At 70.2% G+C, this 51678-nt stretch carries 42 protein-coding genes and 1 riboswitch; of the genes, 14 read left to right on the top strand and 28 right to left on the bottom strand.

The window, feature by feature from the left end; translation table 11 throughout:
- Positions 1–697: 697 nt before the first annotated feature.
- Positions 698–907: a hypothetical protein gene (locus BIV24_RS10675; protein ID WP_071365991.1), complete on the bottom strand. Its 210-nt coding sequence runs from the start codon at positions 905–907 to the stop codon at positions 698–700.
- Between the two features lie 217 nt (positions 908–1124).
- Entirely contained in the window at positions 1125–1763 is a 639-nt protein-coding gene (locus BIV24_RS10680) for a LysE family translocator (protein WP_071366035.1), read from the bottom strand.
- Positions 1764–2060: 297 nt separating this feature from the next.
- Between BIV24_RS10680 and BIV24_RS10685 the strand changes: the two genes are divergently transcribed.
- Both BIV24_RS10685 and BIV24_RS10690 read left to right on the top strand, forming a co-directional pair.
- Positions 2061–2525 (top strand): hypothetical protein, encoded by a 465-nt coding sequence (locus BIV24_RS10685; RefSeq protein ID WP_071365992.1) that lies wholly within the window; start codon positions 2061–2063, stop codon positions 2523–2525.
- Positions 2526–2805: 280 nt separating this feature from the next.
- The gene (locus BIV24_RS10690; RefSeq protein ID WP_071365993.1) at positions 2806–3261 is read left to right on the top strand and encodes an SPW repeat protein; all 456 of its coding nucleotides are present in this window, start codon (positions 2806–2808) and stop codon (positions 3259–3261) included.
- Positions 3262–3388: 127 nt separating this feature from the next.
- Here the strand turns inward: BIV24_RS10690 and BIV24_RS10695 are convergent, their stop codons facing one another.
- Complete coding sequence (locus BIV24_RS10695) at positions 3389–4525, bottom strand: MGDG synthase family glycosyltransferase (protein ID WP_071365994.1); 1137 nt, start codon at positions 4523–4525, stop codon at positions 3389–3391.
- 308 nt (positions 4526–4833) lie between these two features.
- On the opposite strand from BIV24_RS10695, the gene BIV24_RS10700 reads away from it, so the two are divergent.
- The 3 genes from BIV24_RS10700 to BIV24_RS10710 are packed head-to-tail and all read left to right on the top strand — an operon-like array spanning position 4834 to position 7485.
- Positions 4834–5685 (top strand): SDR family NAD(P)-dependent oxidoreductase, encoded by an 852-nt coding sequence (locus tag BIV24_RS10700; RefSeq protein WP_071365995.1) that lies wholly within the window; start codon positions 4834–4836, stop codon positions 5683–5685.
- 7 nt (positions 5686–5692) lie between these two features.
- The gene (locus BIV24_RS10705; protein ID WP_071365996.1) at positions 5693–6616 is read left to right on the top strand and encodes a DMT family transporter; all 924 of its coding nucleotides are present in this window, start codon (positions 5693–5695) and stop codon (positions 6614–6616) included.
- Positions 6617–6654: 38 nt separating this feature from the next.
- Complete coding sequence (locus BIV24_RS10710; protein WP_079168148.1) at positions 6655–7485, top strand: polysaccharide deacetylase family protein; 831 nt, start codon at positions 6655–6657, stop codon at positions 7483–7485.
- Positions 7486–7509: 24 nt separating this feature from the next.
- On the opposite strand, the gene BIV24_RS10715 is transcribed toward BIV24_RS10710, so the two are convergent.
- The 7 genes from BIV24_RS10715 to BIV24_RS10745 form a co-directional block, all read right to left on the bottom strand.
- Complete coding sequence (locus tag BIV24_RS10715) at positions 7510–8274, bottom strand: ABC transporter ATP-binding protein (RefSeq protein ID WP_071365997.1); 765 nt, start codon at positions 8272–8274, stop codon at positions 7510–7512.
- Positions 8271–9071 (bottom strand): ATP-binding cassette domain-containing protein, encoded by an 801-nt coding sequence (locus BIV24_RS10720; protein WP_071365998.1) that lies wholly within the window; start codon positions 9069–9071, stop codon positions 8271–8273. Before BIV24_RS10720 ends, BIV24_RS10715 begins: the two co-directional genes overlap by 4 nt.
- A complete protein-coding gene (locus BIV24_RS10725) occupies positions 9068–9946 on the bottom strand; it encodes an ABC transporter permease (RefSeq protein ID WP_071365999.1) in 879 nt (292 codons plus the stop codon). Before BIV24_RS10725 ends, BIV24_RS10720 begins: the two co-directional genes overlap by 4 nt.
- Entirely contained in the window at positions 9943–10908 is a 966-nt protein-coding gene (locus tag BIV24_RS10730) for an ABC transporter permease (RefSeq protein WP_071366000.1), read from the bottom strand. The genes BIV24_RS10725 and BIV24_RS10730 overlap by 4 nt, the downstream gene beginning before the upstream one ends.
- Positions 10908–12428, bottom strand: a complete 1521-nt coding sequence (locus tag BIV24_RS10735) for an ABC transporter substrate-binding protein (RefSeq protein ID WP_071366001.1) — start codon at positions 12426–12428, stop codon at positions 10908–10910. The genes BIV24_RS10730 and BIV24_RS10735 overlap by 1 nt, the downstream gene beginning before the upstream one ends.
- A gap of 45 nt (positions 12429–12473) precedes the next feature.
- Complete coding sequence (locus tag BIV24_RS10740; RefSeq protein WP_071366002.1) at positions 12474–13214, bottom strand: DUF1684 domain-containing protein; 741 nt, start codon at positions 13212–13214, stop codon at positions 12474–12476.
- Between the two features lie 320 nt (positions 13215–13534).
- On the bottom strand, positions 13535–14350 hold the full coding sequence (locus tag BIV24_RS10745) for an SAM-dependent methyltransferase (protein WP_071366003.1): 816 nt from the start codon (positions 14348–14350) through the stop codon (positions 13535–13537).
- Between the two features lie 287 nt (positions 14351–14637).
- On the opposite strand from BIV24_RS10745, the gene BIV24_RS10750 reads away from it, so the two are divergent.
- Positions 14638–16983, top strand: coding sequence for an ATP-binding cassette domain-containing protein (locus tag BIV24_RS10750; protein ID WP_071366004.1), 2346 nt, complete (start codon positions 14638–14640; stop codon positions 16981–16983).
- 70 nt (positions 16984–17053) lie between these two features.
- On the opposite strand, the gene BIV24_RS10755 is transcribed toward BIV24_RS10750, so the two are convergent.
- From BIV24_RS10755 to BIV24_RS10765, 3 genes are all read right to left on the bottom strand, one after another.
- Positions 17054–18712 carry an NRAMP family divalent metal transporter gene (locus BIV24_RS10755; RefSeq protein ID WP_071366005.1) on the bottom strand — a complete coding sequence of 553 codons (1659 nt, stop codon included), beginning with the start codon at positions 18710–18712 and terminating at the stop codon, positions 17054–17056.
- Between the two features lie 347 nt (positions 18713–19059).
- Positions 19060–19237, bottom strand: a riboswitch (M-box (ykoK) riboswitch).
- 278 nt (positions 19238–19515) lie between these two features.
- The gene (locus tag BIV24_RS10760; protein ID WP_071366006.1) at positions 19516–20292 is read right to left on the bottom strand and encodes an HAD family hydrolase; all 777 of its coding nucleotides are present in this window, start codon (positions 20290–20292) and stop codon (positions 19516–19518) included.
- Positions 20293–20556: 264 nt separating this feature from the next.
- Positions 20557–21423: a ScbA/BarX family gamma-butyrolactone biosynthesis protein gene (locus BIV24_RS10765; RefSeq protein ID WP_071366036.1), complete on the bottom strand. Its 867-nt coding sequence runs from the start codon at positions 21421–21423 to the stop codon at positions 20557–20559.
- A 191-nt stretch (positions 21424–21614) separates the two neighbouring features.
- Between BIV24_RS10765 and BIV24_RS10770 the strand changes: the two genes are divergently transcribed.
- Together BIV24_RS10770 and ftsW are read left to right on the top strand one after the other, a co-directional pair.
- Entirely contained in the window at positions 21615–22280 is a 666-nt protein-coding gene (locus BIV24_RS10770; protein ID WP_071366007.1) for a ScbR family autoregulator-binding transcription factor, read from the top strand.
- 176 nt (positions 22281–22456) lie between these two features.
- On the top strand, positions 22457–23755 hold the full coding sequence (gene ftsW / locus BIV24_RS10775; protein WP_177198678.1) for a putative lipid II flippase FtsW: 1299 nt from the start codon (positions 22457–22459) through the stop codon (positions 23753–23755).
- A gap of 55 nt (positions 23756–23810) precedes the next feature.
- Here ftsW and rodA read toward each other — a convergent pair whose 3' ends face one another.
- The 5 genes from rodA to BIV24_RS10800 all read right to left on the bottom strand — a co-directional run bounded on the left by rodA (position 23811) and on the right by BIV24_RS10800 (position 33388).
- The gene (gene rodA / locus BIV24_RS10780; protein ID WP_107459342.1) at positions 23811–24914 is read right to left on the bottom strand and encodes a rod shape-determining protein RodA; all 1104 of its coding nucleotides are present in this window, start codon (positions 24912–24914) and stop codon (positions 23811–23813) included.
- 288 nt (positions 24915–25202) lie between these two features.
- Positions 25203–27893 carry a SpoIIE family protein phosphatase gene (locus tag BIV24_RS10785; RefSeq protein ID WP_079168152.1) on the bottom strand — a complete coding sequence of 897 codons (2691 nt, stop codon included), beginning with the start codon at positions 27891–27893 and terminating at the stop codon, positions 25203–25205.
- Between the two features lie 381 nt (positions 27894–28274).
- Positions 28275–29279, bottom strand: coding sequence for a hypothetical protein (locus BIV24_RS10790; protein ID WP_245766746.1), 1005 nt, complete (start codon positions 29277–29279; stop codon positions 28275–28277).
- A 195-nt stretch (positions 29280–29474) separates the two neighbouring features.
- Positions 29475–30626, bottom strand: coding sequence for a glutathione-independent formaldehyde dehydrogenase (locus BIV24_RS10795; protein WP_071366040.1), 1152 nt, complete (start codon positions 30624–30626; stop codon positions 29475–29477).
- A 332-nt stretch (positions 30627–30958) separates the two neighbouring features.
- The gene (locus BIV24_RS10800) at positions 30959–33388 is read right to left on the bottom strand and encodes a lamin tail domain-containing protein (protein WP_107459344.1); all 2430 of its coding nucleotides are present in this window, start codon (positions 33386–33388) and stop codon (positions 30959–30961) included.
- A gap of 575 nt (positions 33389–33963) precedes the next feature.
- Between BIV24_RS10800 and BIV24_RS10805 the strand changes: the two genes are divergently transcribed.
- Entirely contained in the window at positions 33964–34908 is a 945-nt protein-coding gene (locus BIV24_RS10805) for an ATP-binding cassette domain-containing protein (protein ID WP_071366008.1), read from the top strand.
- Positions 34905–35720, top strand: coding sequence for an ABC transporter permease (locus BIV24_RS10810; protein ID WP_071366009.1), 816 nt, complete (start codon positions 34905–34907; stop codon positions 35718–35720). Before BIV24_RS10805 ends, BIV24_RS10810 begins: the two co-directional genes overlap by 4 nt.
- Positions 35721–35860: 140 nt before the next feature.
- Here BIV24_RS10810 and efeB read toward each other — a convergent pair whose 3' ends face one another.
- Both efeB and efeU read right to left on the bottom strand, forming a co-directional pair.
- Entirely contained in the window at positions 35861–37141 is a 1281-nt protein-coding gene (efeB, locus tag BIV24_RS10815) for an iron uptake transporter deferrochelatase/peroxidase subunit (RefSeq protein WP_071366042.1), read from the bottom strand.
- 47 nt (positions 37142–37188) lie between these two features.
- Positions 37189–39237 (bottom strand): iron uptake transporter permease EfeU, encoded by a 2049-nt coding sequence (gene efeU, locus BIV24_RS10820; RefSeq protein ID WP_071366010.1) that lies wholly within the window; start codon positions 39235–39237, stop codon positions 37189–37191.
- 360 nt (positions 39238–39597) lie between these two features.
- Between efeU and BIV24_RS10830 the strand changes: the two genes are divergently transcribed.
- Entirely contained in the window at positions 39598–40371 is a 774-nt protein-coding gene (locus tag BIV24_RS10830) for a dienelactone hydrolase family protein (RefSeq protein WP_071366012.1), read from the top strand.
- Positions 40372–40478: 107 nt separating this feature from the next.
- Here the strand turns inward: BIV24_RS10830 and BIV24_RS10835 are convergent, their stop codons facing one another.
- A complete protein-coding gene (locus BIV24_RS10835; protein WP_071366013.1) occupies positions 40479–41348 on the bottom strand; it encodes a universal stress protein in 870 nt (289 codons plus the stop codon).
- A 132-nt stretch (positions 41349–41480) separates the two neighbouring features.
- Here BIV24_RS10835 and BIV24_RS10840 point away from each other — a divergent pair, with 132 nt between their 5' ends.
- The 3 genes from BIV24_RS10840 to BIV24_RS10850 are packed head-to-tail and all read left to right on the top strand — an operon-like array spanning position 41481 to position 45035.
- Positions 41481–43166 (top strand): NAD(P)/FAD-dependent oxidoreductase, encoded by a 1686-nt coding sequence (locus BIV24_RS10840; protein ID WP_071366014.1) that lies wholly within the window; start codon positions 41481–41483, stop codon positions 43164–43166.
- Positions 43167–43188: 22 nt separating this feature from the next.
- A complete protein-coding gene (locus tag BIV24_RS10845) occupies positions 43189–44688 on the top strand; it encodes an ATP-binding protein (RefSeq protein WP_071366015.1) in 1500 nt (499 codons plus the stop codon).
- On the top strand, positions 44685–45035 hold the full coding sequence (locus tag BIV24_RS10850; protein WP_071366016.1) for a UBP-type zinc finger domain-containing protein: 351 nt from the start codon (positions 44685–44687) through the stop codon (positions 45033–45035). The genes BIV24_RS10845 and BIV24_RS10850 overlap by 4 nt, the downstream gene beginning before the upstream one ends.
- A gap of 123 nt (positions 45036–45158) precedes the next feature.
- On the opposite strand, the gene BIV24_RS10855 is transcribed toward BIV24_RS10850, so the two are convergent.
- The 7 genes from BIV24_RS10855 to BIV24_RS10885 all read right to left on the bottom strand — a co-directional run.
- Complete coding sequence (locus BIV24_RS10855; RefSeq protein ID WP_071366017.1) at positions 45159–47264, bottom strand: MMPL family transporter; 2106 nt, start codon at positions 47262–47264, stop codon at positions 45159–45161.
- A 124-nt stretch (positions 47265–47388) separates the two neighbouring features.
- Complete coding sequence (locus BIV24_RS10860) at positions 47389–48237, bottom strand: ABC transporter permease (protein ID WP_071366018.1); 849 nt, start codon at positions 48235–48237, stop codon at positions 47389–47391.
- On the bottom strand, positions 48234–48422 hold the full coding sequence (locus tag BIV24_RS33840) for a hypothetical protein (RefSeq protein ID WP_143064589.1): 189 nt from the start codon (positions 48420–48422) through the stop codon (positions 48234–48236). The genes BIV24_RS10860 and BIV24_RS33840 overlap by 4 nt, the downstream gene beginning before the upstream one ends.
- Before the next feature lie 45 nt (positions 48423–48467).
- Positions 48468–49187 carry an SGNH/GDSL hydrolase family protein gene (locus BIV24_RS10865; protein WP_071366019.1) on the bottom strand — a complete coding sequence of 240 codons (720 nt, stop codon included), beginning with the start codon at positions 49185–49187 and terminating at the stop codon, positions 48468–48470.
- Positions 49184–49654 (bottom strand): cupin domain-containing protein, encoded by a 471-nt coding sequence (locus tag BIV24_RS10870; RefSeq protein ID WP_071366020.1) that lies wholly within the window; start codon positions 49652–49654, stop codon positions 49184–49186. The genes BIV24_RS10865 and BIV24_RS10870 overlap by 4 nt, the downstream gene beginning before the upstream one ends.
- Positions 49655–49736: 82 nt before the next feature.
- A complete protein-coding gene (locus tag BIV24_RS10875; RefSeq protein ID WP_071366043.1) occupies positions 49737–50573 on the bottom strand; it encodes a helix-turn-helix domain-containing protein in 837 nt (278 codons plus the stop codon).
- 487 nt (positions 50574–51060) lie between these two features.
- The coding region (locus tag BIV24_RS10885) for a Tn3 family transposase (RefSeq protein WP_143064590.1) at positions 51061–51678 on the bottom strand (618 nt) is incomplete at its 5' end.

The following is a 51678-nucleotide window of genomic DNA, read 5'->3' on the forward strand; positions in this document are numbered from 1 at the left end:
GGGAGCCGGCGTGAGATCGGTGGCGCTCCGCCTACGCGTGTGCGTGGAACCACCGATCTGCGACCTGCTTCCCGGCATCAGGGACCGTCAGCGCCCGGCGTGCAAAAGCGCCGAACGGCCTGCGAAATCACCGCAGTTGCGAACCGGGGGGAAGTGCGGAGCGCTGTTGCGCTCTCGCGTTGCCAGCGTACGGGCCGGGCTGGAAACCACTGGGAGGCTGCTCCAATCTGATCACCCCCTGAAGTTGGCGTCGTATCATCTCCGCCGCATCCCGTACCTGTGCGGGTACGTCACCGCGCTCTGCGATGAGCTGGTGATAGATGGGGGCGTCTTGGAACATGTGACAACGAGACCTTCCTGTCGGCGGATTCACTCCGCAGCGCGGCGGCTGCCGACTGCTGGGGCGGGCACGGACATCACCGTCACGGGGACTACGGCGCGCAGGCACCCGTTTCTGTGCTGTGCTTCGATGACGTGCTGCCAGTTCACCCCAGGATGAGCAGATGGTTGATATGAGCCCCTGATCTTATCTCTGGTCGGCCTTGTCATTGTGGGCGAGGCTCCCGAAAAACCAGGCCCGCGGCGACGGAGCACCGGGCCCCGCCCGCAAGGTGGTCGGGCACCGGGTGAACGGCGCGGTCCGGCGACCCCGTTCACATGCCGTGCGCACAACCACCGTTGAACGGTCTGGATGTGTCTACAGGTCCTGGGAGATCAGGAGCTCATGAGCGAGTCGCGCACCCCGGGCCGTCTCCTCGGGCGGGGTGTCCTGCGACGGGACGTTCTCCAGGCCATGGGCGAGTGCCCGGATGGCGTCGGCCAGAGTCGCCACCTGCGCCTCCAGCCGGCTCAGTCGGGCTTCCAGCCCGGGCGAGGCGCCGGGTTCTGGGGAGGGTTGCCGAGTCATACGCGTCTCCTTGGCGGGTGGTAAGGGGTCGGGGTGCTACTCGCGACTGGGCGGCGTCATGGCAGCCTCCTTGCACTCATATATGCCAGTTTCCACACTTACCGCCCGCACGTCGCATGCGCATGCGCATGGTCAGTGCGCCACACCCGTCCTGGCGCATGCACCGCTGCACGCACACGCACCGGAGGCTTGCGCCACCGACTCCTTCACCCCGGAGTCAGTCCCTGCGGCCCGTCGCGGCGACCGTGACACCGAGACCGATCATCGCGAGCCCGCCGATGCCACCGACCATGGAAAGCCGCCGCGGAGAGCGGGCGAACCAGTCCCGCGCGGTGGCCGCGGCCAGTCCCCACACGCTGTCGGAAGTCACGGCGATGACGTTGAAGACAAGCCCGAGCACCAGCATCTGCACCGTGGTGTCTCCCTGGCTGCGGTCCACGAACTGCGGCAGGACAGCGGCGAAGAACACAATGGTCTTGGGGTTGGCCACACCGACCGCGAACCCCTCCCACAGCGTGCGCAGGCTGCCCCGCACCGCCTTGTCAGCGGTGAACACGGCCTGCACCGAGCCCCGTTTCCGCCACGCCTTGACACCGAGGTACACAAGGTACGCAGCCCCGGCCAGCTTCAGCACGTTGAAGACGACGACGGAGCGCTCCACGATGGACCCGACTCCCAGAGCCACGGCCACGATGAGCACGTAGGCGCCCAGCGTGTTCCCCACGACGGTGGTCAGCGCGGCGCGACGCCCTTGCGCCAGCGCCCGCCCGATCACGAACAGCACGCTGGGACCAGGGATCACGATCAGCACACAGGACATCGCCGTGAAGGCGAGCAGACGGTCGGCAGGCACCATGGCGCCCATGTAAGCACCGGCAGGGGTCGGCGCTCAGCTCCTTTTCTCCGCCGCATGACACGCGTGCGCACCGAGGGAGCGCACCCCGCCCCGGGTGGGTGTCGGCGGGCATACGTGACCCGATTGGCCGACTGGTGCATCGCCTGGCACGGCCCTAGCGTCAGTACAGACACAACGGCGGGCGAACGGACGGCGGGGCAGTCCCGCGCCCGCCCCCACAGGTGGACGTCATCTGGCGGGCAGACCAGACACAGGCATGGGGCCACGGGTCCCAGGACACGCGGCCGGGGAGCGGACATGCGCAGTCACACGATGAATACGGCGGTCACGCTCTGTGCCGCTGCATTGCTCGCAGCAGGTATGGCAACGGCTTCCGCCGCCCCGGCGCCCCCGCCGGCCGCGGACGCCGGGCAACAGCAGGCCGGGCACCCCGTCCTCGTCGACTGCCTCTGGCACCCCCAAGAACACCCGGCCGACTTCATGATTGCCTGCGGCGACGGCAACAGCCGCCTCTCCTCGCTCCACTGGTCGCACTGGGACTCGAATTCGGCGGTGGGCAAGGGTTTCAACGTGGTGAACGACTGCAACCCCTACTGCGCTGTGGGCAAGTTCCACTCGTACCCCGTCGTCGTTCGGCTCGACCACCCGCAGCCCTGGAAGAAGCACCCGCAGCTGCAGCACTACACCCGGATGAGCCTGGTCTACACGAACGGGAAGCCGGACGGTTTCGCACGTGTGGTGACCTATCCGCTGTGGAACTAGCGGGCACCCCGGCACCTGCTGATCAGGCGTGGGCTCCATATCGGTGAGGCGCCGCCCGGCGACGCCTCCACAGGCGGGTCGCCACGGGATCCGGGCGGGCCAACCCCCAAGCAAAGGCGGACAGAAGGGTGCATAAACCCACCGAACGAGGGAAACTTGGATATAAAGAACATCTAAGCCCTCACGGAGGGGAGCGACAGCGATGGCGCATCCGCAGCAACCCAGTGGCATGCATCCGCAACAGCAGCCCACGGGAATGGGCACGCATCACCCCGGTGAAATGGGCACGCAGCACCACGGCGCAATGGGCCTGCATCCCGAACTGGCAGAGATGCGGGACTGGCTCGAACGCACAGGCTCCAGCAGCAACTCGGCGATCGCCGTCGAGGGCCTGATCCTCCTTGCCGGCATCTACGCCGCGATATCACCCTGGGTCATACACTTCGCGGCAGCCGAGCCCAACCTCACCGCCAGCAACCTGATCGTCGGCATCACCGTCGCCCTGATCGGATTCGCTCTGACGCTCGCCCCGGACCGCATGGGGCGCGTGGCGTGGATGATCGCGCCGCTCGGCCTGTGGCTCATCATCTCCCCCTGGGTGGTCACCGCCGCCCACGGCGCACGGGCCGGCATCATCTGGAGCAACTGCTTCGTGGGCGCGGTGACGTTCCTCCTGGGTCTCGCCGCCATGGGCCTGACCGTCGGCCTCGCCCGACGCCGCAACGCTCACCACTGACGCCCTGAGGGCAACCGCAGCACCGTACACACCGGGCCCCGACCGGACGCACGCTTCCGGGCGGGGCCCTTCACCGTGAGTGGCCGCCCTGTCGTCCAGGTCGCGCATACCCGCGACACTTCGCGGCTCACATGACGGCGGTGTCGAGAAGCTCCACCACCCGCGCCAGGGCGTCGCGCCGGAACAGTGCGCGACCATGGGCGATCCGGCGCTCGCGGTCGGGACCCGCCGCCGTGAGCCGGCCCAGCGAGATCACCAGGTCGGCCTCGTCGGCGGCGATATCCGAGAGGCCGAGCGCCGCCATCCGGCGCACCCCGTCCGCGCCATGGCCCGGAAGAGGGCGATAGCCCACCACGGGCAGCCCCGCGGCCAGCGCCTGTACGGCGGTCTGCCCGGCGGCGTTGTCGACCAGAGCCCGGGCCGCGTGCATCAGACCTGGCATGTCGGTGACCCAGCCCAGCGCGCGGACACCCGGCACCCCGGACAGGCTGCTGCGGAGCCGCTCATCGCGGCCGCACAGCACGACCGGAAGGAAACCGCGCGCGGCCAGCAGTCCCGCGGTGACCGGAAGACGGGAACCGGCCCCCCAGGCGCCTGCGGAAAGGACGACGAGCGGACGTCCGGAAGCGTGCCGGGTCAGGCACCGGGACCACAGTGCCGCCGCGGGCGTCGCGGTGAAGAACTCGGGCGCCACGACTGGTCCCGTCGCCTCGGCGGGTAGGGCGATGTCCTGACGCACCTGGTACGCGGCTTCGTCCGTGAGGCAGAGGTACCTGTCGTTACCCGGATGGAGCCACTGCCGGTGAACAGCGAAGTCGATCACGAAAACGGCGCTCGGCACCCGTAGCTGCCCTCGCGACCTGAGGTGGCCCGTCAGCTGCGCGGCAAGATGGAAGACAGCGACGACCACGTCCGCCCCCGTCCGGTCCGCCAGTTCGGTCAGACGGTCGCCGGCCAGGCGGGCAAGCGGGACACCGCTGGGGCGGCGACCTGTTCCACGGCGCAGAAACGTGTCGTACAGGATGCCGTACGCCCAGGGGACGTGCCGTACGGCCAACCGGTAGGAACGGCGCAGACCTGCGCCCATACCGTGGGGCAGCAGGCCGAGAACGTCCACGATGTGCGCTTCATGACCGCGTTCCCGTGCGCGGCGCGCGAGTTCGGTTGCCACTGTGTCATGTCCGGCCCCCATGCTCGCGCTGACGATCAGTATCCGCCGGGACTCCTGCGCGGACCGCAGGGCACGGGCGCCGGCCGCAACCATCACCCGCAGGGGCGGGCGCGGGAGAAACACGCGATCCCGGCCCGGCGGACGGAGCCACGGCGGTCATCGGCCGTCCGAGAAGAGGGGTCCGGGCCGCTCGCGTCGCCTGTCACCGAGGACCAGGAGAAAATACGCATATCGCTACAGATTTCCTTCTGCTGTGCCCTCCAAACACGTCCTCGTATATCCCCGTTTCGGAGTGTGGCGAGCGAGATACTCTCCGTCCGCTTCTTCCGTCCGACCCGCAAGAGAAGTCTCAATCCCGCCCGCGAGTCCGGTGTTCGCCGTCGCAGCCGAGGTCAGCCGCCATGTCACATCCTCCCTCCCCCTTTCGATCCGCCCCCGCCCTACCCGTGGACACGCCGGGCCCGGCCGTCGGCCCCACGCGTCCACGCGTCGGCGACCAGACGGTTCTCCAGGGGACGGCGCTCGTCACCGGTGCCTCCTCCGGCATCGGTGCCGCCGTTGCCCGTCGGCTGGCCGCCGCGGGAAGCTGGCACCTGGTGCTGAACGGGCGTGACACCACACGCCTCGCGCATGTCGCCGCCCAGACGTCGGCCACCGTCTTCCCCATGAGCCTCACCCTTCCGGGTGCCGAACGGCAGCTGGCCGAGTTCGCGCTCGGCCACGTCGGCCGGGTGGACCTTCTGGTGGCCTGCGCCGGAATCGGCTGGGCCGGCGACTTCAGGAACATGCCCCTGGCCGCCATCGACGAAGTGATCGATGTCGATCTGGTCGCCACGATGCGCCTGGTACGGCATCTGCTTCCCCCCATGGTCGAGGCCGGCTCGGGGCATGTAGTGATCATCGGTTCCCTTGCGGGCACCGTCGGCGTGCGCGGCGAGGCCGTCTATTCCGGGGCCAAGGCGGCGCTGGCCACGTTCGCCGACGCCCTGCGCTACGAACTGCGGGGCACCGGCGTGGGCATCAGCCATGTGGTCCCCGGTGTGGTGGACACTCCGTTCTTCGACCGTCGGGGCGTGCCGTACCGGCGGTCGAGACCGAAGCCGGTGCCGCCCGAGCGCGTGGCGGACGCCGTCTGGTGTGCCATCTCCCGTGGGCGGGACGAGGTCTACGTCCCCGGATGGCTGCGTCTGCCCGCCCGGGTTCGCGGCGCGGCGCCGGCGCTGTACCGACGGCTCGCCGCACGGTTCGGATGAGTGGCGGGTGAACGCCCCCACCATCGTGCTCGCCCTGCTCGCGGCGCTCTCCAACGCCTCGGCCTCCGTCCTGCAGCGGCGGGCGGCGCGGGACGAACCCGACGTCCGCCACGGGCCGTGGCAGGCGGTGCGGTGGCTCGTCCGTGTGCTGCGGCGGCCCCACTGGCTGGCGGGTGCTGGTCTGCTCGCGCTGTCGACCGTCTTCCAGGCCGCCGCGTTGGCCGTGGGCAGCCTGTCCGTCGTGCAACCCCTGCTGGCCAGTGAACTGCTGTTCACCCTGGCCGTCGGCAGCGTGGTCTTCCACAGCCTCCCGGACCGTCGTACCTGGCTGGCGTTCGCCGCCCTGGCGGTCGGCCTGGCGCTGTTCCTGGGCATGGCCGCGCCCTCCCCGGGCCGGGCCACCGCCCTGCCGGGGCGCTGGCCCGTGGCGGGAACCACGCTGGCGTGCGTCGTGGCCGTGCTCATCGTGGCGGCCCGCCCGGTGAGAGGCGCGCCGCGCGCGGCGCTGTTCGCCATGGCGTCCGCGGTGTCGTTCGCCGCCACGGCCGCACTGCTCAAGGAGGTCATGGGACGACTTTGGCAGGGTCCGGCCGCCGTGCTCGCGCAATGGCCGCCGTACGTCACCTTCGCCGCTGGACTGGTCGCCTTCCTGCTGTTGCAGAGTGCGTTTCGTGCTGGGACCCTGACGGCGTCCCAGCCTGTTCTCACCCTTGGCGACGCCCTGGTCAGCGTGGCGCTGGGGTGGGCGCTGTTCGACGAGCGGATCGCGCTCGGGGCGTGGGTGGTGCCCGAGGTGGCCGGCGTGGCGCTCATCGGGGCGGGCAGCATCGGGCTGACGCGAGCCCTGTCGGTCGGCGGTACCTGGGATGCGGCACCCGGAGGGAACGGATCGGGCCCCGGCTCACAGGGGCCGGAATCGCGGGGGTCCTGACCGATTCCGGGACCATGACGACAAGGAGCGGAGGAGTGATGTCCCTTCCCGCCGCCGGTTCCCCCGCCCGGCACGCGGCGACCGTGCTGGCGCCGCTCGCCGTGGTCGCGGCCGCGCACATCGGCCCGGCCGCCACCTGGCTGCCCGGCCTGCGCCGCCGATTCTTCCCCGGGCTCGCGGGTACGGGCTGCCCCGACCATGTTGCTCTCACGTTCGACGACGGCCCCGATCCGTTGTCCACTCCGCGCTTCCTCGACGTGCTGGACGTCCTGGGTGTACGGGCGACGTTCTTCGTGCTCGGGGAGAGCGTTGTCCGGTACCCGGCGCTGGCCCGCGAGACCGCCGATCGGGGGCATGAACTCGCCGTGCACGGCTGGGCCCACGACCGGCCCTGGCTGCCCACTCCCGTACGCGACACGGCGGACCTCGCGCGTGCGGTCCACACGGTGTGGCAGGTCGCGGGGCGTCGGCCGCGGTGGTACCGCCCGCCGTACGGGATCCTGACGTCCGGACGCTGGGCGGCCGCTCGCAGGGTCGGACTGCGGCCGGTGCTGTGGAGTACCTGGGGCAGGGACTGGACGGCCGACGCCACACCCGCCTCCGTACGGACGACGGTCGAAGCCGGCCTGCGCGGCGGAGACACCCTCCTCCTGCACGACTCCGACCGGCTCTCGGCCACCGGTTGCTGGCGCTCCGCTCTCGGAGCGCTGCCCGGCCTCGTCGACGGCTGCCACGCGGCGGGCATGACCGTGGGTCCGCTCGCCGAGCACGGCACAGGGCGCCCGGCCGAGAAGTCCGGGTGCCGAGCACCGGCAGAACCCCCGCCGGCCGCGCAACAAGGCGCATCCGGTCGGCGTCCTTCATGGTGAGGCGCGGACGAGGACGGCAGCGGCTCAGGCGGGCAGCCGCGGCACGCTCTCGATCAGGCGGCGGGTGTACGGGTGCGCGGGGCGGCCCAGCACCTGGCCGGTGTCGCCCTGTTCGACCACACGGCCGCGTTCCAGGACGGCGGTTCGCTCGCACAGGGAGGCGACGACCGACAGGTCGTGGGAGACCATCACGAGCGTCAGCCCCTGCTCCTGCTTGAGTTCGGCCAGCAGGTCGACGACCTTCACACGGGTGGTGACATCGAGCGCGCTCACTGGTTCGTCCGCCAGCAGGACCCGCGGGGTGCAGACCGTGGCGCGGGCGATGGCGATCCGCTGGCGCTGCCCGCCGGAGAACTCGTGCGGATAGCGGTCCGCGGCATCGGCCGGCATGCCGACCCGCTCCAGGGCCGCGGCCACCTTCGGCCCGGCCGTGGCACGGGTGTCGATACCGAGGGAGCGCAGCGGCTCCGCCACGGTGGCACCCACCCGGCGACGCGGGTCGAGCGAGGAGTAGGGGTCCTGGAAGACGCACTGCACGCTGCGGCGGAAGCGGCGCATCTGCTCCCGGTCCCGCAGGGACAGGTCGGAGCCGTCGAAACGGACTCGGCCGGAGGTGGGGCGGGCGAGCCCCAGCAGCAGGCGCAGCAGCGTCGTCTTGCCGGCACCGGACTCGCCGACGAGCGCGAGGCTGTGTCCGGCCTCGACCGCGAGGGAGACGTCCTCGACGACGTTGCCCGCGCTGCCCCGGTAGCGCAGCGCGACGTCGGCCAGTTCGAGTACGGGGGTCATCGCGCGCTCCTCAGGTCCAGTGCGGACTCCAGTCGGCGGGCGCTGGCCACCAGGGTCCTGGTGTACTCCTCGCGGGGCGCGCCGACGATGGTGTGGACGGCACCCTCCTCGACGGCCCGTCCGTCCTTCATGACCAGGGCACGGTCGGTCACCTTGGCCACGACGGCGAGGTCGTGGCTGACGAACAGCACGGCCATCTCCCGTTCCCGGACCAGGGTGTCGATGAGTTCCAGCATCTCGGCCTGCACGGACACGTCCAGGGCGGTGGTCGGCTCGTCCGCGATGAGCAGTTTCGGGTCGCAGGCCAGGGCCATGGCGAGGGCCACGCGCTGGCGCTGCCCACCGGAGATCTCGTGCGGGAAGGCGCGGGCGATGCGCTCGGGCTCGGGCAGCCGTACCTGTTCGAGCGCGTGGGCCACGGCTCGCTCGAGGTCATCGCCCTTCAGGCCGGTGCGCACGCGGAGCGGTTCGGCGATCTGGCGGCCCACGCGCATCAGCGGGTCGAGTGCGGTGAGCGGCTCCTGGAAGACGACGGCGGCGTCCCGGCCGCGGACGGCGGTGAGCCGCTTCTCGGGGGCGCCGACGATCTGGGTACCGGCGAGTTCGATGCTGCCGGTCGCGCTCATGCCGTCGGGCAGCAGGCCGAGCACGGCGAGCGTGGTCAGGGACTTGCCGGAGCCGGACTCGCCGATGAGGCCGAGCCGTTCGCCGCTCGCCACGCTGAAGGACAGGTCGTCCACCAGGGTGCGGCCGTCGGTAGTGCGGACGGTCAGCCCGCGTACGTCGAGGAGGGTCATGCGCGCCTCCGGCGGGTGGCCGGGTCGAGGGTGTCGCGCAGGCCGTCGGCGATGAGGTTGACGCCGATGACGAGCAGGACGAGCAGGATGCCGGGGGCGAGTGCGCCCACCGGGGCTGTGGTGAAGGTGGCCTGGGCCTCCTGGAGCATGCGGCCCCATGAGGCGTTCGGCGGGGGTGCGCCGAGCCCCAGGTAGGACAGTCCGGCCTCGGCCAGCACCGCGAGCCCGAACTGCAGGGCGAGGTTGACCACGAGGGTGGGCCAGATGTTGGGCAGGACGTGGCCCGCCACGGTCCGGGACCAGGAGGTGCCGGAGGTGCGGGCGGCGGTGATGTAGTCGTGTGCCAGGACCCGCTTGGCCAGGATGCGCACCAGCCGGGCGACGACGGCGCTCTGTGCCAGGCCGATCGCGAGGACGGCCGAGCCGAGGGTCGCCGAGCGGGCGGCGACGATGAGCATCGCGAGCAGCAGGGTCGGGAAGGCGATGAGGATGTCGAGGAACGCGGAGACCGTGTCGTCGAGCCAGCCCTGCGCGAACGCGGCGAGCACACCCAGCGTCACTCCGATGGTGGCGGCGATGAGTACCGAGCCCAGGCCCGCCTCGACGGCGATCCGCGAGCCGGTCATCACCTGGGTGAACAGGTCGCGCCCGAGCTTGTCGGTGCCCAGCAGATGTCCGCCCCCGGGTCCGGCCAGCCGTCCGCCGGAGGTGTCGTCGGTGGGGTAGGGCAGCCAGAACAGGGAGACCAGGGCGAGCAGCGCGACCAGGCCGGCCAGAACGCAGCCGACGACGAGCGTGGCTGAGCGCCGATTGCGTCGTGTGCCCGGCGATGTCTTCTTCGGTCGCACGGGGCTGAGCACGTCTGCCTGGGTCATCGGGCACCTCCGGAAAGCCGGCCGCGCAGCCGCGGGTCGATGATCCGCTGGACCAGGTCGGCGGCGAAGCCGATGAGGAGCACGGCGAGGGTGGAGACGAACAGCACGCCCTGGACTACGGGGTAGTCGTGCTGGGCGATGCCGGTGGCGAGCATCGAGCCGAGGCCCGGCAGCGCGTACACCGACTCCACGACGACCGCGCCGAGCAGGGTCGAGGCGAGTTCGATACCGAGGACGGAGATCACCGGTACGGAGGCGTTGCGCAGTCCGTGCCGCCACATCGCCCGCCCGAAGGACGACCCCAGGGCGCGGGCGGTGCGCAGGTAGTCGCTGCCGAGGACGTCGAGGGTGGCGGAGCGGACGTAGCGGATCAGGGACGCGCTCATCACCAGGGCGATGGTGACGACCGGCAGGACGAGTGAGCGGATCGCCTCGGCGGGCTGGGACCAGCCGTCCTGCGGGAAGCCACCTGCCGGGAGCCAGCCCGCGTTCAGCGCGAACACCGCGATGAGGATCATACCGAGCCAGAACACCGGGACGGCGATGCCCAGTTGGGACACCCCGCTGAGCAGTGCCCCGTACCAGGTGTGCCGCTTGTACGCGGCGACGAACCCGGCGGGCACGGCGATGAGGACGGCAAGGGCGAACGCGGTGAGCGTCAGCGGCACCGTGACGTTCAGCCGGGAGGCGACCTCGGGTCCTACAGGCAGCGAGCTGACGAACGAGGTACCCAGGTCGCCGCTCGCCAACTGCCCGAGCCAGTGGGTGAACTGCTCGGGCAGCGGCTTGTCGGATCCGATGGCGTGCCGTGCCGCGGCGATCTGCTCGGGACTTGCGCCCACCGAGGTGAGCGCGTTGGCCGGGTCGCCGGGCAGCATGCGCAGCAGGACGAACAGCACCACGCTCGCCAGGGCCAGCGACACCAGGAGAAAGGCGAGGCGGCGCAGCAGATAGCGGGCCATCAGCCCTTCTTCTTGATGTCGTAGGCGAAGAACTGGGAGTTGAGGCCGTTGACCGGGTAGCCGGACAGCTTGCTGTCGGCGACGACGATCTGCGGGTAGAGGTAGAGCCAGTCGCTGGCCGCGTCCTCGGCGGTCTTTCGGCTGACCTTCTTCAGCAACTGGGTCTGCTCGGCGGTGGTGGAGGCCTCCTCCGCCTGCTGGACCCACTGGGTGACCTGCTTGTTGTCGTAACCCCAGTAGAAGTCGGGGTTGCCGTACCAGACGAGGTCGCGGTCGTTGACGTGCTCCTGGAGCGTGGCCGTGAAGTCGTGGTTCTTGTAGACCTTCGTGTACCACTCGTCCGGCGTGATCGTGTTGATCTTGACGGTGATGCCGACCTTGGCGAGCTGGGACTTGATGAAGGTCGCCGCGGTGGGGTGCGGGTCGTAGTTCGGGGTGTCGAGGGTGAAGGCGAAGCCCTTGGCGTACCCCGCCTCGGCGAGGAGCTTCTTGGCGCGGGCGGGATCGTAGGCGTTGACCTTGGTCAGGTCCTCGTACCAGGGGTCGGTGGGCGGCACCATCGAGCCGATGAGCTTGCCGTAGCCACCCCAGACGGACTCCAGCAGCTTCTTGTCGTCGATGGCGGCGGAGACGGCCTGGCGCACCTTGACGTCCGTGAACGGCTTGGCCTTGTCGTTGAAGGCGAGCAGCAGCTTGGTGGTGGAGTCGCCGTCGTTGACCTTGTAGTTCTGGTTGTTCTTGAACTGGTCGAGGGCGTCGGGTGACTGCTCGCTGGTGACCACGTCGACGGCGTTCGTCACCAGCGCGTTGTTGAGCGCGGTGGCGTCCTTGTAGTAATGGAAGACAGCCTTCTGATTGCTGGCGGCCTTACCCCAGTACCCGGCGAACCGAGTAAGGCTCAGGGCCGAGCCGCGGGTCCACTTGTCCAGCTTGTAGGGGCCGGTGCCGTCCTCGGTCGTCTTCAGGTTCTTCGCCTGGGAGTTGATGATCCAGACGTAGGAGAGGTTGTAGACGAAGGAGATCGACTTCTGCGACAGCGTGACCTTGACGGTGCGCGCGTCGGGGGTGGCGATGTCCTTGATGACCTCGAGGTTGCTCTTGCGGGCGGACTGGGAGTCGTCCGCGATGACCTTCTGCAGGCTGTACTTGACGTCCTGGCTGGTGAGCGTCTTGCCGCTGTGGAACTTCACGCCGTCGCGCAGGGTGAAGGTGTAAGTGAGGCCGTCGCCGCTGACCTTGTAGTCCTGGGCGAGCAGCTTCTCCACCTTGCCGTCGTCGGTGAGCTTGAACAGCCCTTCGTAGACGTTGCCGTTGAGGGCCTCGGTCACGCCCTGGCCGCCGCCCGCGGTGTTGTCGAGGTTCTGCGGCTCGTAGAGCGAGCCGATGTTGACGGTGGCGTCCTTGTTCCAGGTGCCGCCCGAGGCGCCGGCGCCCGAGCCGGAGCCGCCGCAGGCGGTCAGGGTCAGGGCGAGCGTGGCCGCGGTGGCGGTGCCGTACAGGAAGGTCTTCTTGATGCTCATGGCAAAGGGCGCTTTCGTGCTGCGGTGCGGGGAGCTGCGGGGTGCTCAGTGCTGGGCGGGGAAGCCGTCGCGGAAGACGGGGCGCTTCTCGCCGGCCTCGACGGGCAGGTGGAAGCGGTTCTGCCGCGGCGGCATCGGACAGTTGTACTGATCGGAGAACCCGCAGGGCGGCACGAAGGCGCGGTTGAAGTCGAGCAGAACGCGGTGGTCGTCCTCGGTGCGCTGGACGAAGAGGAAGCGGCCGGCTCCGTAGGTGGTGTCACCGTTGGTGGGGTCGCCGAAGACGAGCAGCAGGGTGCCGTCGTCGTCGAAGGCGCTGAGGGTGTAGTCGCGGCCGTCGACGGTGAGCGCGATGTCGCCGGGGACGACGAGGTCGCGGGTGCCGCCGTTGTCCCGGATGTGCTCGAAGGGCACCCGCCGGGCGCCGGGCACGGACGTGTAGGTCGCTTCGAGCACCCAGGCCGGGTCGTAGGGGAAGACGTCGACCCGGTCGAAGTAGCGGATGGCGGGCGCGTCGGCGTCCCAGAAGCGCATCCCGTGCTCGGGCTCGCCGGTGACGAGGTCGGTGCGCTGGAGCGCGGTGACCGTCACGCTGTCCGGCCGGCCGGTACGCGCCGCCTCCGCGTCCGGGCGCTCACCGGCCGGGAGCCAGCGGGTCTCGATGAGCGCGAGATTGCCGGTCGGCGAGGTGAGGGCCCGGCGGCGCTCGGCGCGCCATGCGTCCCACTCCCTCACGGAATCGGCGGTGGACTGGTCGGTGCTGGAGTGGGACACGGTAGGACTCATTCGCGCAGACGGTACGTCGACATCACGCCGCAAACTGTCACGCCGCGTGAAGAGATGGCCAAAGCATCACCTTTATCTTCCATAAGGCGCCCTAATGTCAAATGACAGCGACGACCGCACCGGGCACCGAGCCATCCGGCGCCCTGCGTCGACTGGCCCCTTCGGAGTCGTGGCCGCTCGATGAGCGGGCCGGCGCGAGGTGCCGCGACGTAGCGGAACGAGCCGGCGGACGTTCCCGGTCACGCGCGCCGACCACGCCGACCTGCTTGCGTGCGGCATCGCCGACCCGGTCGAGGTCACCCGCGGCGCCGCCTCGCGGATCAGTGCTTGCGGCCGACTCCGCACCACATCGGCAGCGGACCGGACGTCGTGGCGTCCTCGGTCTCCGGGTGCCACTCGGGCAGCTGGACGACGCCCGGATCCAGGAGATCGGTGCCGTCGAAGAAGCGAGTGACCCCGGCGTGCGTTCGGGGCGTGGCGCCCGCATGTGCGGCGGCCCGCTCGTTGTACACACGCATCGACGCGGCGACCTCTTCGGCACTGATGTCGGCCGCCGGGTGGGAGAGGACGAGGTGACTGCCGGGTGCGAGCGCATCGAGGAGACGCCGGGTGAGGCCGTACGGGTCGTCGGCGTCCGGGATGTACTGCAGGACCGCCACGAGCATGAGGCCCACAGGCTGTGACAGGTCCAGTGTCTCCCGGGCGGCGGCCAGGATGCGGTCCACGTCCCGCAGATCCGCCTGCAGGTAGTCCGTCCCCCCTTCCGGGGCGCTGACCAGCAGGGCCCGGGCGTGGGCCAGGACGATCGGATCGTTGTCGACGTACACCACCCGGGCGCCGGGATCGACGCGTTGTGCCACCTCGTGGGTGTTGTCCGCCGCCGGAATCCCGGTCCCGATGTCAAGGAACTGCCGGACGCCGACCTTCCCGACCAGCTCCCGAACCGCTCGCCCCAGGAAGGCCCGGTTGGCCCGGACCGCGGGGACGATCTCCGGGTTGGCCACGGCGGCCAGCTCGGCCGCCTCTCGGTCGGCGGAACAGTTGTCCTTACCGCCCAGCCAGGCGTTGTAGACCCGCGCGGGATGCGCGACCGAGCTGTTGATCGGCGCCATTTCGCCCGTCGGACGCTCGTACATCCCGGCCTGCCCCCATCACCGCAATCGACCTGACGCCACACACGGTAGCCCACGTCACTCAACTCATCGACATTCAGGTCGAGTTGCCGACCGCCCTGGCGGCGCTCCGGCCGTAGCCGCCTGCCGCAGAGGCCCTTCCCGGCAACGGGGGGCGTCGCCCCGCCGGCGTATCGCGCCTACCCTGCTCCAGGCCACCGGCAAGGGCACCAGGCAGCCCGCGCGCCCGATCCCGTAGAATTGCGGGGTTTGTCCCGCCCCGGTCGAAGACCCGCACGGAGTTCCCCGTCATGCACAGCCCACACGATCCGTACGTCCGCGTCCGCGGCGCCCGGGAGCACAACCTCAAGGCCGTCGACGTCGACATCCCACGTGACGTCGTGGCCGTGTTCACCGGGGTGTCCGGCTCCGGGAAGTCGTCACTGGCGTTCGGCACCCTCTACGCCGAGGCCCAGCGCCGCTACTTCGAGTCGGTCGCACCGTACGCGCGTCGTCTGATCCACCAGGTGGGCGCGCCGAAGGTCGGCGAGATCACCGGGCTGCCGCCCGCCGTCTCGCTCCAGCAGCGCCGCTCCTCCCCGACGTCCCGCTCCTCGGTCGGCACGGTCACGAACCTGTCGAACTCCCTGCGGATGCTCTTCTCCCGCGCCGGCGACTACCCGCCGGGCGCCGCGCGCCTCGACTCGGATGCCTTCTCCCCGAACACGGCGGCCGGCGCGTGCCCGAAGTGCCACGGGCTGGGCCGGGTGCACCGCACGACGGAGGAGTTGCTGGTGCCCGACCCGTCGCTGTCGATCCGGGAGGGCGCAATCGCCGCGTGGCCGGGTGCCTGGCAGGGCAAGAACCTGCGGGACATCCTTGGTGCGCTCGGGTACGACGTGGACCGCCCGTGGCGCGAACTGCCCGCCGGACAACGGGAGTGGATCCTTTTCACGGACGAGCAGCCCGTGGTGACCGTGCATCCGGTGCGGGACGCCGAGCGTATCCAACGGCCGTACCAGGGTACGTACATGAGCGCCCGCCGGTACGTGATGAAGACGTTCTCGGACTCCAAGAGCCCGACCCTGCGCGCGAAGGCAGAACGCTTTCTGGCCGGCGCACCGTGCCCGGCGTGCGGCGGCAGCCGGTTGCGGCCGGAGGCGCTGGCGGTGACGTTCCGCGGCCGGACCGTCGCCGAGTTGGCCGCGCTGCCGCTGGCGGAGCTGGCCGAGCTGCTCGACGGCACGACGGAGACCGCCCGCGTCCTCACCGGGGACCTCAAGTCCCGTATCGCACCCGTTGTCGAACTGGGCCTCGGCTATCTGAGCCTGGACCGCGCCACCCCGACCCTGTCGGCGGGCGAACTGCAACGGCTGCGCCTCGCCACCCAGTTGGTCTCCGGGCTGTTCGGTGTGGTGTACGTCCTCGACGAGCCGTCCGCGGGACTGCATCCCGCGGACACGGAGGCCCTGCTCACGGTGCTTCGCCGGCTGAAGGCGGCCGGGAACTCGGTGTTCGTGGTGGAACACCATCTGGACGTGATGCGCGCCGCCGACTGGTTGGTGGACGTCGGGCCGCGCGCGGGCGAGCACGGCGGGCGGGTGCTGCACAGCGGGCCGGTGGCGGAGCTGGCGGCCGTCGAGGAGTCGGCGACGGCCCGCTTCCTCTTCGACCGCTCCCCCACCGCTGCAGGCGAAGTCCGCTACCCCAGCGGCCAGTTGAGGGTCGGTCCAGTCACGCGGCACAACCTGCGCGGGGTGACGGTGGAGTTCCCGCTGGGGGTGTTCACGGCGGTCACCGGTGTCTCGGGCTCCGGGAAGTCCACGCTCATCGGCGAGATCACCGAGGAACTGCCGGGAGTGGAACGGCTGGTCGCGGTCGACCAGAAGCCGATCGGCCGCACCCCGCGCTCGAACCTCGCCACCTACACGGGCCTCTTCGATGTCGTACGCAAGGTGTTCGCGGCCACCGACGAGGCGCGCGAGCGGGGGTACGGCGTCGGCCGGTTCTCCTTCAACGTGGCCGGCGGGCGCTGTGAGACCTGCCAGGGCGAGGGGTTCGTCAGCGTGGAGCTGCTCTTCCTGCCCAGCACCTACACGCCGTGCCCGGACTGCGGCGGCGCGCGCTACAACGGCGACACACTCGAGGTGACGTACCGGGGACGGAACATCGCGCAGGTGCTCGACCTCACGGTCGAGGCGGCGGCGGAGTTCTTCGCGGACACCCCGGCGATCGCCCGCAGCCTCGGCACGCTGCTCGACGTCGGCCTCGGGTATCTGCGTCTGGGCCAGCCGGCCACGGAGCTGTCCGGCGGTGAGGCGCAGCGCATCAAGCTCGCCAGCGAGCTGCAGCGCGGGCGCCGCGGGAGCACCCTCTATCTCCTCGACGAGCCGACGACCGGGCTGCATCCGGCCGACGTCGAGGTACTGATGCGTCAGCTGCACGGGCTGGTCGACGCCGGGCACACGGTGATCGTCGTCGAGCACGACATGTCCGTGGTGGCGAGTGCGGACTGGGTGATCGACCTGGGGCCGGGCGGCGGGGACGCGGGCGGGCGGATCGTCGCGGCGGGACCGCCGGCGGAGGTGGCGCGGGCGGGCGGGAGCGCGACGGCGCCGTACCTCGCGCGCGAACTCCCTGACGTCCAGGGCCTATGAGCGCGCGAGGGCAACGACTCGGTTTCGGGCACCGGATGCCCGACGCCGCCCCGTCGGCAGGCGCGGCCGGTCAGTGGCCGAGCGCCGCCTGCATGATCTTCACGATGACCAGGACCATGGCGACCAGCAGGTAGGCGCGCAGGGCGCCCATACCGATCTTGCGGCTGGTGGACATCACCGGCTTGGAGAGCGCGTGCAGCGGCGGCATCCGCCACGACGCGCGGCCGGTCCGGTCGACCGGTTCCGGGCCCGCCCCGGTGTGGCGCTTGATCATGGAGTAGGCGACGGCCAGCGCCCCGAAGAGCGCACAGACGGCCAGGATCTCCAGGATCTCTGCGGCGGAGATGCCGGGGAAGAGCACTGCGGCGGTCAGGACCAGCGACATGGTCACCAGTACACCGACCACGGCGGCGGTGAAGGCGTTGGTCTTCGGCCCGTTCACCCACGGGCCGAGCACCTGCCGGTCGTTGCACAGCAGGAGGAGGAACACGCTGGCGGAGGGCAGCAGGACCCCGGCGAGCGTCTGTACGCCCTCGGTCACCAGTCCGAGCGGGGAGCCGGGGATGAGCACGATCGTGGCCGCGCCGGTCACCAGCCCGGCGTAGACGGCGTAGAAGCCCTTCGCGCTCCCGACCCCGCGATGCAGGGAGTGCTCGAGACCGAGCACGTCGCCGATCGCGTACGCGGTGGACAGGGAGACGGCGAACGCGCCGAGGATCGAGGCGTCCAGCAAGGCGATCGCAAAGAGCACCCCCGCCACCCGGCCGGCCTCGTGCCCCAACCCGGTCGCGATCCCGGCCGCGTCGGTGAACCGGCCGAAGCCGTGGGTGCCGGCGAACGCGGCGGCGGTGAAGCCCATCATCGCAGCGGCTCCGATGACCACGATCACGATGCCGATCCACAGGTCGGCCTTCTCGTACCGCAGATAGCGGGGCGTGATCCGCTTGTCGATCACGTAGGACTGCTGGAAGAACAGCTGCCAGGGGGCGACGGTGGTGCCGACGAGGGCGATGACGAGCAGCATCACGGTGGCCAACTGCCCTTTCTCGACAGGCAGGTTCGGCACCGCAATGTCCCGGGCCAGCTGCGATGTGGCGGGGTGGAGCATGAAGTAGACGGGCACCAGCAGCAGCGACGCCCCGCACAGGGTCATCGCGATCCGCTCGAACCGGCGGAAGGACCCGGTGAACGCCGAGGCGATGACGACCACGGCGGCGAGGACCACGGCGCCTGGCTTCGGCAGCCCCAGATAGCCGGCCGCGAGGGTGATACCGATGAACTCGGTCACCAGGGTGAGCGCGTTCAGCAGCAACAGGTCGATCACCGAGAAGGCGCCCCAGAACCTCCCGAACCGCTCCAGGATCAGCCGCGCGTGCCCCACACCGGTGACGGCGCCGAGCCGCAGCGCCATCTCCTGGTTCACATACAGCACCGGGACCAGCAGGAGGATGGTCCACAGCAGGTGCGTGCCGTAGTTCTGGCCGGCCTGGCCGTAGGTGGCGAACGCGCCGGCGTCGTTGTCGCCCGCCATCACGATCAGCCCCGGGCCGACGATGGCCAGCAGGGTCTTCAGCTTGGCCGACAGCCTCCGGCGCTCTGTGCGGTCGTCGAGCCGGATGGTTCCGAGCGCACCGTGGATGTCGCCGATGTGTGCGTCGTCCGGCGCCGCCCGGCGGCCGGCCGTGACGTCGCACCGCGTGGTGCGGGTGGTCGGGGTATGGGTGGTCATCGAATGCCTCCCAGTCCTCCCGGGCACCGGAGGAGTGTCGACCCTCCTGGTTGCCGGGGAGGTGTCGGAGGGCACGCAACAGCCATCACCTCTACGCGGCGGGACGCTCCCGGGGCAGCGGACGGCTGTACGTCGACTGCCATCGGGCCGCACGCGAGGCGGGGGCGCGGGGTCCGCGCAGAGGAGGTGGTTACCGCGTGCCGGACGAATGCGCGGGCAGGCGGATGAGGGACCGACTTCGGTCCGGACTACTGGAGTCCATGACTGTCGCCTCCTTCCGGCCGGGGACGCCGAGGGGCGCCCTCATCGACACGGCAAGGAGCGGACCGGCCCGCGCGACCGCGGCCGGCTCACCCCGACTCGTCAGAGCTTTGGCACTCCACGGCGTGATCCCGCGCGGTCTGCGGGAAGCCACTTGGCCTCACCCCTTAGGCCGGGGAGAGGTGTCCTGACCCTGGGCGTCTCTCGACGTCGTGGGGTCAGTGGCCTGTGTCCGCGAAGACGCCTCACCGAACGAGGTGCCTGATTCAAGAACTCGTCCAAGTATAGTGCCGCCCGCCGCACCCGGCGCCTTCGGTCACGCCCTTTCGGCACCGACGTACGCGGTGGTGGCTGGTCGCCCCAGGGGGCCGAACCACGGGGTGATCTCGGGCGCGATCATCGGCAGGGACCAAGGATGGTGCCGGCCGGGTCACGGCGCCGGAGACCATGATCAAGGCGATGAGCACAACCGGTGTCGGCAGCGGGCGGCTCGGGCACGTGTCGTCGGCTTCGGGCAGTCGCCCGATGGCCGCACGGTGCGATCAGGAGACGGCTTCGGTTCCGGACCGGGCCGGGCCGCCCTGTCTGGGCACGGGCGGCCCTGGCGAGGCTGTGTGGGGATTGCCGGCTCCCTCCCGGTGGACGCCGGGCCGGCTCTCCGCCCAGGCGACCAGCCCCGGGTCGTCCAGCGTGTCCACCCATAAATCGGCGAGGGCGAGGGCTTCCTTGCTGGGGTTCCGCCCTACTCCGATCACCCGCAGGCCCGCGTCGACCGCGGCCTTCAACCCGTTGGCGGAGTCCTCCACGGCCAGTGTGTCTGCGCGGTCCACGCCCAGCCGCCTCGCCGCCTCGACGTAGGCATCGGGACGCGGTTTGGGAAGGACGTCCTCCCCCGGCACGACGATGTGCCGGAAGTGCCGTCTCAGACCCACGGACTCGATGCAGAACTCCACCACGTCTGCTGGGCAGTTGCTGGCCACGGCCAGCGGCGCGAACCGGCTCAGGCTCTTCACCAGGGCCTGAGCTCCCGGAACGGGTACGGGGCGTTGGGCGACGAGTGCGCGGAAGTTCGCGAGGAGTTGCCGGGTCATCTCCTCACCGGCGTCCGGTCTGCCGGCGAGGCGTGCCATGAGGGCACCGCATTCCGCGTAGTGCAGGCCCTTGCTTGTCTCCGTGAACTCCGGGTCCGGTGCGACTCCGTGCTCTCGCAGAACGATGTCGCGCGCCTGCTGCCAATGCCGTTCGGAGTCCACCAATGTGCCGTCGCAGTCGAAGACAACGGCTTGTGGTGTCCAGTCGAAAATGCGATGGGTTGTCATGTGCTTGCCGTTCTGGTGCAGGACGGAACTGCCGAAGGGCGGCGCGATCCGCCAGTCAGAGGTACCGGTGCGCCTGCTGAATTGGATTCACCGCAGGAAAGCGCGAAATCGTAGGACGGCCATGGCCGGTTCATGCATGGCGGTCATACACCGCAGTCCGCTGCGGTTTCGAGCGCATCCGGAACCAGAAACATAATGAACGCTACGCTCGACCCGAACGGCCGTGGGCGTTTGCCACCGCAATACGCACGTGTGGGTGACGCCTCAGCGATACCGCAGCAGGCCTGCGGCGGTTTGCGCGCCACCCTGCCGCATACGGAAGAAGCCGGTATGGCCGTACGCGGAGCAGTGGATGACGGCGGGCGGTGTGTGCTCGGTGAACCGCGAGGCCGTCATGCGACAGGAGACCGGCCGGACCAGGCGCCCTCCGCTGCGCAGGGCGACCGCCTGCCGCGCCGCCTCCAGCAGGGCCATCCCGGGCACATGGTCCGTGCCATGGTCGAAGAAGAAGGGATGGCGGGGATCGGCGGGATCCACCAGGAGGCGGTCGCCGTCCAGGCAGACGACGACGTCCGACATCGATTCGAGCCCCAGCGCGGCCGGTTGCGGCCGTGGTCCTCGGCCCGCCGCCACGGTGGTGACAGCTCCCGGCCGGAGAGCCTGGTAACGCTCGGCGTCGAGGAAGCGCGCCCCGCCCGCGGCGTGTGCGAACGTGCGGCCGCCGGCCAGGAAATCCACCTGCATCCGCAGTCCCGTCACCGTGTTCCCGCATCCGCCGGTACGGATGCCACCTACGGTCGCGAGACAGGTGATCTCACTGGCGCCGTGGACTGCCCTCGGCTCCCTCGCCACGTCGAGGCGGAAGGAGACATCGCTGATCAGGAAGCGGGACGTGGGGGGCACGTCGAAGTGACGCAGCGGAATGTAGATGCCGAGCTGACGCAGCGTCTCCACGACCATCCACGGGCTGTGCCGGTCGTCGTGCCCGCGGGGGAACGTGGGATGCGAGCGCGTCCACGCGGCGGCGGCACAGAAGGCGAGAGGACCGCAGGAGCGGACGTCCGTCAGCAGGACCTCGGCCACCGAGATCCGGTGCACCCACTCACGTTCGACAGTCCGGGACCAGCTCAGGACCGAAAGGACATCACAGGCAGCAGGAGCAGACCCGGTAAATGATTCCCGTGAGTCCCACGTTCTCTGCCCAGCGTCCATAGAAAGAGGCTAATAAGACTATTGCCGTTTCCGCATGCGCGGTTTTCGTGCCCACGCGGCCGGGCGGCTACATTCCTCCTCGCGGCCCACCAACAGACAAGGGAACACACGTGCAGGATCGGGCGGAAGAAACCCGCAAAGCTGTACTGCAGGCGGCGGCTCACCTGTTCTTCGAGCGGGGATACGCGGCGACCAGTATCAGTGACATCAGTGAACGGTCCGGTCGCACCAGCGGAGCGATCTACTTCCACTACGCCAACAAGGAACAGCTTGCCCTGGCCGTGGTGCATGCGCATTTCGCGGCCTGGCCTTCGGTGATCGCGCGCATGGAAGCCACCCTTGGACCTGCCCTGGAGAAGTTGGTGGGCCTCAGCTTCGAGGTCGCCCGCGCGTTCCGCGACGATGTCCTGATCCGCGCGGGTGCCCGTCTGTGGGCCGAACGGGGGTCCATCGACGTCGAGATGCCTCCGCCCTTCGTGGACTGGATCACCACGGTCGAGAGGCTGCTCACCAGGGCACGCACCGAGGGAGACCTCGCCCCCCGGGCGGAGCCCAGCCGTGACGCCCCCACCCTGGTCGCCGCTTTCTTCGGACTGCACACCCTCTCCGACGTCCTCGACGACCGCCTGCTGATCGAGGACCGCCTGACCAACTTCTGGCTGCTGTTCCTGCCCGGCATCCAGGCCGATCCCGCACCGCGGGACCTACTGGCCAAGGCACGCGGACACATGGCGGTGGGACGCCCGGCCCCTCTCCCCGATGGCCGTACCCGGTAGCCGCCGATCGCTCGCGATCGCCGCATCCGCGGTGTGTGCGCCCGCGCGCCTCAAATCTTCCATACCTGCGCAAGTACTAACGTTTCGGCGTGCGAAGACACGGACGAGATGCACGAGGCGTCACAACGGCGCACGCGGGCCGACCGGTTGAGCGAGCCGAGGGCGCGAGGGGACGATTGCGTCCTGGACCTACGGCAGGCGCGCCCGCCCTGCGCGGTGGGGTGCTGCATCGTGCCGTATCCCGGACCCGGCAGGCCTGGGGCCGTCCCTTGACCGCGTACTACCTGGTGGCCGGGAGTGCGGTGCTGATCGCCGCGCTGGGGCTGGTCATGGTGTTCTCCGCCTCCCAGATCCAGGCCCTGCGCTCCGGGCTGCCGGCGACGTTCTACCTCACCCGGCAGGTCATGGCAGCCGCGGCCGGCTCGGTACTCGTTCTGCTGGCTGCCCGGATGCCCGTGCCGTGGCACCGCTGGCTGGCCATTCCGCTGCTGGTCTCCAGCGTGGCGCTGCTCGGGCTGGTGCAAGTGCCGGGGTTGGGGCGGACCGTCAACGGCAGCACCAACTGGCTCGCCGTCGGCGGGCCGTTCGCGATCCAGCCCAGCGAGTTCGGCAAGGCCGCGTTCGTCGTGTGGGGAGCCGACCTGCTGGCCCGCAAGCAGCAGCACAGGCTACTGGGCCAGTGGACGCATCTACTGGTACCGCTGGTGCCGGGGGCACTGCTGCTGGTCGGCATGGTGTTGCTGGGCGGGGACATGGGCACCGCGGTGATCCTGAGCGCCATGCTCTTCGGGATGTTGTGGCTGGTCGGCGCACCGCTGCGGTTGTTCGTGGTCACGCTGACGGGCGCGGGGCTGCTCGCCGCCGTACTGATCACGACCAGCGCGCACCGCGTGTCCCGCTTCGCCTGCCTCGGCGCGAGTGACCCGGGGCCCGGTGACCAGTGCTGGCAGGTGGTGCACGGGATGTACGCGCTGTCGACGGGCGGCCTGTTCGGCAACGGGATCGGCGCGAGCCTGGAGAAGTGGGGTCAACTGCCCGAGCCGCACACCGATTTCATCTTCGCCGTGACCGGAGAGGAACTCGGGCTCGTGGGCACCCTGACGGTGCTCGGCCTTTTCGCGGCGCTGTGCGCGGCGGGGCTCCGTATCGCCGTCCGCGCCTCGGAGCCGTTCGTCCGGCTGGTGGCCGGAGGCGTCGTCACCTGGATCGCGACGCAGGCCACGATCAACATCGGCGGCGTACTGGGGCTGCTGCCGATCGCGGGCGTGCCCCTGCCGCTGTTCTCCTACGGCGGCAGCGCGCTCATCGCGGCCCTGTACGCGGTGGGTCTCCTGCTCGCCGTGGCCAGGAGCGAGCCCGCCGTCCGCGCGGCGCTCACCGCCCGCAAGCGTGCCCGGGTGTCCGCGCGTCCGGGTCTCCTGCGGCGCCGCCGGGCAGGAGGCCGTCCGCGCCGCAGCGTCTTCCCCGGTGGTTGAGGTGGTGCCGGACGTCGGCCGTGGAGACGGCCGGCGGAGGCAGTGTGGCGGTGGTTCAGGCGGACAGGGGGCGTTGGAGGTGAATGCCCTGGAGGATGCCGATGCCGATCCACCCGGCGAACATCGATGAGCCCCCGTAGCTGACGAAGGGCAGTGGCAGGCCGGTGACCGGCATGATGCCCAGGTTCATGCCGATGTTCTCGAACGCCTGGAAGGCCAGCCAGGCGACGATACCCGCCGCCACCACCGTCCCGTACAGATCGGGACAGTCGCGGGCGATGCGCAGGGCGCGCCACAGCACGACACCGAGCAGGGCGATCAGCGCTCCCGCGCCCATGAATCCCAGTTCCTCTCCCGCGACGCTGAAGACGAAGTCCGTCTGCTGCTCCGGCACGAACTGCCCGGTGGTCTGCGCGCCATGGAACAGCCCCTGCCCCATCAGTCCGCCCGCACCGATGGCGATGCGGGCCTGGCTGGTGTTGTAGCCCACCCCGGAGGGGTCGAGGGCGGGGTCGGCGAAGGCGGCGAAGCGGTTGATCTGGTACTGGTCCAGCAGATGCAGCTGCCACACCGCCAGCACGCCCAGCCCGCCGACCACCATCAGGGTGCCGATCCACCGAACGGAGGCGCCCGAAGCGAGCAGGACCCCCAGCACGATCACACCGATGCCCATCGCCTGGCCGAGATCCGGGGTGAGCAGGATCAGCAGGGCGGGTACGCCCGCCACCGCGAGGGCCTCGACGACGCCGCGGTTGTCCGGGCGGGCGCGGTCGCCCGTGTCCACCTTGGTGGCCACCAGCAGGGCCATGGCGAGCACGATGGTGACCTTGACGAACTCCGAGGGCTGGATCGACATCCCGCCGATCATGATCCAGCGGCGCGATCCGTTGATCGTGGCGCCCACGGGAGTCAGCACCAGCAGGACCATCAGGATCGTGACGCCGTAGAGCACGGGCACCAGGTCCCGCAGCCGGCGCGGGCCCAGCCAGGCGGTGCCGGCCGCCAGGACCATCCCGATGGCGATATTGAGGACGTCGCGCTCCAGGAAGGCGTACGGATCGCCTCCGGTCAGCTGGGTCCGCCCGCGGGTCGCGGAGTACACCAGCGCCGCGCCCAGGACGGACAGCGCCAGCGCGGCACCCAGCAGTGCCCAGTCCATACGCCGCACGCGCGATCCGGGCGCCAGCCAGGACTGCCACCCCGTCCGGCGGCCCGGGGCCCACCGTCCCGCGGCCCCTCCCCCGACCTTCACCGGGGACCACCCGACCGGGGCGCCGCGGCGCGGGAGGCCCACTTTCACCGCTTCTCTCCCCTTACTCCATTCGTGCCGCAGGCCGTTCCGGGTCCTGCCAGATGCGGACGCTACCATTCGCCAGTTGCGCAACCCTTGAAGTTTGTACGTGTGTCGCTCCAGGCCCGTCGGCGATGAGGGCCGTGCTCACATCGGTCAGGGCGCGTCGATGACCTTCGGCAGCGCCAGTTCGGCCCAGATCACCTTGCCCTGGGGCATGTACCGGGTGCCCCAGCGATCGGCCACCTGCGACACCAGGAACAGGCCACGGCCTCCCTCGTCGGTCGTCGCGGCATACCGCAGATGCGGCGAGGTGCTGCTGCCGTCCGCGACCTCGCAGATCAGCATGCGGTCATAGATCAGCCGTACGCGGAGCGGCGCGGAGCCGTAGCGGATGGCGTTGGTGAGGAGCTCGCTCAGCACGAGTTCCATGGTGAAGCCGAGATCGGACAGCCCCCACTCGTCGAGCTTGCCGGACACGGCGCTCCGCATCCGCGCGACGGCGGCCGGGTCGAGCGGCACGTCCCAGTCTGCGATCCGGTCGGACGGCAGCGCCTGGGTGCGGGCGATGAGCAGGGCGACGTCGTCGCGGGGACGGCTGGGCAGCAGTGCCTCCAGTACGGCCTGGCAGCTCTCGTCCGGCGGTCGGTCGGGGTGCCCCGCCAGAGCTTGCCGCAGCATCTCCATCCCCACGTCCAGGTCGCGCGTACGCTCCTCGATGAGGCCGTCGGTGTAGAGGACCAGCTGGGTGCCCTCCGCGAGGTCCAGCTCGGCCGTCTGGAACGGCATGCCGCCCAGGCCGAGCGGCGGCCCGGCCGGCAGATCGGGGAAGGTGACGCTTCCGTCGGGGTGGATCAGCGCCGGCGCCAGGTGCCCCGCGCGCGCCATGACGCAACGACGCGTCACGGGGTCGTAGATCGCGTACAGGCAGGTGGCCCCCACGACACCCGCGTCCCTCTCCATGCTCGTCTCGTCCTGGTCGATGCGGCCGACCAGGTCGTCCAGATGACTCAGCAGTTCGTCGGGCGACAGGTCGAGCGCGGAGAAGTTGTGCACCGCGGTCCGCAGGCGCCCCATCGTGGCAGCGGCATGGAGGCCGTGGCCGACCACGTCGCCGACGGCCAGCGCCACCCGGCTCCCCGACAGGGGAGTCACATCGAACCAGTCCCCGCTCACGCCCGACTGGGCCGGGAGGTAGCGGTAGCCGACGACCAGGGCGTTCTGCTCGGGCAGGGCCCGCGGCAGCAGGCTGCGCTGGAGGGTGACCGCCAGGGCGTGCTCACGGGTGTACCGGCGGGCGTTGTCGATGTTGACCGCGGCACGGGCCACCAGCTCTTCCGCCAGCGCCAGCTCCTCCTGGTCGAAGGCGGCGCGCCGATCGCAGCGCCAGAAGCTGGCCATACCCAGCAGAACACCGCGGGCCCGGATCGGGGCCACGATGAGCGAGTGGAAACCGAAGTCCAGGATCTCCTTGGCGCGCTCCGCTTCCTGTACATGCCAGGCGGTGGTCACCGACAGGTCGGCCAGCAGCTCGGCGCGGCCGGAGGCGTAGCCACGCGCCTGGGGCGTGTAGGGCGGGAAGGTGATCAGCCGGCCCTTGTCGTAGAGCGGAGGATCGTCCCGGATGCCGCACAGAGCGATGCGCCGCAGGTCCGTCGCCGTGGTGGCCGGCTCCTCGCCGTGCAGGACGGCGTCGGCCAGGTCGACGCTGACGAAGTCGGCGAAGCGGGGAACGGCGACCCGCGCCAGTTCCTCGGCCGTGCGACGCACGTCGAGGGTGGTGCCGATACCGACTCCGGCGTCGTACAGGAGCTTGAGCCGTTCGGACACCACCTGTGCCCTGCCGGACACCGCCTGCAGCTCGGTGGAGTCGCGCAGCGTCACCACCGTTCCCTTGGGGCCTCCGCCGCGGTCCGTGGGCCGCTGGTTGACCACCAGCAGCCGGTCCCCGGCGAAATGGACCTCGTCGGTGGCCTCGCGGCCGGAGACGAGCAGCCTCACCATGCCGGGCTCGAGGCCCGACAGCTCCGGCACGCGCCGCCCCTCGACGTCCTGGGGCAGCTCCAGCAGCCGTCTGGCCTCGTCGTTCGCCAGGAGCAGCCGCCCGTCGTCATCCACGATGAGCACCCCTTCGCGCACGGAGTGCAGCACCGCGTCGTGGTGGTTGTACATACGGGTCATCTCGTCCGGGGCCAGGCTGTGGGTCTGCCGTTGCAGACGCCTGCCCACCAACGCCGTCCCGGCGGTGGCCAACGCGAGCGCACCGGCCCCGGCACCCAGGATGATCGGTAGCTGCCGGTCCACCTGGCCGGTCACCTTCGCGACCTTCATCCCGGCCGCGACGAGCCCGATCACCTTGCCGTCGGTGTTCTTGACGGGAGCGATGGCCTGCACCTCGCGGCCCAGCGGGCCGTTGACGCTTTCCGTGTAGACCTTCCCGGCCAGCGACGGGCCGATGTTCCCCACGAACGGCTTGCCGATCAGGTCCGGCAGGGGATGGGTGTAGCGGATGCCATGCGTGTTCAGGACCACGATGAAGTCGACGCCCGCGCTCTTGCGCCCCGCCTCGGCGGCCGGCTGGAGCACTTTCGTCGGGTCGGGGGTCCCCAGCGCCGCCACGACGCCCGGAGAGTGCGCGAAGGTCGTTGCGACGGCTATGACGCGGTGCCTGGCCTCGGAGCCGGTTTCCCGCTGCGACTGCAGCACCAGGGCGAAGACGGCGCAGGCCACGAGCAGCACGACCAGCGCCACCTGCTGGAGGAACACCTGCCCGGCGACACTTCGTGGGCTCCTGCCAGTCAGTGACCGCAGCGACGCGCGCCGTATCCGGGCGAAACGGTCCGCCATGTGCCTTTTCTAGCACTGGCCATCCCGCATGGCCATGTCCGGCCGACGGCACAGTCCCCACCGACTCGTCTCCTGCCGGGTCAGGCGGAGGGCGCCGAGTCTCTGCCGGGGGCCGCCGATGAGCCCAGTGCCGCGGCAGGCGATGTTTACGACCCGGGGAGCAATAGGGAGTGGGTGAAGGAGCGGCGTCCGGTGCGGTCGATCGCAAGGCGCCGGAAGGTCCTCGTAGCGGAGCTCCCAGGACCTTCCGGCAACGCCGTGAGCGGCCGTGCCGGACGCCGCGACGCCGCTCCCCATTGCTCACCAGGTCGTTACCCGTCAAGGAGCGGCTTGCGGTGCGTTCCCCCTCTGGGCTCAGCTCGCGGGTACACCTGCTTTCGATCACCAAGAGGCGTCGTCGGTCGGCCCGGCGAAGTCGACGGACGAGCGTGCGGACCTGGAAGTGGCTGCGCTGCCCGTCCGGCCGGGCTCGATGGGCGCCGCATCCCGTGCGGGGACGCGCTCGCCGTGTCGTGCCGGCCCTTGGGCCGTCGGCCCGTACGCCGACGGCGGCACGGAGGACGCAGCGCGCGCGGCGGGAACCGGCGCGGCCGCCGGCGGCCGTGTGCCGCTGACCCGCAACGCTCCACGCCGGGTCAGCAGGACGGCCCACGCCCGCCGCAATCTGCTCCCGCTCCCGTGGAGCAGGCCGAGGACGATCGCGGCGCCCACCGCGATCAGATGCTCGCGGCCGGCCAGATTGGGCTTGAAGATCGACTCCAGCACCATCGACCCACCCGTCAGGGTGAACACGACGGGAGCGCGCCGGATGACGGCGAGGTAGGTGAACAGGCCCACCACCGCGGCGGACGGTCCGGTGTCGAGCACCTGCCCGGCCTCGGGTGGCAGGCCCAGGCCCGCCCAGCCCGGCCCTATGGCGATCATCACCCGTACGGTGAGCGTGCCCGCCAGCGTGGTCGCATACGACAGGGCCAGTGTCCGGGCCCGGCCCAGCATCAGTTCGGCCAGGGCGAAGGCGAGGAACAGCTGGGTGATCCCCGCCCACACGGGCAGATCAAGGGCCGGGACGTACAGCGACACCGGAGTGCGCAGCAGAGCGAGCCACAGCGGCAGATCGGCCTTGACCCCGCCCATGACCCGCACCGCCATCTCACCGGTCGGGCGCTGCGCGATCGCATGGAAGAAGATCACTCCGAAGGCGGCGACGAACGCCAGCAGCAGCCCGGACAGCCCACGGCGCATGAGTTGCCGTACCGGTTCGACGACCATGCTGTGCCACTCGCCCCGCAGCGTGCGCGCGATGAACAACACGATCCGGACGCCCATGATCGCCCATGGCCCCGACTCGCCGCCACTCGCGCGGTCATGGTCATGACTCGGCTCCACCGCTTGACGCAAGAACTTCCCCCCACATCCACCCAACTCCCCCCATCTTATGCGGGAGTCCAGCTCCTGCCCGGGTGGTGCCGGACCAATGGCCGCGGAGGTCAGGACCCGCACGGTCGTGGCGGCCTGCTGTGTCCGAGGGCCGGTGCGGCGGGGGCCGGGCACCGACGCGCCCGCGCCCGTGACCCGTCTCCCTCACGCTGCGAGTGCGTGACCGGGGTGCAGCACCACCTTGGTGTAGCCCTCGATGCGCTTGTCGAACTTCTCGTACGCCAGCGGCGCCTGGTCCAACGGCAGCTCGTGGGAGACCACGAAGCCGGGCTTGGCGCGTCCGGCGATGATCAGGTCGCGCAGCTGACGGTTGTACTGCTTGACGTTGCACAGGCCGGTGCCCATCTGCTGCCCCTTCTCGAACATCCGGCCGATGGAGACCAGCAGTTGGCCGTGCTTGGCGTGTTCGTCGGGCCCACCCGGGTCGGAGGGCACGTACCGACCGGGCACGCCGAGCATGCCGGTCGGCCGCACCGTCTCGACGAGCTCGTTGAGGACGACGGCGGGTTCCTCGCGGCTCGCGTCGGCCGACTGGGCCTGGTATCCGACCGCGTCCACGCCCTTGTCGGTTCCCTCGCCGAGCGTTTGCTCCTTGATCTGCTCGGCCGGGTCGCCCTCGGTGAAGTCGATGGGGATCGCCCCGATCTCCTCCGCCTTGGCGAGGCGCTCGGGCACCCGATCGACGCAGAACGCCTTCGACGCGCCGCGCAGCAGCGCGGAGTAGGCGGCCATCAGCCCCACCGGTCCGGCACCGAAGACGGCCACGCTCTCGCCGGGGGACACCTGGGCAAGCTCGCACCCGTGGTAGCCGGTCGGGAAGATGTCGGCGAGCAGAACGAAGTCGGTCTCGAACTCGCCACCCGACGGCAGCTTCAGGCAGTTGAAGTCGGCGAAGGGCACCCGCAGCCGCTCGGCCTGACCACCGGCGAACGGGCCCGTCGCCACGTACCCGTAGGCTCCGCCGGCGAAGCCCGGATTGACCGTCAGGCAGAACCCGGTCTTCCCCGCGAGGCAGTTCTTGCAGAACCCGCAGGCGACGTTGAAGGGCATGACGACACGGTCCCCATGGATGAGGGAGGTCACGCCACTGCCGATCTCCTCGACTATGCCGAGGTTCTCGTGCCCGAAGACGATGCCCGACTCGGCCGCCGTACGGCCCTCGTACATGTGCAGGTCCGATCCGCCGATCGCGGTCGACGTGATCCGTATGATCGCGTCGTTCGGGTGCTGGACATCCGGATCGTCGACGTCCCTCACGGCCACACTGAAGGGCTTTTCGTAGACGACGGCTTTCACGTCGGTCACCTCCGCGTCGAGCGCTGGCTGACGGCGGCCGGGGACGGGCCGCTAGCACGGGGAGACGCGAGCCGTCGGTGTGTGCCGTGACCCCTGGGTACTCTCGCTTCACCGCCGACTACTTCCAGGTAACGCCCGTACGGCACGGGCCGCAAGCGAGGAGGCACTCCGGCATCAAGTCACGCACTGTGCACGGATGTTCGCCTACGGGAGTGATCCGCGTGGCCGGCGCAGCCTTCTGCCGGCCTCCCATCGACAGACGCGTGTGGCGTGCACGCCATCGCATGCACGCCACACGGACCGTCGAAAGGAAGGTCAGCCGGGAGTGACGACTACTTGAACCGGACGACCTGCGGGTCGTGGTCGCTCGCCTGGTCGGAGAACTCGGAGTTGATGTGGACGACCTCGTAGACGGGCTTCTTGATGGCGGGCGAGACCAGGATGTGGTCCAGCGTCTGCGAGTTGCCGTCGTAGACGTAGCTGTACCGCTCGTTCACCGGCAGCGTGTTGATCAGGTCGGTGAGGACACCGCCCGAGGTCAGCGTGGTCAGCGGCTTGGAGTACTGGTAGTCGTTCAGGTCGCCGAGGACGACGATCTCGGCCTTCGAGTCCTTGGCGAGGAGGCTGGAGACGAAGGCGTTGACTTCCTTGGCCTGGTTCGTGCGCTGGGTCTCGGAGCCGAGCGTCGGCGGCTGGAGCGCGCCGTGCACCGGCCGGTCTCCGCCCTTGGAGTTGAAGTGGTTGCCGATGACGAAGATCTGCTGCCCGTTCTGGCGGAAGACGAACTCGCCGACCAGCGGCTTGCGGCTGCTGTTCCACGCGCCGGAGGTCGGGTTGATCCTGCCCGGCGAGACCGAGAGCTTCACGCCCTTGCCGCCGTCGGTGACGGCCTGGACCGCCGTGGTGGAGTCGCCGCCCGGCCGGTCCACGAAGCTGACGCGCTGGGGGTTGAAGAGGAATACGATACGAATGTTGCCGCCCGGCTGACCGCCGTCCGCGTCATTGACCGGGTCGATGGAGCGCCACTCGTACGCCGGGCCTCCGGCCGCCTTGATCGCGTCGGTGAACTTGGCGATGGTCCTGTCGGCCGCGACCGTGCCGTCGTCCGTGGCACCGCTGTTGTCCTGGATCTCCTCCAGGCTCACGATGTCCGGGGTGGCAAGGTTCTTGACGACGCCCTGGGCCAGCCGGTCGAACTTGCTCTGCGAGTCGGCCGGGGCGAGGTTCTCGACGTTGTACGTGGCGACGGAGACCTCGTTCGACTTGCCCTTCTGCGCCACCTGGGGGGTGATGCCGCCGGACGTGACCGTCCCGAGCGTGGTCGCCTGGATGTTGTAGCCACCGTAGTTGGAGTAGTCCACGGGACCCGCGGTCGTGCCGGTGAGCATGTCGCCGACGTCGGCCTTGAGCTTGTCACCGGTCAGCGAGGTGACCAGCAGACGCCCGGAGTTGGCGTTGTCGTAGCCGGTGAGGACGGTGCCGCCGCGCGGGGTCGCGTTCTGCTCGGGCTTGGTGGTGATCCACGTCTCGTTGTAGGCGTTGGTGGCACCCACCACACGCGAGTCGCCGATCTGCACCAGCATGCCCTCGTGGGCTTCCAGCCAGTCCAACGCATAGGTGTCGGGCTGGAGTTCCAGGGACTCAATGCTGCCCCCCTGGGCCTGCGGCGCGTAGGCGTCGGGCAGCGTCGAGGCGTCGATGACCTCCGGCTGCGGCAGCGCGTTGCCGGAGGACAGCACGACGGCCTTCGGGCCGGTCAGTTCGGTGACGGACTGCGATCCGCTGCTCTGACCACCGGGGTAGTACTCGCTCACCTTGCCCGAGACCAGGACCGAGTCGCCGACCTTGACCTGCGGGGTGGCGGAGCCCGTGAAGACGAAGACGCCCTCGCTGGTGGCCGAGTTGTCGTCCGGTTCGGCGTCCTGGATCCAGTAGCCCTTCGAGCCGGTGCTCCGCACGCCGGTCACCACACCGGGCACATTGGTGACGGTCTTACCGTTCTGCGGCGAAATCCGGGTGGTGCCCTGGATATCGTGGATACGAAGATCACCAGGAGCGGTCTCGGTGGGCGACGGGGTGGGCGTGGGCGACGGGTTCCCGCCGTCGGCCGCGGAGTTGCGGGGGCTGGGGTCGGAGCCGGTGAAGTCGACCGAATTGTCGTCCGTGTCGATGAGGCCTGCGCCACGGGATACGGAGGTGGTGTTGCCGGCCCCGGTGGCGGGGTTGCCCTCGCGCACCACGGCGGTTCCGTACCCGACGAGGTCCTTGATGGTGCCGTCCGCCGCACAGTCGGCGGCGGTCAGACAGGTGAGCGCGGTGGTCGAGTGGACCAGCGCCACGGTACCGGTGGTCGCCGACATGCTGATGGTGCCGGTGGCGTCGGGAGTCGGCAGGGCGGTGTCACCGCCGGAGCCTTTGGCCTCCGCGACCAGATAGGTGCCACCCGCCGGGATGGCGCCCGTGAGCGGGGTGACCTGCCACTTGGTGCTGGTGGTGGGCGAGCCGCTGAGGTACTGCACGGACCATCCGCTGAGGTCGAACGATGCGGTACCGGCGTTGCCCAGCTCGATGAAGTCATGGGTCAGAGAGGCGCCGGAGTTGCCGCCGCCGCCGTAGACCTCGGAGACGACGGCGTCCGACGACGGGGCCGCCTGGGCGGTGAAGGGAAGCGCGACCAGCGACCCGGCGAGGCCGATAGGCAGCGCGATGAGGATGGCCTTGGCGCCTCGGCCGCGCAGGGCCGGGGGTATGCGTGAGGACACGTGGGGCTCTTTCTTGCGGAAGGAGGCGTGAGAAAGACGCAGTTGACAGGTGGGAGGCGTGAGGTGCCCCGGAAGTCGGCCCAAAGATACGCGCGTAGATACGCGGGCAACAAGACGCTGAACCCGTCGGTCGGCAAGCGTTTCCCAACCGTTCCCCGAAAGGACGGACCTTGAAAGCACGGTGAGCACCCTGGGCGCGTGCGGGCGCGATGCCAGTGGGGCGGTGCCCGGGGCGATTCCGGTTTCAGCGGTGCCGCACGCCGCGTCTGACGTCCTGTCGGCACTGCTCACCCGCAGGCACGACGAGGCCGGCGAGGAGCAGGCCTTCGGCGTGAGAGCAGAGGCGATACCGCCGCCACCTGCGGCGTGCCGTCGGCGAGTGCCGCACCGGGCGCCGACCACCGGGCATACGCGGCCGGAGCAGTCCCGCGCGACAGGCCTTCGTCCCCGTACGAAGGTGGAGGCATGACCGAGGAGTCCACCGCTGTGACCGCCCGGCCTCCGCCGTGGAGGCGGAGGCTTTCGGCCGGCCGGTGCCCCGCGGACTCCGGTTCCCTTTTCCGTGAGGACATTTCATGATCGAGGCCTATTCGCTCACCAAGCGCTACGGAGAGCGCACCGCCGTCGACGACCTCAGCTTCACCGTGCGCCCCGGCACCGTGACCGGGTTCCTCGGGCCGAACGGGGCCGGGAAGTCCACCACGATGCGGATGCTCCTCGGGCTGGACGCGCCCACGTCGGGCCGGGCCGTGGTGAACGGGAAGAGCTACGCCGAGCACCGGGCACCGCTGCACGAGGTCGGGGCGATGCTGGAGGCGCGGACCATCCACACCGGGCGCAGCGCGTACAACCACCTGCTGGCGCTCGCCGCGACGCACGGCATCTCCGCACGCCGGGTCGACGAGGTGCTCGACCTGGTCGGGCTGCGCACGGTGGCGCGGAAGCGGGTCGGCGGTTTCTCGATGGGCATGGGGCAGCGGCTGGGCATCGCCAGTGCGCTGCTGGGCGACCCGGCGACGGTGATCCTCGACGAGCCCGTCAACGGCCTGGATCCGGAGGGGATCCTGTGGATCCGCAATCTGCTCAAGGGGCTCGCCGCCGAGGGGCGGACGGTCCTGGTGTCGTCGCACCTGATGTCGGAGATGGCGCTGACCGCCGGGCATCTGATCGTGATCGGGCGGGGGCGGCTCATCGCGGACACGTCGGTGGCGGAGTTCACCGCGCAGGCCGCGGGGGACGTGGTGCGGGTGCGCACCGACGAGGCGGAGAAGCTGCGCGCTCTGCTGGCCGGGCCGGAGGTATGCGTCTGCGCGCAGGAGTCGGGCGTGCTGTCGGTGACCGGGCTCAGCAGTGACCGGATCGGGCAGATCGCGGCCGACCACGGTGTGGCGCTGGCCGAACTGACGCCGCAGCAGGCGTCGTTGGAGGAGGCGTTCATGGAACTGACCCGGGACGCCGTGGAGTACCAGGCACCGGCGGCACAGCTCGTCGGCGCAGGCGGGGAAGGACGCGCGACATGACGACGGCAACGGTGATTCCCGAGGCGGAGCGGCGCGAGGTCACACAGCTACGAGTGATCCACTCCGAGTGGATCAAGCTGCGGTCGCTGCGCTCGACGCTCTGCACACTGCTCGCCGCGGTCGTCGTGATGATCGGTCTGGGCTTCCTCTTCAGCTACTTCACCGCCGACCGCTGGTCGCAGCTGCCGCCGGAGCAGCGGCTGGGCTTCGAGCCGGCGCTCGTCAGTCTGCGTGGCTTCTACCTGGCCCAGCTGGCCGTCGGTGTCCTGGGTGTGCTGGTGGTCAGCGGCGAGTACGCCACCGGTATGATCCGCGCCTCGCTGTCCGTGGTACCGCGCCGTCTTCCTGTGCTGTGGGCCAAGGCCCTGGTGTACGCGGCGGTGGCGTGGGCGCTGATGACGGCCGCCTCGCTGACCGCGTTCCTGGTGGGGCAGGCGGCGCTGTCCCGCCACCACTTGGAAACCTCGCTCGGTGCCCCGGGCGTGCTGCGCGCGGTGCTCGGCGCCGGTCTGTATCTGACGGTCGTGGGCCTGATCGGGGTGGCGCTCGGCGCGCTGATCCGCAACACCGCGGGCGGGATCGCCACGCTCTTCGGTCTGCTGCTGGTGCTTCCGGTGCTCGCCGAGGCGCTGCCGTCGTCCTGGTTCGACGCGATCGACGAGTATCTGCCGAGCACGGCAGGGCAGGGCCTGGTCCAGATCCACCAGCAGCCGCACACGCTGGCCCCGTGGACGGGGTTCGCGGTGTTCTGTCTCTACGCGCTGGTGGCCCTGGCCGGGGCCGGGGTGGCACTCAAGCGACGGGATGCCTGATGGCGGCTTTGGGCCGAGGTGCCGCCCTGTCGCGGGCTGCGGCCTGGCACCCGCACGACGTGCAGATCCACCCGGACATCGCCGACCATCCGGCTCGGGCCGCCACCGGCCGCTGAGCGCCCGGCGGCGGCGTGGCGTCGTCACACGGCCAGCAGCCCGCGCCCCAGCCAGTCCGAGGAGTCCTTCGCACCGGGCAGGGCGAAGAAGTACCCGCCGCCGGTCGGAGAGATGTAGTCGACGAGTGGCTCGTCGATGAGACGGGTCTGCGTGGCCTCGAACTGGCGCTGCACATCCTGCTGATAGGAGCAGAAGACGAGGCCCATGTCGAGGTTGCCGACCTTGTCGACGCCCCGGTCGTAGTTGTAGCCCCGGCGCAGGATGCGCGAGTTGTCGGTCCCGGCGGTGCGCGGGTTCGCGAGACGGATGTGGGCGTCCAGGGGGATGGCCGTGCCGTGCGGGTCCTTGGCGTAGTTGGGGACGTCGCTCTCCTTGGCGCCGTCCAGCGGCGCGCCGGTGTCCTTGCGGCGGCCGAACATCTTCTGCTGCTCGGTCAGCGAGACCCGGTCCCAGAACTCGACGAGCATGCGGATGATCCGGATGACCTGGTAGCTGCCGCCGGCCGCCCAGGCGGGCTCGCCCTGTCCCTCGCCCACCCAGACCAGCCGGTTCATCTCACGGGCCGAGGCCACGTCGGGGTTGGCCGTGCCGTCCTTGAAGCCGAGCAGATTGCGCTGGGCGCCAGAGGGGCGGGGCGCGTTCTGGAAGCCGTCGACGCGCCACTTGATCTGCATGGCACCGCGGGTGTGCCGGGCTATGTCGCGCAGCGCGTGCAGCACGGTGTCCTGGCGGGCGGCGCAGATCTGCAGCGACAGGTCGCCGTGGCACTCGGCCGCTTGGAGATTGTCGTTGGGGAACGTGCGCATCGGGGTGAGCCGGCGCGGCTTGGCCTTGGCGAGGCCGTACCGGTCGTCGAAGAGGGAGGCGCCTACGCCGACCGTGACGGTGAGTTCGTCGGCGGGGACGACGGGTCCGAGGATGCCGTTGTCGGAGGGCGGGGCGCCGACGCCCAGGTCCTCGGGGGTGCCGCCGGCCGTGAGGAAGCGGGCCCGCTCGGTGATGGTGCGCAGCAGGTCGGCGAGTTCCTTGCGGTTCTCGGCAATGACGTGGAAGGAGACGAAGCCGGCCGCGGCCGGGGCGGGATTGATGATGCCCGCCTGGTGGACGCCGTGGAAAGGGACCTTCGCGGCGTCGGTGGTGTCCGCTGCCTGGGCCTGGGTGGTGCCGGTCTGGCTGAGGGCGAAGCCGCCGCCGGCGAGGACGGCGCCCGCGGCCCCGGCGCCCAGGGCCGTCTTCACGAAGGAGCGGCGGCCGGCACCGGCGGGACAGCCGCCCTCGGGGGCGGACGTTTCGGCGGACGGCATGCGGTGGTTCCCTTCGGTGCGTGTGGTCTCGGGGCGCGGTGCGGGCATCAGGCGGACTTCCGGATCTCCAGCAGGTCCGGAATGGGGGCGAGGTCTTCGAGGAGCTGTCCGGTCGCCCCGTTCAGCTGGGCGCGGCTGGTCTCGTCCAGCCGGTCCACGGGCGTCCAGGAGCCGCCCCGGTGGGCGGCGTCGAGCAGCTTCTGCAGCCGGGCGACGTCGGCGTCGACCGTGGTCGGCAGCTGCGGGGCGCGGGTGGTCAGCAGCGGCTTCAGCAGGGTGAGGAGTTCCCGCGTGCCGGTCAGGTTGGCGTCCGCGGTGGCCAGTTCGGTGCCACTGCCCTGGTCGGCGTCACCGGTCAGTTCGAACTGGAGGGTGTTCTCCAGAATCTCGTGGGCGCGCAGCGGCAGGTCGCCGGGGTTGAAGTCCTGGGTGGGGAAGGCCTTCCGCAGGCCTGCGGCGGCATCAGCGAGCTGTTGGGCGGGGGCCTTGAGTTCTTCGGCGGACTGTCCGTGCCACAGGCCGTGCTCGATGCGGTGGAAGCCGGTGAAGTCCTTGTCGTTCACGCCGCCGGGGAGACCGTCCGGGCGGCCGTTGATCTTCTTGTCGAAGTCCTCGAAGGTGCCGTAGGCGGCGCCGAGCGAGGAGTACGTGCGGTGCGCGGTCAGCCAGTCCTTGCGGGCGGCGTCGAGGTGGTCGCCGGCGATGTCGTCGTTGAGCTTGCGGGTCTGGGTGACGAGGGTGGCCAGACCCCCGTCGACGTACGCCTTGTATGCCTTCAGGGGCGCGTCGAGGTCGCTCTCGGAGACCGGGGCGACCGCCTTGGCGCCGCTGCCGCCGGTGCTGCCGCTGACGGTGACCGCCCTGGAGGTGACGGCCTTGCCGCCGGTGGGCACGCAGCGCCAGGCGTAGGTGCCGCCGTCGATCGTGGCGACCAGGTCGCGGGTGGTGCCGGGGGCCAGGCCCTCGATCTCGCCGTAGACCGCATTGGTGGCCGGGTCCACGAGGTACACCTCGGAGGTCTTGTCGCCGGTGTTGTGCATCTGGAAGTTCTGCCGTCCCTGCTTCGGCGCGGTGAACCCCTTGCCGCACTCGGTCTCCGAGACGGCCACGGTCTGGTCACCGACGTGCTTGGACCCGTTGAGGGCGACGATCAGCCCGGCGAGAACGGACGGCACGGCGACGACGGCGGCCGGAACCACCCAGGCGGGACGGCGGCGCGCGGCGGGCTTCGGCTCCTGCGCCTCGGCGGTCGGGGCGTTGTGCGCCTTGGCGGTCGCGGGGCGAGGGCCACGCACACCACGCACGAACAGGGTCATCACCACGGCCAGGTACGCGACATAGGCGACCACCTGCAGCCACGTCATCGTCGGCGTCAGGTTGAACACACCCTGGATCAGGGTGCTGTACCAGGAGCCGGCGTCGATGCTGCCGCTGAGGTCGACGGCGTATGCGCTCTTGCCGGGCAAGACCCCGCCCTCTTGCAGATCGCGCAGGCCGTAGCCGAGGACGCCGGCGGCGATCACGATGAGGACGACTCCGGTCGCCGTGAAGAACTTCGTCAGGTTGATCTTCAGGACGCGGCGGTAGAGGCCCCAGCACAGGCCCGCCGCGAGGACGAGGCCGATACCGGCGCCGACCATCGGGCCCGCGGATTCACCGGCCGCGCGGGCCGTGGTCCACAGGAACAGGGCTGTCTCCAGTCCCTCGCGGCCCACCGCGAGGAAGGAGGTGACGATCAGCATGCCCGCACCCATCGCGAGCGCGCCGGTGACCTTCTCCTTGATCTCACTGGAGAGGCTGCGGGCCGAGCGGCGCATCCAGAACACCATCGCGGTGACGAACGCGACGGAGATCACGCTGAGCGTGCCGCCGAAGGCCTCCTGCGCGGTGGCGGACAGGGATGCGGCGGTGAAGGTGAGGACCGCGCCGAAGCTCATGGCGAGCGCGATCGCGGCCAGGACACCCGTCCACACCTGCGGAAGCCGGGATTTGGCACCGGCCCTGACGAGGGTCGCAATCAGGATGGAAACGATGAGTCCGCCTTCGAGCCCTTCCCTCAGTCCGATGAGAAAGCTCGGAAACGCGTCATCCCACATGCGGCCCTCCTTGGCACGCCCCCCGCCGACGATCGCGCAGGTTAGCGAAGGCATACCTTACTAGTGCCGAACCATCATGACGACACAAGTGCATTCGATTACCCAAGAGACGGTAATGAGGTGGAAAAAGCACGCGGTCGGGGGCAGAGCGGGCACCCGCTGCACCGCCCAGGCGATGCTTGCCAAGGCAGTGCCCTTCCGAGAGCCAGGCCGCGACACCGGCCCGATGTCGTACGGCGGCGGATCGGCCGGGACTCGGTCCCTGCCGTCACTCTGCTGCCGGCCCGCCTTGCGATGATGGCGCCCGAAGATCCAGCCGGACCGCCTCCGGCAGAATGTGAAGAGGCAGGAGAACAGCACATGACCGTCATCCGTGGAACGTCCGTGGACATCCCCACCCAGGACGGCACGGCCGATGCCTACCTGGCCTACCCGGACGACCGCAGCCCCCACCCCGGGGTTCTGCTCTACATGGACGCATTCGGGCTCCGCCCGCACTTGAAGGGGATGGCCGACCGCCTCGCCGAGAACGGCTACACGGTCCTCGTGCCCAATGTCCTCTACCGCCATGGGCGGGCACCCGTGGTCGAACTCCCCGAGTTCATCGACACCGAGCGCCCGGAGCTCTTCCAGCAGATCACGCCCCTCATCCGGTCGCTGACGCCGGAGGTGGCGGACCGTGACGCCGACGCCTATCTGCACTGGCTCACCAACTGCCCCCAGGTCGCCGACGGGCCGGTAGGCGTCACCGGATACTGCATGGGCGCCCGGCTGGCCCTGCGCACCGCCGGTTCCCACCCGGAGCAGGTCGCCGCCGTGGCCGGCTTCCATGGCGGGCGTCTGGCGACCGACACCCCCGACAGCCCGCATCTGGTGGCCGACCGGATCACCGCGGAGGTGTACTTCGGCCACGCCGACCAGGACCCCTCGATGCCGCCCGAGCAGATCGAACGGCTCGACAGGGCGCTCACGGAGGCGGGCGTCCGCCACCGCAGCGAGGTCTACCCCGGCGCATCCCACGGCTTCACCCAGGGCGACACCTCCAATTACCACCACGAGGGGGCGGAACGCCACTGGACGGAGTTGCTGGCCCTCCTGGACCGCAACCTTCGGGGCGCGGACCGCGCCGTGTGAGTCCACGGGCCGCGGATGTCTCCCCGGCCTGCGCGAAACCGGGCGCCGGGGAAGCATCGACCCGGCGCCCGGTGCCGGACGCGTCTCACCGACGCGCCCGTTGTCCGTCAGGCCGGCGGTACGACAGCTACCGGGCAGGGAGCATGGTGCAGCAGCGCGTGCGCCACCGAGCCGATGCGCGGCCCCACGGCGCGGGCGGCATGCCGTCCCACCACCACGAGCTGGGCGTGGGCGGCCGCGGAGAGCAGTACCTGGCCGGCGCTGCCCATCTCCACATGCTCGGTCACCGGCACGTCGGGAAAGCGTTCCCGCCAGGGTCGCAGCGCCTCGTCGAGCGCCTTCCTCTCGTACGGCTCCAGACCGCCGGCCTCCTCGAGCAGCTTCATCGAGGCAGGGCTGTAGGCGAAGACGGGCGGCAGGCTCCAGGCCCGGACGACGCGTACGGCCGCTCCCCGGGCCGCCGCCGTGGCGAACGCGAACCCGAGCGCGGACGCGCCGTCCTCCGGCTCCCCGTGCTGGCCGACGACGATCTCACGGCCCGCCGCCTCGGCGGTGGCGAGGTCGTCCGAGCGGACCAGCACCACGGGCCGGGCGGACTCGGCGATCACCTGCCGGCCCACGGAGCCGAGCAGGAAGCCGACGACCGCGCCGTGCCCGCGCGAGCCCAGCACCAGCAGCTCGGCGTCGGCCGCCGCGGCGACCAGCGTTCCCACGGGGGCGCCCTCCACCGCTTCGGCGGTCACGGTCAGCTGCGGGTGCCGCTCGGTGATCGTGCGCCGCATCCCGTCCACGATCTCCCGCGCCCAGCCGGCCTGGGCGTCGCGGTCGGCGGCAGGGGCGATGTCGTACGACTGCCACTGCCAGGCGTACACGATCCTCAGCGGCAAGGACCGGCGCACCGCCTCCCGGCCCGCCCACGCCGCCGCGGCGGCGCTTTCCGGTGATCCGTCGACTCCCACGGTGATCGGGCGGGTCATACGGCTGCCTTCCTGTCCGGGTTCCGGTGGCCTCACGCCTACCGATACGGGTGCGCACCACATTACGAGGCGAAGCGGGTGGATCGAACATACGATGGGCGGGACGCCGATGACTTCGGGGTGGGAGACCTTATGGCACAGGCTGCGGATGCGGCTGCGGCTGCGCGGACCGTCATCCTCACCGTGGACGACGACCCAGGGGTGTCACGTGCCGTGGCACGCGACCTGCGCCGCCGCTACGGCGAGTCGTACCGCATCGTGCGTGCCGAGTCCGGTGAGAGCGCGCTGGAGGCGCTGCGCGAACTGAAGCTGCGCGGGGACCTGGTGGCCGTCATCGTGGCCGACTACCGGATGCCGCAGATGAACGGCATCGAGTTCCTCGAGCAGGCCCTGGACGTCTATCCGGGTGCACGGCGGGTGCTGCTGACCGCGTACGCGGACACCAACGCGGCCATCGACGCGATCAACGTCATCGACCTCGACCACTACCTCCTCAAGCCGTGGGACCCGCCCGAGGAGAAGCTCTACCCGGTCCTGGACGATCTGTTGGAGGCGTGGCGGACCTCCGACTACAAGCCGGTCCCCGTCACCAAGGTGGTCGGGCACCGCTGGTCGGCGCGGTCGTCGGGGGTCCGGGAGTTCCTCGCCCGCAACCAGGTGCCCTACCGCTGGTACTCGGTCGACACACCGGAGGGGCGGCGGCTGCTGGCGGCGGCCGGGCAGGACGGTGAGCGGCTGCCGCTCGTCGTCACCCCCGACGGCACACCGCTGGTGGAGCCCGACGATCCGGACCTGGCGACACATGTGGGGCTGGCGACGACGCCGACGGCACAGTTCTACGACCTCGTCGTGATCGGTGGCGGGCCCGCAGGGCTCGGGGCCGCCGTGTACGGGGCGTCCGAGGGACTGCGGACCCTGCTGGTGGAGCGGTCCGCAACGGGCGGGCAGGCCGGGCAGAGTTCCCGGATCGAGAACTACCTGGGCTTCCCTGACGGCGTGTCGGGCGTGCAGCTGACCGACCGGGCACGCCGGCAGGCGACGAAGTTCGGTGCCGAGATCCTCACCGCGCGGGAGGTCTCCGGTCTGGAGGTCAACGGCTCCGCGCGGGTCGTGAGGTTCTCGGACGGAACCGCGGTCGCCGCGCACAGCGTGATCCTGGCCACCGGCGTGTCCTACCGGCAGCTTCAGGCCCCGGGCCTGGAGGAGCTGACGGGGTGCGGGGTCTTCTACGGCTCGGCGCTCACCGAGGCGCCGGCCTGTTCGGGGCAGGACGTGTACATCGTGGGCGGCGCCAACTCCGCGGGCCAGGCGGCGATGTACCTGTCCCGGGGCGCCAAGTCGGTCACCCTGCTGGTCCGGGGCGCCTCGCTGTCGGCGTCGATGTCGCACTATCTGATCCAGCAGGTCACGGAGGCGCCGAACATCACCGTGCGCACGTCCACCGTCGTGGAGGCCGCGCACGGCTCGGGCCACCTGGAGCAGCTGACGCTCAAGGACATGGTGACCGGGCACACCGAACTCGTCGACGCGCAGTGGCTGTTCGTGTTCATCGGGGCGGCCCCGCTCACGGACTGGCTGGAGGGGACCGTGCTGCGCGACGAGCACGGGTTCATCATGGCCGGTCCGGACATGACCAGCGACGGGCAGCCGCCGCCGGGCTGGGAGCTGGACCGGCCCCCGTACCACCTGGAGACCAACGTCCCCGGTGTGTTCGTGGCGGGCGACGCGCGCAGCGAATCCGCCAAACGGGTCGCCTCCGCCGTGGGCGAGGGGGCCATGGCGGTGATGCTCGCCCACCGTTATCTGGAGCAGTCATGAACCCACAGCGTGGGGAGCAGTCGTGAGCGGCCGGCCGATGCCGTGCGACAGGGCGGAGCTGAGCACGCTCTTCCTGTTCGAGAAGCTGGACCAGGAGCAGTTGGAACGGCTTTGCGGGGAAGGACGGGTGGAGCTCTTCGAGCCCGGCCCGGTGTACACCGAGGGCGAGCCCGCCACCTGTTTCTTCGTCCTCCTCAACGGCACGGTGGTGCTCTCGCGCCGAGTCGGCACCGACGACGTGGAGATCTCCCGGACGTCGCAGCGCGGCGTGTACGCCGGTGCCTTCCAGGCGTATCTCGGGGACCGGGCGCGGGCGTCGCAGTACAACGGTTCGATGCGGGTCACCGAACCCTCGCGGTTCTTCGTCCTGCCCGCGGAGAGCTTCGCCGCGATCATGCGGGACTGGTTCCCTATGGCGGTGCATCTGCTGGAGGGGCTGTTCTTCGGTACCAAGAACACCCAGCAGGTCATCAATCAGCGGGAACGTCTGCTGGCGCTCGGTTCCCTGTCCGCGGGTCTCACCCACGAGCTCAACAACCCGGCCGCCGCTGCCGTGTCGGCCACCTCGGCACTGCGCGAGCGGGTCGCCGGGATGCGGCACAAGCTGGGCCTGATCGCCGCCGGACGGTACGAGCCGGAGACACTGTTGACCCTGGTCGGCATCCAGGAGCGGACGGCCGAACAGGTCGCCAAGGCCACGCCGCTCAGCCCGCTGGAGGCGTCCGACCGCGAGGACGCGCTCGCCGACTGGCTCGACGACCACGGCATCCAGGACGGCTGGCAGGTGGCACCGACCTTCGTGCAGGCCGGGCTCAGCACCGACTGGCTGGACCAGATCGCGGCGGCCGTCGACACCCGGACCCTCGAAAGCGCGATCCGCTGGCTCGGCTACACGGTCGAGACCGAGCTGCTCATGAACGAGATCGAGGACTCCACGACCCGGGTCTCCACCCTCGTCGACGCAGCCCGGCAGTACTCCCAACTCGACCGCGCGCCCTACCGGATCGCCGATGTGCACGAACTCCTCGACAGCACCCTGCTGATGCTCTCGGGGAAGATCGGCCGGCGGATCACCGTGGTCAAGGAGTACGACCGCACCCTGCCGGCCGTTCCCGCCTATCCCGCCGAGCTGAACCAGGTGTGGACGAACCTCATCGACAACGCGGTGTCGGCGATGGACGACGCGGGCGGGGAGGGCACATTGACCGTGCGGACGGCGCTCGACCGCGACCAGGTCCTGGTCGAGTTCCGCGACACGGGCCCGGGGGTGCCACCGGAGATCCGTGACCGTATCTTCGAACCGTTCTTCACCACCAAGCCGGTGGGCCAGGGCACCGGGCTGGGCCTGGACATCTCCTGGCGCATCGTCGTCAACAAGCACCACGGCAGCCTGGAGGTCCACTCGTCGCCGGGCGACACGCGATTCCAGGTACGGCTGCCACTGACCGCCGAGGAGTCCGAGGTCATCGAGCCGGACTCCGCCGCGCGGCCGAATTCCGAGACAGCAGCGGAGGCGACATGACCACAGCGAACGGAATCGACCCCAGCGTCCCGCCGAGCGGCACGGGCTGTGTGGAGTGCGACGAGGGAGGCGGCTGGTGGTTCCATCTGCGGCGGTGCGCGCAGTGCGGGCACATCGGCTGCTGCGACGACTCGCCCGCCCGGCATGCCACCGCCCACTACCGCGCCACCGGTCATCCGGTGATCCGCAGTTTCGAGCCGGGCGAGGGCTGGTTCTGGAACTACGTCACCTCCGAGCTGGACGAGTCCGGGCCCGACCTCGCTCCCCCGCTCAGCCATCCCGCCGACCAGCCCGCTCCGGGACCGACGGGCCGGGTGCCGGCGAACTGGGAGGAGACGCTGCGCTAGCGTGATGCGCCGGCAGGGCCCGCCGGTTCACCGTCGCGGCGCACGGGGCCTGGATCACGCCGAGGCGCCGGCCCTGATCGGGGCTCACCTCGGGTGACCCGGCCCCGCCCGGTCACGAAGGACTCACCGCCGGGCGAGCGAGTGCGGCGTCGGCTCCTCGAGATCGCTCTCCGGTTCCTTGCGGCTCATGGCACTCGGCCACCACATCCGGCGACCGATGTCGTACGTCAGGGCGGTGACGAGGACGGAGCGCACCACGAAGGTGTCGAGGAGTACGCCGAATGCGACCGCGAAGCCGATTTCCGCCGCGAAGACCAGTGGCAGCGTCGTGAGCGCGGCGAAGGTTCCGGCGAGTACGACGCCCGCGGATGTGATCACGCCGCCGGTGGCGTGCAGACCGCGCAGCGATCCGCGCCGGGTGCCGTGCGCCTTGGATTCCTCGCGCACCCGGGTCATCAGGAAGATGTTGTAGTCGACTCCCAAGGCGATGAGGAAGACGAAGATCCACAGGGGGATCGCAGGGGAGGTTCCGGCGAACCCGAAGACATGCTTGAAGGTCAGGGCGCTCACACCGAGCGCCGCCGCGAACGACAGCACGACCGTGGCGAGCAGAACCAGCGGTGCGACGACGGCACGCAGCAGCAGGCCGATGATGAGGCCCACGACGACCAGGACGAGCGGGACCAGCAGATTCCGGTCACTCTCGCCGGCCCTCTTGTAGTCGAGGTTGATCGCGCTGCCTCCACCGACCTTGGCCTCCGCGCCTGGGACGGCGTGCGCCGCGTCACGCACCCGATCGATGGTCGCGAACGCCGCCTCGCTGTTCGATTCGGCCTTCAGCGTGCCTTCCAGGTAGACGCGGCCGTCCTTCACCACCGGCGCGCTGACGTCCGCGATCCCGGGCGTGGCGGCCACGGCGGACCGTAGCGGTTCAGCCGCGCCGGCGGAGCCGATGATCTGGACGGGATCGCCGCCGCCCGCCGGGAAGTGCAGGGCCATCGCCCGCTCACCGGAGACGGCTTCGGGCGTGCCGGTGAAGGAGTCCTTCAGCTGCATGTTGTCCGCCTTGAACCCGATCAGGCCGAGCGCCAGCACACCGAGCACGACCGAGGTACCGATCCAGGTGATGCGCGGCCGACGGACCACTGCGCGCCCGACCCGCGTCCACGTGCCACGTACCGCCGGCTCCGGGGAGCCGAACGCCGGCCGGACCGGCCAGAACAGCCAGCGCCCGAAGATGACGAGAAGAGCCGGAAACAGTGTGGTCATCGCGAGCAGAGCGCTCGCGACGCCAATGGCCATCGAGGGCCCCAGGCTCTTGGTCGAGTTGAGCTCGGCCAAGAGGAAGCACATCAGGCTCAGGACCAGCGTCGCGCCGCTGGCGACGATGGCCGACCCGGCGTGCCGCAGGGCGACCGCCATCGCCTCATGTCGATCCTCGTGGCGGCGTAGTTCTTCGCGGTAGCGGGCGATGAGTAGCAGGGCATAGTCGGTACCCGCGCCGAAGACGAGCACGGTGAGCACGAACCCGGTGTCCGCGCCGACCGTCAGGCCCCCATACCGGGCGAAGAGGTAGATCGCCGCCTGGGCGACGACCAACGCCAGGCCCACGCAGATCAGCGGGACGATCCACAGCACCGGGCTGCGATAGGTGAACAGCAGGATGATGACGACGATCGCGATCGTGAGGTAGAGCAGCGCCTTGTCGGTGCCCGAGAACGCGTCGGCCTGGTCCGCGGAGTAGCCCGCGGGTCCGGTGACATGCGTGGTGAGGCCGGAATGGGAGTGGACGACCGACCGGATCTCCTTGACGGCGGACGCGGTCTCGTCCGAGCCCGACTGCCCGCCTGACAGGCTCTTGATGGGGACGACGAGCTGGATCGCCCGGCCGTCCTTCGAAACCACCGGACCCACGATGGGCGTGGTCACGTGCGCAATCTGCGTGAAGCGCCGGGAGTCCGCCGCGGCCACCGCCTTGTCGTCCGCGGTGACGGCGCCATTGGCGCGCTCGTAGATGACGACCGCCGAGCTGACTTCCGGCGTGAACTTCTTCGCCAGTGTGACGGCCTGGGTCGACTCGGCGTTCTTCGGCAGGAACGTGAAGCTGTCGTTCTGCTGGACGCTGGTGAACTTGCCGCTGAACACGCTGGCGACCGCCAGCAGGCCGATCCAGAACGCGAGGACGACCCATTTCGCCCTCCGGCCGGCCGGAACTGCTAATACTCGCATGGAAACTCCGTTGAAGGGTTCGGACAAGTCGGGTGCCGACTGCCTCGGGAAGGTTGACGTTCATGTGCCGCAGCGTGCCGATCCGTCCTGTCAGGCCCGGCACAGATCCCTGTTGGATCGCCCCTCAGCCCTGCTTGCTGTAGAGGCGGAGCGTGATCGGGGCGAACACGAGGGTGATGGCGGCGGTCGCGGTCAGGGACCAGGCGACCGTGCCGCCGGCGCCGCCGGTGTCATTCATCAGGTCCCGGGCCGCGGTCGCGACGTGGCTGAGCGGATTGGCGTCGGCGAAGGCCTGGAGCCAGCCGGGCATGGTGCTGGGCTGGACGAAGATGTTGCTGGCGAACGAGAGCGGGATCAGCGCGGCGTTGGCGATGCTGATGACGACGGCCGGGCTGTGGATAACCAGGGCGACCGCGGCCCACAGCAGGGACAGCGAGAGCCCGAAGGCGACGACCAGGGCGATCGCGGCGAGCACGCCCGGCGTGCCGCCGTCGGGGCGGTAGCCCATGGTCAGGCCGAGGACCACCACGATGGCAGAGGCGAACAGGTAGCGGGCGGTATCGCTGAGCAGGCCACCGAGCACGGAGGCGCCGCGCCAGATCGGCAGGCCGCGGAGGCGGTCGAAGGCTCCGCTCTGCACGTCCTGGGCGAGACGTGCACCGCCGTACATGGTGACGATGGCGATGCTCATGGTGAGCACGCCGGGCAGGAGGATCTTGAGGTAGTCGCCGGTCGAACCGCTGATGGCGCCACCGAAAAGGCAGGGGAACAGCACGGTGAACAGGATCGGGATGGCGGCCGAGTCCACGAGCTGCTTGGGGTCGTGCTTGATCTTGAGCATGGCGCGCCTGCCGAAGGCGGCCGAGGCGGCGAGTGCGCCGACACGGCGGCGTAATCGTCCCCCGGCGAGCAGGACGTCGATCGGGTCGGCCTCCGCCGCGGCGGGGCGCGTGGGGGCGGCAGGGGTACTCATGCGTTCAGGTCCTCGTGGTCGATGGTGGCCGGACCGGCCCGGTGGCCGGTCAGGGCGAGGAAGGCCTCGTCCAGGCTGGGCCGGCCGAGGGAGAGATCGGCGATGCCCACCCCGGCGTCGGTGAGCCGGCTCATGGCGCGCCCGACCATCCGGCCCACGTCCGTCCCGCCTGGATCGGATGCCACCTCCGCGCGGTAGATGGCATCCGACTGGCCGGGCGCCGGAACCAGCTACGCGCTCTGGGTCAGCAGACCGGCGTCGATGACCTCAGCGATAAGGGTGGCGCCGCGGCTGTTCTGGTGGATGTGGTCGGTCGTGAGCACGAGACCTCGCCGCCGCGAGATCGTGTCGAGGCTGCGGCGCAGCACTGCGTGCTGGACGAGGACGCCGACGACCGCTGCGGGCGTCACCTCCCGGTATGAAATCGGCGGCGGGTCCGCTTGGCGCAGTTCCTCGATCTGGCGTTCGTGGAGCGGAAGGTAGGCCACCTCGTTGGTGGCGGCGACCTCGGCGATCATCCGGCTGTACGCCTGCGATGCCTGTGCCGCTGCTCCGTCGAGTTGTTGGCCGAGTACCGGTAGCGACAGCAGACCGATCGTCGCGTCGGTCTCCGCTCGCAGCCTTGTGACGACGGCTTCCAGGCACTGTTGGAACCAGCCTGCCGACGGGCGATCGGGGAGCTGTTTGCGCTTCATGGCCTGCTCGACGGGGTAGCCGGCAAGGCTCGCTCGGGCGTCGTTGGTCCCGATCAACACGGTGATCACATCGGGTGGGTTCGTGACGACAGCATCGAGGCGCTGCAAGAGGTTGTAGGCGAAGTCGCCGTTGGCGCCGAAACGGGCAAGCTGCACGTCACCGGGAGGGTGGCGTCGTCCGAGAAGATCCAGGTAGTCGACGCTGAACTGCGCGCGGGTGAGGCTGTCGCCGAGGCACGCGATGCGTGTCGTCACGGCGCTTCCTCCGGGCTGGGCGTGCCGACGCGTTCGGTCGGGCGGGTGTCGGTCCGAGGACGGTGGTCGGTGCCGAGGGTCGCAGTGATGGCCAGGATGGACGTCGGCCCCTCCATGTCGACCACGTGCCATACCCCGGCCGGGTTGATGGTGGCCTCGCCCGGTCCGAGCAGAACGCGGTCGGGCAGCCCGTCCACGTCGCGGGTGACCGTCACGGACCCGGTGAGGCAAACGACCAGTTCGTCGCCTGCAGGGTGGCTCTCCCAATGGTCGCCGAGCCCGTCGCCGTCGAAGATCATCACCATCCGGCCCTCGGCGCCGTCTGCCGCGACTGCGGCGCTGTAGGCCTGGAGCACCTCCGGGTCCCAGGTGAAGCCCTCGACGGGTTTCGCTCTCGATCCCAGTCCGAGGTGCACGGGGGTGGTCCGCAGGTCCATGGCATTGCGTTCGTGGTTGACGAGTCTCATGCCGACGATCGTCCACGACAGCGATTGGGCAGTCTTGAAGAAAAGGGAAGAGAAGCCGGCGCGACGGGCAGACGGTTGGCGGCTACCCGGCTCCGAGGAGGACTTCGCTGCGACGCCAGGCCGTCGGCGATCGGCCCGTGAACTCGCGCCAGTCCCGAACGAGATGGGCCTGGTCGGCGTAGCCAGAGACGGTTGCCACATCGCCCCACGGGAGCGGGTCCTGCGCCGCCGCAAGTTCGTGCGCGTGCTCGAAGCGCAAGACTCGGGCGAAGGTCTTCGGCGACAGGCCCACCTCACCGCGAAACCGCTCGGTGAGGTACCGACGGCTCCAGCCGAGTTCCGCGGCGACCGCACCAACCTGGACGCAACCCCGCGCGGCGACGAGGCGGCGCCACGCCTCGGCTACCTCGGGGCGCACCCAGCGCACATGGTCGCCGCAGGCGCCACGGCCGACAGCTCGGAGGAGCAATTCGTCCAGCGCGGTGAACCGCGCCGCCCATGTTGTCGCCGATCGGAGCCGGTCGACCAGCTCGACGGCAAGCGCTCCGAGAAGCTCGTCAAGTGGGACCAGTCGGTGGGCGAGCTCGGCGGCGGGCATGCCGTAGATGGCCCGGGCCCCGAGCGGTGTCAGCGATACCTGAACACCTTGCTGGCGTCCGTCGTGGTGAATCGCGACGGACCGGCACATCAGACCGCCGGCCACGCTGCCGAATCGGGTGACCGGTGACCCGTCGTCAACGCCCGCCGCCACCTCCAAAGGATCTGACAGGCTGATCACCGCAGTGAGCGCGCGGCTCGGCGGGCCGCAGTGCACCCCCGTCGGGAGCCCGCGGAGGTCGAAGCCGACATACGAGTCGACGTACTCCCGCAAGACGGGCGCCGGACGTGCACCGATCCCGGTGGCCGTGTGGTCCTCCATTTTCGTCAGTGTACGAGCCGCCCAGCCCAGGAAGGTCACCATCCAAGGACTGATCACCGCCGTTTGCTGCTGGTGACGCGGTTCTACCGGCACCCCGTCACACAGCGCTACATGTCCGTTGGCCATAGCTATACGAGAACAGGGCCGAGGAGTGCGCCACCGCCGCGGCCAAGTCCCCGGGAGCCGCCGCGCTGATCGCGGACGGCAACGGCGAGTACCGCGGGACCTACCGGCGCATCCTCGACGCCGGCCACCCCGTCCTGACCGTCCCCGACACCGACCCGGGCACCGTCGCCGAGCAGCTGCGCGCCAACCTGGACCAGGCCCACGAGCACCGCCAGCGCCAGGCCGGACAGACGCTCAGCCTGGCCGCCGGCGCCTGACCTCGCACAGCACCAACGAGAAGCGGCGCCCGAAGCCATAAGGGGTGGCTTCGGGCGCCGCGTCGACTGCAAGCCCCGTGCTCACACGAGGAGGCTCGCGGTCGTCAAGCGGCCTGACCGAGTCCGGCGGCGGTCAGGTCCTGTTCGCGCAGCGGTGTGAAGTCGACGTCGAGTTTCGGGTCGTACGCGTCGGGCTGGATGCCGAGTTCGTGGGTGCTGTACTCGCCGAACCGGTTGATGTGCTCGGTCAGGTACGGCGAGATGTGCGCCAGGTCTTCCGGGTCGATCTCCCAGCCCTCCTCCAGCAGCTGGCGGACGATCTCCGCGATGTCCAGGGCGTTGTGGAAGGTCACCGCGTTCGTGAGCAGCGCGTTGAACTTCATCGCCTTCTCCTGCTCGATGGGGTCGTTGTCGGCGATGACGCCGCGGTTGCCGAAGCCGAGCCACTGGGAGAACCGGTTGAACGACTCCACCTTGTTGGTTGCCGCCGTCACCCGCCGGCGCAGCGGCGCGTCGGAGAGGTAGCGCAACAGCTGGACGGTGCGGATCACGCGGCCGACCTCGCGGAAGGCCGCGTAGGTGGCGTTCTTCCTCGACCCCGACCGCAGCCGCTTGAGCAGCGTGGAGGAGGAGATGGTGCCCTCGCGTACGGAGACGGCCACGCGCGGTGGCGGAGCTCCGGAGACTGGAACGCGGGCGGGTACGGATAGGCGTACGGGTAC

The sequence above is a fragment of the Streptomyces colonosanans genome (assembly GCF_001866645.1).
GTDB classification, from domain to species: Bacteria; Actinomycetota; Actinomycetes; order Streptomycetales; family Streptomycetaceae; genus Streptomyces; species Streptomyces colonosanans.

Bases quoted from the DNA above. Each gene is read 5' to 3' on its own strand.
- BIV24_RS10675 (WP_071365991.1), bottom strand. From the start codon at position 907: ATGACTCGGCAACCCTCCCCAGAACCCGGCGCCTCGCCCGGGCTGGAA.
- BIV24_RS10680 (WP_071366035.1), bottom strand. From the start codon at position 1,763: ATGGTGCCTGCCGACCGTCTGCTCGCCTTCACGGCGATGTCCTGTGTG.
- BIV24_RS10685 (WP_071365992.1), top strand. From the start codon at position 2,061: ATGCGCAGTCACACGATGAATACGGCGGTCACGCTCTGTGCCGCTGCA.
- BIV24_RS10690 (WP_071365993.1), top strand. From the start codon at position 2,806: ATGGGCACGCAGCACCACGGCGCAATGGGCCTGCATCCCGAACTGGCA.
- BIV24_RS10695 (WP_071365994.1), bottom strand. From the start codon at position 4,525: ATGGTTGCGGCCGGCGCCCGTGCCCTGCGGTCCGCGCAGGAGTCCCGG.
- BIV24_RS10700 (WP_071365995.1), top strand. From the start codon at position 4,834: ATGTCACATCCTCCCTCCCCCTTTCGATCCGCCCCCGCCCTACCCGTG.
- BIV24_RS10710 (WP_079168148.1), top strand. From the start codon at position 6,655: ATGTCCCTTCCCGCCGCCGGTTCCCCCGCCCGGCACGCGGCGACCGTG.
- BIV24_RS10715 (WP_071365997.1), bottom strand. From the start codon at position 8,274: ATGACCCCCGTACTCGAACTGGCCGACGTCGCGCTGCGCTACCGGGGC.
- BIV24_RS10720 (WP_071365998.1), bottom strand. From the start codon at position 9,071: ATGACCCTCCTCGACGTACGCGGGCTGACCGTCCGCACTACCGACGGC.
- BIV24_RS10725 (WP_071365999.1), bottom strand. From the start codon at position 9,946: ATGACCCAGGCAGACGTGCTCAGCCCCGTGCGACCGAAGAAGACATCG.
- BIV24_RS10730 (WP_071366000.1), bottom strand. From the start codon at position 10,908: ATGGCCCGCTATCTGCTGCGCCGCCTCGCCTTTCTCCTGGTGTCGCTG.
- BIV24_RS10735 (WP_071366001.1), bottom strand. From the start codon at position 12,428: ATGAGCATCAAGAAGACCTTCCTGTACGGCACCGCCACCGCGGCCACG.
- BIV24_RS10740 (WP_071366002.1), bottom strand. From the start codon at position 13,214: ATGAGTCCTACCGTGTCCCACTCCAGCACCGACCAGTCCACCGCCGAT.
- BIV24_RS10745 (WP_071366003.1), bottom strand. From the start codon at position 14,350: ATGTACGAGCGTCCGACGGGCGAAATGGCGCCGATCAACAGCTCGGTC.
- BIV24_RS10750 (WP_071366004.1), top strand. From the start codon at position 14,638: ATGCACAGCCCACACGATCCGTACGTCCGCGTCCGCGGCGCCCGGGAG.
- BIV24_RS10755 (WP_071366005.1), bottom strand. From the start codon at position 18,712: ATGACCACCCATACCCCGACCACCCGCACCACGCGGTGCGACGTCACG.
- BIV24_RS10760 (WP_071366006.1), bottom strand. From the start codon at position 20,292: ATGACAACCCATCGCATTTTCGACTGGACACCACAAGCCGTTGTCTTC.
- rodA (WP_107459342.1), bottom strand. From the start codon at position 24,914: ATGGACTGGGCACTGCTGGGTGCCGCGCTGGCGCTGTCCGTCCTGGGC.
- BIV24_RS10785 (WP_079168152.1), bottom strand. From the start codon at position 27,893: ATGGCGGACCGTTTCGCCCGGATACGGCGCGCGTCGCTGCGGTCACTG.
- BIV24_RS10805 (WP_071366008.1), top strand. From the start codon at position 33,964: ATGATCGAGGCCTATTCGCTCACCAAGCGCTACGGAGAGCGCACCGCC.
- BIV24_RS10810 (WP_071366009.1), top strand. From the start codon at position 34,905: ATGACGACGGCAACGGTGATTCCCGAGGCGGAGCGGCGCGAGGTCACA.
- efeB (WP_071366042.1), bottom strand. From the start codon at position 37,141: ATGCCGTCCGCCGAAACGTCCGCCCCCGAGGGCGGCTGTCCCGCCGGT.
- efeU (WP_071366010.1), bottom strand. From the start codon at position 39,237: ATGTGGGATGACGCGTTTCCGAGCTTTCTCATCGGACTGAGGGAAGGG.
- BIV24_RS10830 (WP_071366012.1), top strand. From the start codon at position 39,598: ATGACCGTCATCCGTGGAACGTCCGTGGACATCCCCACCCAGGACGGC.
- BIV24_RS10835 (WP_071366013.1), bottom strand. From the start codon at position 41,348: ATGACCCGCCCGATCACCGTGGGAGTCGACGGATCACCGGAAAGCGCC.
- BIV24_RS10840 (WP_071366014.1), top strand. From the start codon at position 41,481: ATGGCACAGGCTGCGGATGCGGCTGCGGCTGCGCGGACCGTCATCCTC.
- BIV24_RS10850 (WP_071366016.1), top strand. From the start codon at position 44,685: ATGACCACAGCGAACGGAATCGACCCCAGCGTCCCGCCGAGCGGCACG.
- BIV24_RS10855 (WP_071366017.1), bottom strand. From the start codon at position 47,264: ATGCGAGTATTAGCAGTTCCGGCCGGCCGGAGGGCGAAATGGGTCGTC.
- BIV24_RS10860 (WP_071366018.1), bottom strand. From the start codon at position 48,237: ATGAGTACCCCTGCCGCCCCCACGCGCCCCGCCGCGGCGGAGGCCGAC.
- BIV24_RS10870 (WP_071366020.1), bottom strand. From the start codon at position 49,654: ATGAGACTCGTCAACCACGAACGCAATGCCATGGACCTGCGGACCACC.
- BIV24_RS10875 (WP_071366043.1), bottom strand. From the start codon at position 50,573: ATGGAGGACCACACGGCCACCGGGATCGGTGCACGTCCGGCGCCCGTC.